We start from the raw sequence: 56702 nt of genomic DNA on the forward strand, positions 1-56702 counted from the left end.
TGGACGGGGTGGGGTCGGGGGGGGGGGGACGGGATAGGATCGGCCACCGTCTCACGTCTACCCACCCCTTGATCCTCTCCCTGTCCAGGGAGGGGAGAAGTTTCGCCCCCCGCCCGCGCGGGCGTGGTCATGACCGGCGGCACGACCTCGTCGACGCCGGGATTCTCCGCGCCATATTGCTCGGCCACCTCGGCCTGCTCCGACGTCGGCGGCGCGGCGTCCAGCTCGGCGGGGGCGTCCGCCGCTTCCGTCTCGATCACCACCAGCGCGGAGCCGATCGCGACCTGGTCGCCGACCTCGCCCGCCAGTTCGACGACGACGCCCGACACGGGCGACTCCATTTCGACCGTCGCCTTGTCGGTCATCATGTCCGCTACGGGTCCGTCCTCCTCGATCCGGTCGCCGACCGCGACGTGCCAGGCGACGATCTCGGCCTCGGAGATGCCCTCGCCGATATCCGGCAGCTTGAAGGTGAAGCGCGCCATTCCGTATCAGTCCTTCATGATCTTCTTGAGCGCCTCGCCGATGCGCACGGGGCCGGGGAAATAGGCCCATTCCAGGCTGTGCGGATAAGGCGTGTCGAACCCGGTCACCCGCTCGATCGGTGCCTCCAGATGGTGGAAGCAGCGTTCCTGGATCAACGCGGAGAGCTCCGCGCCGAACCCGCCGGTGCGCGTCGCCTCATGGACGATCATGCAGCGCCCGGTCTTCCTGACAGACGCCTCGATCGTCTCGATGTCGAGCGGCACCAGCGTGCGCAGGTCGACGATCTCCGCGTCGATTCCCGACTCCTCGATCACCGCGCCCACGACATGGACCATGGTGCCGTAGCACAGGATCGTCAGCGCCTCGCCCGGCCGGACGACATCCGCCTTGCCCAGATCGATGCGGTAATAGCCCGTCGGCACCTCGCCCGCCGGATGCGCGCTCCAGTTCTTGGCGGGGCGGTCCCAATGACCGTCGAACGGGCCGTTATAGATGCGCTTGGGTTCGAGAAAGAGGACGGGGTCGTTGTCCTCGATCGCCGCGATCAGCAGCCCCTTGGCGTCGTAGGGCGTCGCCGGGATCACCGTCTTGATGCCCGATACGTGCGTGAAGATGCCCTCGGGGCTCTGCGAATGCGTCTGCCCGCCGAAGATGCCACCGCCATAGGGCGAGCGCACGGTGATCGGGGCCGTGAATTCGCCCGCCGAGCGGTAGCGCAGGCGAGCGGCTTCGGAGACAAGCTGGTCGAGCGCGGGATAGATATAATCGGCGAACTGGATTTCCGGCACCGGGCGCAGCCCGTACGCGCCCATGCCGATCGCGACGCCGACGATGCCGATCTCGGTGATCGGCGTGTCGAACACGCGCGTCTTGCCATGCTTGGCCTGGAGCCCGGCGGTCGCGCGGAACACGCCGCCGAAATAGCCGACATCCTCGCCCATCACGAGCACGTCGGGGTCGCGCGTCATCATCACGTCGAGCGCGGAGTTGATCGCCTGGATCATGTTCATGCGGACGGCGCCGGAGGCGTCCGACGACTCGCGGACGGTGGCGGGGGCGGAGCCGTCGTCGTTCGACGAGTCTTCCATCGGCATCACCTCGCTCACTTCCGCGCCCATGGCCGCCCGCTCGCTTGTTCCTCGGCCATCATCTGCGCCTGCTGCTCGCGCAGGTGCCAGGGCATTTCCTCGAACACCCCGTCGAACAGGGTGCCCAGCGGCTGGTGGAGACCGTGGCCGAGGATGCCGTTCTTCTCCGCTTCCTTCTGCGACGCCTTCACCTGGTCGGCGAGCTCGCGATCCTGCGCCGCGTGGCGGTCGTCGTCCCATTCGCCGATCGCGATCAGGTGCTGCTTCAGCCGCTTGATCGGGTCGCCGAGCGGCCAGGCGTTCGGCTCGCCCTCCGAGCGGTACTGGCCGGGGTCGTCGGAGGTCGAGTGGCCCTCGGCGCGGTAGGTGAAATGCTCGATCAGCGTCGGCCCCTGGTTGGTCCGCGCGCGCTCGGCGGCCCATTCGGTCGCGGCGTAGACGGCAAGCGCGTCGTTGCCGTCGACACGGAGGCCCGCGATGCCATAGCCCACCGCGCGCGCCGCGAAGGTCGTCGCTTCCGCCCCCGCGAAGCCGGAGAAGCTCGATATCGCCCATTGATTGTTGACGACGTTCATGATGACGGGCGCCCGGTACACGCTGGCGAAGGTGCAGGCGGAATGGAAATCGCCCTCCGCGGTCGATCCCTCGCCGCACCACACGGCGGCGATGCGCGTATCGCCCTTGGCGGCCGACGCCATCGCCCAGCCCACCGCCTGCGGATATTGCGTGGCGAGATTGCCGGAGATGGAGAAGAACCCCGCCTCCTTCGCGGAATACATGATCGGCAGTTGCTTGCCCTGGAGCCGGTCGGCGGTGTTCGAATAGATCTGGTTCATCATGTCGACCAGCGACCAGTCGCGCGCGATCAGGATGCCCTGCTGCCGATATGAGGGAAAGCACATGTCCTCGTAATCGAGCGCCATGGTCGCCGCGACCGCGACCGCCTCCTCGCCGGTCGCCTTCATGTAGAAGCTGGTCTTGCCCTGGCGTTGCGCCCGGAACATCCGTTCGTCGAAGGCGCGCAGCAGCACCATCGCGCGCAGCATCCGCCGCAGCCGGTCGGGCGACAGCCGCGGGTTCCAGGGACCGACCGCCTGGCCCTGCTCGTCGAGCACGCGCACCAGCGTATAGGCCAGGTCGGTGAAGTCGCGCGCCGCCGCCGCCGTATCGGGCCGCCGCGCCTGCCCCGCCGGGGGCACGTCCACCTCGGCGAAATCGACCGGATCGCCCGGCCGGAACTTGGGCTCGGGCACGTGCAGGGTCAGCGGGGGCAGATTGGCACGCCGGGGGTCTTGCGGCTGCTCGCCGGCCATGAAGATCTCCTGGATCGCCGCCGTCTGGCGCGGCGGATCGTCGGCGCGGGTCTTTGAACGGTTGAAAGATTATTTCAAGCCGGTTGTGGGCGTCCACGGTTGCGCGGGGACGGCACCGGCTCTGCTGAGCGCGGGCCTTAGGTCGGGATCGGAGCGAAGGGCGCGTTTTGTTGGTGTGTTCCGATCGGCCGCACGCTAACCCGACGGGAAGCCACATCAATTTGGGCGCGGAGAGCAGGAACATGGCGACGGTGCAGCCGATCGGGTCGGAGTTTCTCGTCAACACGGTGACGGAGGGCGCGCAGGACGCGCCGGTCACGGCCCGGCTGACGAACGGCAATGTCGTGGTCGTCTGGCGCAGCGCCGAGAACGGGGGCGACATCAAGGCGCAACTCCTCGACGCGAACGGCGCCAAGCTCGGCGGCGAGTTCGGCATCAACGCCGGCGTAGCGGGCGAGCAACGGGCACCGTCGGTGACGGCGATCTCGTCCGGCGGGTTCGCTGTCGCCTGGGGCGACGACAGGCGGATTCAGGTGCAGCAATTCGACCAAAGCGGCGTCGCGGCGGGAGTTGCCGCTTCTTGGCCGGTCAACAACTCCGTCGCGCAGTCCGCCGCGCAGACGACCGTCGTCGATCTGGGCAACGGACGGCTTGCCGTGACATGGGAAGGTCTGGCGGAACGCGATTACACCCGCAGTCCGGTGTTCACGCGTGTGGTCGAGAACACGGGCGCGATCGGCCCGATCACCAACGTGACGGACGGGTCCGGGGGCCTGGAACTCGACTCCGCACTGCTGGAATCCGGGAATTACCTGGTCGTGGTCAGCAATAGTTTCACGCTCGTAGGTCAGGTCTATGACAGCACGGGAAGTCGGGTCGGAGCGGCGTTCGGCCCCGACGGGCTGGGCGAGGTTCGCGACGCGTCGGTTGCGGCGTTGGTATCCGGGGGCTTCGTGGTCGCGGCCGAGACAGGCAATTTCTCGCGCTTTCCGCCGCTGAACATCCCGCCGGTGATCGCGATTCAGCGTTATGACGAAAAAGGCGCGCGGGTGGGCCCTGCCCAGACCGTCGAGACCGGGTTGAATCCGTCGGTCCAGTCCCTGTCCAACGGCGCGTTTCTGGTGACCTATGACACGGGCGCGGGCATTCGAGCCCAACTGTTCAGCGCGGACGGGCTCGCTGCGGGAGGGCCTGTCACGCTCGACCCGACCCCCAACGGCGCGGGTTCGTTCGCGGAGTTCACGCTTGCCGACGATGGCCGTGGCATCCTGACCTGGCAGGATTCCAGCGGCACCGGCGGCGATCCGGACACGGGCATAAAGGCGGTGTCGTTCCAGATCACGGCCTTGCTCGGCGGCACGGGCGCGGACACGCTCGTCGGCACGGCCGGTGCGGACGAGTTCTATGGTTCGGGCGGCGGCGACACGCTGGCGGGCGGGGCCGGTGACGACATCTACCGCGTCTATGCCGGCGACACGGTGGTGGAGCGCGCGGGCGAGGGCGCGGATATCGTGGCGGCGGTGGACGGCTTCACGCTGTCGGCCGACGCGGCGGTGGAGACGCTCGCCACGTCGAACGCCGGGGGCACGGCGGCGCTGACGCTGATCGGCAACGACGTGGCCCAGAGCATCTACGGCAATGCGGGCGCCAACACGCTCGATGGGCGCGGCGGCGACGACGTGATCGTCGCGGGCGCGGGCAATGACGCGCTGTTCGGCGCGGACGGCGCGGACCTGCTCCTCGCCGAGATCGGCGACGATTATCTGGACGGCGGTGCGGGCGCCGACCGGCTCTATGGCGGCGCGGGCGACGACACGCTCGCCGCCGGCGCGGGCGCGGACCAGCTTTACGGCGGGGACGGGGCCGATCTGGCCTTTGGTCGCGAGGACGACGATCTCATCGACGGCGGGGCCGGCCAGGACCGGCTCTACGGAGACGGGGGCGCGGACATTCTCGTCGGCGGCGGCGGCCGGGACGAACTCTATGGCGGCGATGGCGACGACGACCTGTTCGGCGGCGACGATGACGACCCGTTCGACGGTGATAGCGACGACTTCCTGGACGGCGGGGCGGGTCGCAACCGGCTTTACGGCGGGAGCGGCGGCGACACGCTGGTCGGCGGCGCGGAGGGCGATCAGCTTTACGGCGAGGCGGGCAACGACTTTCTGCTCGGCCGCGAGGGCGACGATTTCCTGGACGGGGGCGCTGGCCGCAACGCCCTGTACGGCGAGACGGGGAACGACGTCGCGGTGGGCGGTGCGGACGCCGACCAGGTCTATGGCGGTGAGGGCGCGGACCTGCTGCTCGGCCGCGCGGGCGACGACTTCATCGACGGCGGCGTCGGCGACGACAGCCTGTACGGCGAGACCGGCAACGACCTCCTCGTCGGCGGTCTGGGCAATGACCAGCTTTACGGCGAGGGCGGGGACGATGAGCTGCTCGGGCGCGACGGCGACGATTTCGTCGATGGCGGCATCGGCGCTGACCGGCTTTACGGTGAAGCCGGCGCGGACACGATCCTGGGCGGCGCCGATGCCGACGGCATCTATGGTGGCGAGGGCGCGGATCTGATCTTCGGGCAGGACGGGGCCGACTTCGCCGAGGGCGGCGCGGGCGCGGATGTCGCCTATGGCGGCACGGGCGCGGACACGCTGGTCGGCGGGGCGGGTAACGACCAGCTTTACGGCGAGACCGAAAACGACGTGCTGCTGGGCGAGGACGGCGACGACGTCGCGGGCGGCGCGGACGGCGACGATTACGCGGACGGCGGGGCCGGGCGCGACGCGATCTATGGCGGTCGCGGCCTGGACGTGCTGGTGGGCGGCGCGGACGCCGACCAGCTCTACGGCGAGGATGGCGACGACGAACTCCAGGGCGGCGACGGCGACGATTATCTCGACGGCGGCACCGGCCGCGACCGCCTGGTCGGCGGAAGCGGCGCCGACGTCGCGATCGGCGGCGCCGACGCGGATCGGCTCGACGGCGGGGACGGCGACGACCAGCTGTTCGGCCAGGACGGCGACGACGAGGTCGATGGCGCCGCCGGGAACGACCTGCTGACCGGAGAGGCCGGCGCCGACCTGATCCTGGGCGGCGCGGGCACCGATCAGCTTTACGGCGGCATCGGCAATGACGAACTCCACGGCCAGGACGGCGACGATTATCTCGACGGCGGCGAGGGCGCGGACCGGCTGTCGGGCGAGGCGGGCGCGGATACCGTGCTGGCCGGATCGGGCGGCGATACCGTGTTGGGTCAGGAGGGCGACGACGCGCTCTTCGGCGAGGATGGCGACGATTATGTCGACGGCGGTGAAGGCGCGGACCGGCTCTATGGCGGGCTGGGCGCCGACGTGGTGCTCGGGGCCGCGGGCGGTGACCAGCTTTACGGCCAGAACGGCGGCGACCAGCTGTTCGGCGGCGACGGGGCGGATTATCTCGACGGCGGCGAGGGCGCGGACGCGCTCTACGGCGGCGGCGACAACGACGTGCTCGCGGGCGGGCTCGACGACGACCAGGCCTATGGCGGCGCGGGCGACGACGAGATCCTCGGCGATGACGGGGCCGATTATCTCGAAGGCGGGGAGGGTCGCGATACGCTGCGCGGCGGCGCGGGCAACGACATCCTGATCGGCGGCACGGGCGCGGATGCGCTGTTCGGTGGAGTGGGCGCCGACCTGTTCGTCTTCACCGGAATCGGCGAAGGCGCGGGCGTGATCGACCAGTTGCTCGACTTCGACGGCGGGGCGGGCGACCGGATCGACCTGTCGCAGATCGACGCGGACAGCTTCGCGGGCGGGAACGAAGCGTTCAGCTTCATCGGCACCGCCGCGTTCACTAACCGCGCGGGCGAGCTGCGCTACGCGGTCGTCGACGGCCAGGCCCGCCTGTTCGGCGACGTCAACGGCGACGGCGCCGCCGACTTCACCCTGCTGGTCAACGCCGGCTCGCTCGGAGCCGCCGACTTCCTGCTGTAGCGCATCACGCCGCCGGTCCTTGAGACGACCGGCAGCGCACCGGTCGCACGCCATCCGGCCCCGGCGATCATGGGGAGCGTGATCCCCGAACGTCCGCCTTTGGTCGAAAGCCGACGGAAGACAGGTCGCTGTCCTACAGACCTCCACCCGTGCAAGGCTCCCCCGACTCGGGATTCTGGGCCTCCTGCCCGCTTTTTGGCGTCGGTTCGGACCCGCGCCCGATAAGGGCGGTCGATCCGCATCGATCGCGCGTGGTACTCGGTTCGCCGCGCGTTCGGCATCGATCCGTATGGCCTGGATACCTTCGCTCACGACATCGGACGTTCTTGGCCTGAACTTCCAGTGAACTTCCACGTCGCGCGCGCGATCCGGATAGAGTGGGTGCGACGCCCGGCCCGCCCGTCTCTGTCCTGGACGGCATTCACGACGCGATTGACTCGACTCTCGATTGGAACAAAGTAGGAACACGTTCCGTTGCCGACTCGAACCGCGTCAGAGAACCAGCCGTGATCCAAATCCCGTGACCCAGGTGCCATGACCCAGACTTTAGCGGAGCTACGCGAGACGCTGCGCCGCATCGAGGGCGATGGGCATCAGCGGCGCCCCGCTTTGCCCTTCGGCGTGGCGGCGATCGACGCGCGGCTGGCGGGCGAAGGGCTCAGGCTCGACGCGCTGCACGAGGTCGCCGCCGCCACGCCGCGCCACGGCGACGATGCGTCGGCGACCCTGTTCATGGCGGGGATCGCCGCGCGCGCCTGGGGGCCCGTCCTGTGGGTGATGCGGCGGCGCGACCTGTTCGCGCCGGGCCTCTACCAGGCGGGGCTCGCGCCCGAACGGCTCCTTTATGTCGAGGCGCACGACGACAGCGAGCTGCTGGCGGTGATGGAGGAGGGTCTGCGCCACCGCGGGCTGGGCGCGGTGATCGGCGAGTGCAAGCGCGCCGGGCTTGCCGCGACCCGCCGGCTCCAGCTCGCCGCCGAGGGCGGGCGCACCATCGCCCTGCTGCTCAAGCGCCATGCCCAGGGCGGGGCCGACCCGCTGGGCCAGCCCTCCGCCGCCCTCACCCGCTGGCGCATCGCCTCCGCGCCCTCCGCCCCGCTGCCGCATGAGGGCCTGGGCCGGGCGTGCTGGCATCTCGACCTCGCCCGCCAAAAAGGCGGCGAGCCTTTTCAAATCCTTGTGGAGGCATGCGATGAAACGGGTCGCCTCGCTTTACCTGCCAGAATGGCCATTGGATCGGCTCAGACGCACCGGTCGCGTTCCGCGACCGGCGGCTGAGCCGTCAATGGCCACGACCGGCCGACGTGCCGACCACGGCACGTCCGACGACAGCGGCCGGCCCGTCGCTCGCGACGGGTCCGACGCGACGGCCGACTCACTCGGTCGCGCCGCCCTGGCCGAGCGCCCCCCGACCTGCTCCGTCCCCGATACCCCCGAAGCCCGTCCCGGCGCACTCTGGTCGCAGGAGGAGCGCGCCCGCTCCGCCCAGCACCAGGGCGCCAACCCCGGCTGGCGACCCGGCGCCAAATGGGCGAAGGCGGAGGTCGCGGCGGAGGTCGCCCGACTCCCCCTCCACCAGCGCCCGCCCATGCGCGAGATGGGCCGCCGCAGCGAAGCCGCCGACCATCCCTTCAAGGCCATGCCCCCCGACGAGGCGTGGTCGCCCGTGGCGTCGCGGGGCGGCGTGACTCCGGTCCGCCGGGGCGGCGAAGACGCCCACCCGCCCGGCACGCGCCGCGCGGGCGACGGACCCTATCCGGGCGAGGGCGCCTTTTTCCTGACGGGGCGCATGTCGGACGGCGCCGTCGGCCGCGCCTGCGCCGGGTCGGGTGCCGACGTGCCGTCCAACCCGGGGCGGACCCCGGGCCGCCGACCGGCCGGTGACCATGGGCGGGGCCATGCGCTGCCCATGGTCACCGCCCACCGCGTCGACGGCCGCGACATCATCCATGCCGCCTGTCCCCGTGCCCGCGCGCTGGGGCTCGATCCCGGCACCTGGCTGACCCAGGCGCGCGCGACCGTGCCCGGCCTGCTGATCCTTCCCGCCGATCCGGAGGGGGACCGCGCCGCGCTCCACCGGCTGGCGGTCGCGCTCGCCCGCCGCTGGGCGCCGACGGTCATGATGTCGGACGATGCGGGCCTGTTCATCGACCTGACCGGCGTCGCGCATCTCCATGGCGGCGAGGCCCGGTTCGCCCGGCGTCTCCGGCGGTTGCTGGCGCGGCTGGGCCATGCCGCCCGCATCGGCATCGCCGACACGCCCGGCGCCGCCCATGCCTTTGCCCGACGGCGCCGCGACCCGATCGCCATCTGCCCGCCAGGCCGCCACCGCGAGGCGCTCGCCCCCCTTCCCGCCGACGCGCTCCGGCTGGAGCCCAGGCATCTGGAACTGCTCCGCCGGTTGGGGGTGGACACGGTGGGCGAGCTGGCGAGGCTGCCGCGCGGGCCGCTCGCCCGGCGTTTCGGCGGCGCGCTCGTCCGGCGGCTCGACCAGGCCCTGGGACACGCCCCCGAGCCGCTCGATCCGGTGGCGGTGCCCGAGCGGATCATGGTGGAGCAGCGCTTCGCCGAACCCATCGCCACCGCCGAGGCGATCGCGCACTGGCTGGACGTGCTGGTGCCCCGGCTATGCGCGGCGCTGGCGCGCGCCGGGCGCGGGGCGCGGCTGGTCGAGCTCGTCGCGGTGCGGGTCGACGGCGTGCCGCAGATCATCCGGGTGGGACTGGCGCGGCCCGCGCGCGATCCGGCGCGTCTCGGGCGCCTGCTCGTTCGCCGGATCGAGGAGATCGCCCCCGGCTTCGGGCTCGACGCGCTGGCGCTCCATGTCCTGCGCAGCGATCCGCTCGGCCCCGAATCGCTCGCCCCCGCGCTGGCGGAGGACGCCGCGCCCGACCTCGCCCCCCTGGTCGACGCGCTCGCCAACCGGCTCGGCGGCCGCCTGCCCTGGCGCGCTCGGCCGGTCGAGAGCGACGTGCCCGAGCGATCGGTGGCGCATCGTCCGCCACTCGACGCGCCCGGCCGCGCGCCGCCCGTGCTCCGGCAGGGCGATGTCCGCCTGCTCGACGCGCGCGCGGCCGATCATCCCTGGCACCCCCGCTGGCCGCGCCCCGCCCTGCTCCTGCGCCATCCCGAGCGCATCGAGCATGTGCTGGCCGAACTCCCCGACCAGCCGCCCAAACGCTTCACCTGGCGCGGCACCAGCCACTACGTGGTCCGCGCCGACGGCCCCGAGCGCATCACCGGCGAATGGTGGCGCCGCGTCGCCGAGGAAGGGGCCGTGCGCGACTATTTCAGCGTCGAGGACGAGGCGGGCCACCGCTTCTGGCTGTTTCGCCGCGGCGACGGCGTGCGCGCCGAGACGGGCGACCTGAGCTGGCACCTGCACGGTTTCCATGGGTGAGCTAGCGCCGCGCGTCGATGGCGCTGAGAAGGCCGGCTTGGGCGTATCGAAGGATAAGACCATCGCCGGTCAGCACCGGACAGCCAAGTGCGCGGCTGGTGGCGATGATGATACGATCGCTCGGATCGCCGTGGATGGTCGACGGCAAGGACCCCGCATCCATGCCGATTTCAGGCGTGAGCGGCACGAACTCGACACCGGGCCGGGCCAGAAATGCTCGAACCCAGTCGACCACCGGCCGGCCGAGCGTCAGCCTGTTCTTGGAAACCAGCATGGCCATTTCCCAAGGCGTTATGGACGCCATGCCCAGTCCTTGTCCGCCGGCCGCATGGTCGATCAACCGCCTTGCCGATCCACCAAGTCGAGGATCGTCGAGTCCGGCCCAGACCACCACGTTCGTGTCGAGAAGGATCACCGTTTCGAGTCGTACAGCTCGGCGGGATTGTTGGCGTCCCACTGGTCCATGTCGGACACCGGCGTGAACGGGTCGTCGAACCGGTACACCGACGAAGCCATGCATCCGATCAACGAGCCCCGACGAGGCTCTTCCGCCTTGGCGGCCGTCAGCATCGCCACCGGCTTGCCGCGCTTGGTGACGGTGATCGGCTCGCCGCCCGCCTGGACCTCGTCCATCAGACGCAGGCAATTGGCCTTGAACTCGGCCGCGCCGACATATTTCATCGCTTCCGCTCCCGAACTGGTCATCTCACCTAGTCATCTCGGACCGGTCCGGCAATGAGCTATGCCGAGCTTCAGGTCACCACCCATTTCTCGTTCCTGCGCGGGGCGTCGTCGCCCGAGGAGCTGTTCGCGACCGCGTCGGTGATGGGCTATGCGGCGCTGGGGGTCACCGATCGCAATTCGGTGGCGGGCATGGTGCGCGCGCTGGTCGCGGCGGAGGAGGTATCCAGGCAGCACGCGCGCGTCCGCCCGATCGTCGGCTGCCGGCTCGACCTGGTCTCGGGCGCGTCGCTGCTCGTCTGGCCCGAGGATCGCGCCGCCTGGAGCCGGCTCACGGCCCTGCTCACCCGCGGCAAGGCCCGCGCCGACCCGCGGCATGGCGAAAAGGGCCGCTGCTTTCTCCACTGGGAGGACGTGGCCGAAGCGGCGCCGGGGCTGGTCGCCGCGCTGGTGCCAGGCCGTGACGGCGCCGACGCCGATCAGTTGCGCTGGATGGCCGAGCTGTTCGGGCGCGACCGGGGGCATGTGTGCCTGACCTTTCACCGCCGCCCCGGCGATGCCGGCCGCCTGGCCCGCGTCGCGGAGGCGGCGCGTCGGCACGGGCTCCGGCCGCTCGCGACCGGCGACGTGCTCTATCACGCGCCCGACCGCCACCGGCTTCAGGACGTGGTCACCGCGATCCGCGAGAAATGCACGATCGACGAACTTGGCCTGCGCCGCGAGCGCCATGCCGATCGCCACCTGCAACTCCCCACCGAGATGGAGCGCCGCTTTCGCCATCACCCCGACGCCCTCCTCGCCACCGCCGCGATCGCCGAGCGCTGCACCTTCTCGCTTCGCGACTTGCGCTATCAATATCCCGACGAACGCGTGATGACCGCCCATTCGCCGCAAAAGGCGCTGGAGAGGATGACGTGGCGCGCGCTCAACGCGCGCTTCCCGACAAGGCCGGCCGGACGCTATCGGCGTCTGCTCCGCAAGGAACTCTCGCTCGTCCGCAAGCTGGACTACGCGCCCTATTTCCTGACGGTCCATTCGATCGTCCAATATGCGCGCAGTCAGGGCATCCTGTGCCAGGGGCGCGGTTCGGCCGCCAATTCGGTGATCTGCTTCGTGCTCGGGGTCACCTCGATCGACCCGGTCAGGCATCAGCTGCTGTTCGAGCGCTTCCTGTCGGAAAGCCGCCACGAGCCCCCCGATATCGACGTTGATTTCGAACATGAGCGGCGCGAGGAGGTGATCCAGTGGATCTACGACACCTATGGCCGCGACCATGCCGCGCTAACGGCGGTGGTCAGCCGGTTCCGCACCCGCGGCGCCATCCGCGAGGTCGGCAAGGTCCTGGGGCTGGCCGAGGACGTGACCGCGGCGCTGGCCGGCCAGGTCTGGGGATGGTCGAGCGACGGGGTGCCCGCCGACCGGGTCGCGGCGCTCAACCTGGACGGGGGTGAACAGCGACTCGCGCTCGCGCTCGACCTCGCCCGGGAGTTGATCGGCACGCCGCGCCACCTGTCGCAGCATCCCGGCGGCTTCGTCCTCACCCGCGACCCGCTCGCGTCGCTGGTTCCCGTCGAACCCGCCGCGATGATCGACCGTCAGGTCGTAGAATGGGAAAAGATCGACATCGAGGAGCTCGGCTTCATGAAGGTCGATATCCTGGGACTCGGCATGCTCGGCTGCATGCGTCGCGCGTTCGATCTGCTCGCCGCGCACAAGGCCATCCGCCTCACCCTGGACGACGACATCCTCCAAGCCGAGGACGAGCCGACTTTCCAGATGATGTGCCGCTCCGACACGCTGGGCGTGTTCCAGATCGAGAGCCGCGCCCAGATGTCGATGCTGCCGCGTATGCGCCCCGAGAATTTCTACGATATCGCGATTCAGGTCGCGATCGTCCGCCCCGGACCGATCCAGGGGGACATGGTCCATCCCTATCTGAAGCGGCGCGAGGACAAGCGGGCGGGCAGGAACAGCGTGGAATATCCCAGCCCGAAGCTGAAGATGGTACTCGAAAAGACGCTGGGCGTACCCTTGTTCCAGGAACAGGCCATGCAGGTCGCGATACTCGGGGCGAGTTTCTCCCCCGACGAAGCCGACCGGCTCCGCCGCAAGATGGCGACGTTCAAGATGACCGGCGGAGTCGGCGAGTTTCGTGACAAGTTGATCGAAGGGATGCTTCGCAACGGCATCACCCAGGAATTCGCCGAACGGCTGGTCAAGCAGATCGAGGGGTTCGGCTCCTACGGCTTTCCGGAAAGCCACGCGATGAGCTTCGCCAAGATCGCCTATGCCTCGTCTTGGATGAAGTGCCACCATCCGGACGTGTTCTGCGCCGCCCTGCTCAACTCGCAGCCCATGGGCTTCTACGCGCCCGCCCAGATCGTCCGCGACGCCGTGGCGCATCATGTAGAGGTTCGGCCGGTATGCGTCCGGGACAGCGACTGGGACACCAGGCTGCTCGACGACCATGGACGCCGCCCCCTTCGGCTCGGCATGCGCATCGTGACCGGTCTTGCCGCAAAGGACGCGAACAGGATCCTGAACGCCCGCGCCTCGGCGCCCTTCGCGTCGCTCGAGGACGTATGGCGGCGATCGGAGGTCAAGCTGGCGGCCTTGGAAGCGCTCGCCCGCGCCGACGCGTTCCATGGCTTCGGGCTGAACCGGCGCGGCGCGCTCTGGGCGCTGCGCGGGCTGGGCGAGCGATCCTTGCCGCTGCTCGCGCTGACCGGGACGCACGAGCAGCCGACGATCCTGAAACCGCTCTCGGCCGGGCGCGAGGTGGTGGAGGATTACCGCTTCACCCAGCTTTCCCTACGCGCCCACCCGCTTCAGTTCCTGCGCGCCGAGCTGGCCGGGCGGGGCATGATACGGTGCATCGATCTGGGCCACACCAGGGACGGCACGCTCGTCGAGGTGGCGGGGGTGATCCTGGTGCGCCAGCGGCCGGGCAGCGCCAAGGGCGTGTTGTTCATCATCCTGGAGGACGAGACGGGGGTGGCCAACATCATCCTGTGGCCGGACATATTCGAGACGCATCGCACCACCGTGATGAGCGCGGCGATGCTGTCGGTCCGCGGCCGCGTCCAGCGCCAGGGCGTCGTGATCCATGTCATCGGCGACGGCCTGACCGACCGCACCCCCATGCTGCGCCGCGTCGGCGACATGGAGATGCCACGCCTCACCAGCCCCAGCGACGGGATGCGCGGCGGCAGCCCGGACCGGGGCGAGAAGGGCTGGGAACCCAAGGTCCGCTCCGACTATCATTTCCGCGACCGGGCTCGCGACCGGGAGAACGACATCCCGATCAAGTCGCACGACTTCCACTGATGCGGTCAGACCGCGCGGACGCTCTGCTCGATCACGCCGAAGATGGGGTGATGACGATCGTCCTCCGCCCAGATGCGCACGGTGTCGCCGTCCTTGAGGAAGGGCGTGACCGCCGCGCCGCCGGTGATCACCTCCACGGTGCGGACCTCGGCCAGGCAGGAATAGCCGACCCCGCCCGCCGCGACCGGCTTGCCCGGTCCGCCGCCCGCGTCGCGGTTGGACACGGTGCCCGACCCGATGATCGTCCCCGCCCCCAGCGCGCGGGTCTTCGCGGCATGGGCGATCAGCGTCCCGAAGTCGAAGGTCATGTCCTCGCCCGCCTCCGCGCGGCCGAAGGGCCGGCCGTTGAGGTCGACCATCAGCCTGCGGTGGAGCTTCCCGTCCCGCCACCAGTCGCCCAGCGCGTCGGGCGTGACGAAGACGGGCGAGAAGGCCGATGCGGGCTTGGACTGGAAGAAGCCGAAGCCCTTGGCCAGTTCGGCCGGGATCAGGTTCCGAAGCGACACGTCGTTGGTCAGCCCGACCAGCCGCACCGCCGCCAGCGCCGCGTCGCGCGAGGCGCCCTGCGCCACGTCGCCGGTGACGACGACCACCTCCGCCTCCAGGTCGCATCCCCAGGCCTCGTCGGCGAGCGGGATCGCGTCGCGCGCGCCGAGGAACCCGTCCGATCCGCCCTGATACATCAGCGGATCGTGCCAGAAGCTTTCGGGCATTTCCGCGCCCCGTGCCTGCCGGACCAGCGCGACATGGTTCACATAAGCCGATCCGTCCGCCCACTGATAGGCGCGCGGCAATGGCGCCGCCGCGTCATGCTCGTGGAAGCGGTCGCGCGGGATCACCCCGTGATCGAGATCGGTCTGGAGGTTGCGCAGGTCGGGCGACAGCCGGTCCCATTCGTCGAGCGCGGCCTGGAGCGTGGGCGCGATATGCCGGGCATCGGTGCACCAGGCGAGATCGTTCGACACGACCACGAGCTTCCCGTCGCGACCACCTTTGAGACTGGCGAGTTTCATGGGTCCTGCTCTCCTTCGCTCCCTGCCCTAGCGGGTCGCGGCCGGAGTGGGTAGCCGCCGAGGCGCGAACATGCCCACCATAACAATTGTTACTTGACGCTCGCGGCACCCCGCCGCACGTTCCCGGCATCCGCTTTCGAGAGGTTTCCATGCTCACGCTCGACAACATCGCCGGCCGCTTCGCCTACAACGACGACCATGAAGCGTTCCGCCAGACGGTCCGCAGCTTTCTGCAGAAGGAGGCGGTGCCCAAGGTCGACGAGTGGGAGAAGAACCGCCTCGTCCCCAAGGAGTTCTGGCGGGCGGCGGGCGAGATCGGGATGCTATGCCCGACCGTGCCCGAGCAATATGGCGGGCTGGGCCTCGATTTCGGCTACAACGCCATCGTCGACGAGGAGATGAGCTATAACGGCGTCCCCGCCGGCTTCTCGCTCCAGTCCGACATCGTCGCCGACTATATCGCCCATTACGGATCGGAGGAGCAGAAGGCCGAATGGCTCCCCAGGATGGTGTCGGGCGAGACGATCACCGCCATCGCGATGACCGAACCGGGCACGGGCTCCGACCTCCAGGCGATCCGCACGAGCGCCAAGAAGGACGGCAATCATTACGTCATCAACGGGTCCAAGACCTACATCACCAACGGCCAGAACACCGACCTGACGCTGGTCGTGGCGAAGACCGACCCCGACGCCAAGCCCGCCTGGAAGGGCATGTCGATCATCCTGGTCGAGTCCGACCGCGAGGGGTTCCGCAAGGGCCGCAAGCTCGACAAGATCGGCCAGGACGCCGCCGACACCAGCGAATTGTTCTTCGATGACGTCCGCGTGCCCATCACCAACTGCCTGGGCGAGGAGGGCAAGGGCTTCATCTACCTGATGAGCCAGCTGCCCCAGGAGCGGCTGTCGATCGCCGTGTCGGTCCAGGCGTCCGCGCAAAAGGCGTTCGACGAGACGGTCGCCTTCACCAAGGATCGCAAGGCGTTCGCGGGGATGGTGTTCGACTTCCAGAACACCCGCTTTGTCCTGGCCGACATCAAGACCAAGCTCCAGGTCGGCTGGGCCCATCTCGACTGGGCGATCGCGCGCCACCTGAAGGGCGAGCTGACCAACGAGGAAGGTGCCGCCGCCAAATTATGGCACACCGAGCTGCAATGGGAGATCATGGACAAATGCCTCCAGCTCCATGGCGGCGCGGGTTACATGAACGAATATCCGATCGCGCGGTCGTGGCGCGCGGCGCGCGTCACGCGCATCTTCGGCGGCACCAGCGAGATCATGAAGGAAGTGATCGGGCGCTCGCTATAGCGCGAGCGGCGTCTTGTAGTTTGTTCCACTAACGTGAAACCGGCATCGGCCCGCTCCCCCCACCCGGCCACCCACGGATCATACTGGATGGGTGGCCGGACGGGGGAACGGGCCGGTGCCGTCTTACTCAACGGAGTTCAGCCCGCCTTTGGAATCACCAGCCGCGGTGTCGACAGATGCTCGCGGTGATCGAAATTGGTCAGAAATGTCTGGAGCGCCGCGAGTTCGATCGGGGGCGAGATCAGATAGCCCTGGATCATGTCGCACCCCATGACGCGCAGCAGCGACAGCGCGAGCGGGTCGTCGACTCCCTCGGCTGTCACTTCCATGTCGAGCGCATGGGCGAGGTCGATCGACGAGCGGACGAGCAGCGGGTCGCGGTGGCTGTCGATCAGCCCCGACACGAACATCTGGTCGATCTTGAGCTCATTGGCGGGAAGCTGCTTTAAATAGGACAAGGAGGACAGCCCCGACCCGTAATCGTCGATCGCGATCTTGATCCCGGCCGCCGAAAAGGCACGCAGATTGGCCAGCGCGCCCTCGGGATCCTGGATCACCGCGGTCTCGGTCACCTCGAACCCGATCCGGCCCCTGGCGGAGGTCACCGTCGCTAACGCGCGTCCGGCGAATTCGGCATCGGGCAGCAGCACCCCCGATATGTTGACGTAGATAGTCAGGTCGTGCCCCGACGCCGCGAGCCGCGCCTGGTCGGCGACGGCCTTCGCCAGCACCCATTCGGTCAGGTCGCGAATCGCGCCCGTGCTCTCCGCCAGGCGGATCAGCCGTTCGATCGCGACGGTGCCGCGTGTCGGATGCGGCCAGCGCAGCAATGCTTCGGCCGAGTCGATCGCGTTGGTGCGCGACCGCAGCTTGGGCTGGTAATGGAGCCGCAGCTCGTTCTGCTCGATCGCGCGGCGCAGGTCGCGCATCAGCGCGATGTCGTCTAGGCCCGACTCGTCCTCGCTCTCCTCGTCGGCGAAGCAGACGGGCTGGCGCGTGGCCTGGGCGGTCGCGATCGCGGCGGCGGCATGGTCGAGCACCTCCTCGCGCGTGGCGTCGGCGCTCGCCTGGGCGGCGCCGATCAGGACGGTCAGGTCGAAGGTCAGCTCGTCGATGGTGATGCGCTTCGTCAGGCGCTTGACGAGCGCCGTCAGCGCCGTTCGCGCGGCTTCCAAATCGGCGGCGACAAAGGCAAACTCGATCGATGTGCGCCCCGTCCGGCCTATCTCGCATCCGTCCAGGTCGGCCGCCACGCGTTCGGCGACATGGGCGAGCAGGCGGTTGGCGAGCCGGGCGCCGATGTCGCGGCGCAGCGTGGCGAACCGGTCGACCTCCAGGATCGCGACGAAGCCACCCCCCTCTCCCGCCGCAATGTCAGGCGGCTCGGCGCGAAGCCGGTCGAACCAAGGCGGCGCGACCGGTCGCCCGCGCCGGCGCGGCACGAGGCTCGCCAGGACGGCGCCTGCGACGAAGACGGCGGGAAGAAGGAACAGGTCCACGGGCTCAGCTAGCGCCATCAACGCTAAGGCACCGTTAAGTCCCATGGTGATCAGCGCACAATCCGGGCGCCTCGCCTGTGAAGCGCGCCGCGTCGACCAGGCCTGACCCATATCGACCAAGTCATGGATCGAGCACGGAAATCTGGAATCCGGGCGATCAGATTCCCATATCCTGGTTATCGTCAGGAGTAGATATGTTAACGCTTTCGGCACGGGTCACGCGTGGCCCCGACAAGGGCCGGCCGCTGGTGCTGGCCCGCAACCGGCACGGCAAGATCGTCACCGCGCTCGACCAGGCAGGCGCCGGCTGGCTTGAGCCTGACCGCGAGGATGTGGCCGCTCACCATGTCTATGCCAGTGGCCATGGTGCCTGCTTCAGCCATGACGGCCGGGGTGCCCAGGCGGCGTTCCACAAGCCCAGGCGGCACGCGCGTTGAGCGGCGCCGGTCCTTATGTGCTGGCGTTCGGCGACAGCCTCACCGCTGGCTATGGTCTGGCGCCCGACCAGGCCTTTCCCCGGCAGCTTCAGGCATTACTCGCAGCCGGTCGCCCGGGCGCGGTCGTCGATAATGCGGGCGTCTCGGGCGATACGACGGCCAGCGGTCGCGCGCGCTTGCCGCGCCTATTGTCGCGGCTGACGCGCAGGCCGGATCTGGCTATTCTGGAACTCGGCGCGAACGACCTGCTGCGCGCCGTCGATCCGGCACGGACGCGCGACAATCTCGACTGGATGCTCGGCGAATTTGAGCGGGTGGGCGTGCCGGTGCTGATCGCGGGGATGCTCGCGCCGCCCTTTCTCGGTGACCGGGCCGCGCGGTTCAACGCCCTTTATCCCGATCTTGCCAGATGCCACGGAGCGGCACTCCACCCCTTCTTCCTCGACGGGGTGATCGGCGACCGATCATTGGTGCTGGCGGACGGCATCCATCCCAATGCCTACGCGATTGCCATCGTCGCGCGACGCATCCTTCCCCATGTCGAGGCCGCGCTCGACCGGACAGCACGTCGAGCAGCATAAGGAAACTGGCGGAGAGGGTGGGATTCGAACCCACGGTACCCGCAAGGGCACAACGGTTTTCGAGACCGTCCCGATCGACCACTCTGGCACCTCTCCGCAGAGGTCTCGCGCCGCTTCGATGAGCGGGCTCGGCGGTCGAGCGCGGGCCTCTACCGACTTGCCTGCGCCCATGCAAGACCGTCGCGCTTGTGTCCGGCCCCGCATCCACTAAATGCAGTTTCATGCAGTTCAGCGATCTTCCCGAACCGGCGGCCCGCGCCGCAGTCTCCGCACCGCCGATCGCTCATGCGCGCTTTTCGATCGGTGATGTGGTGCGTCACCGCGTGTTCGATTTCCGGGGCGTGATCTTCGACGTCGATCCCGTCTTCGCCAATTCGGACGAATGGTATGACGCGATTCCGGCCGCGATCCGACCATCCAAGGACCAGCCCTTCTACCACCTGCTCGCCGAGAATGCCGAGTCGAGCTATGTCGCTTATGTCAGCCAGCAGAACCTGCTCGTGGACGACAGCGACGAGCCGGTCGATCACCCCGCCATTTCCGGGCTGTTCCGCGGGTTCGAAGATGGGCGCTATGCCCTCAAGCACGAGCATCGCCACTAGGGCCGTATCCACGCCGCGCGGTTGACACGCGGACGAGGCGCGACTAGCTGGCGCTTCTTTCCCGATGGGCCCGCGCGCCTGTCGGGTGTTCGAGATTTAGGAAGTGATAAGGCCATGTTCGCGATCGTGCGCACAGGCGGCAAGCAATACCGCGTCGCCGCCGGAGACAAGATCGTCGTCGACAAGATCGACGGCGAAGCCGGTTCCTCGGTGGAGCTGGGCGATGTCCTGCTCGCGGGCGAGGGCGCGGAACTGCGCTCGGTGGAAGGACTGACCGTCGCCGCCGAGATCGTCGCGCAGGCCAAGGGCGAGAAGGTCATCGTCTTCAAGAAGCGGCGCCGGCACAATTACCGCCGTCGCAACGGTCATCGCCAGCGCCACACGATCCTCCGGATCGTCGGCATCGGTGGCGAGACGCGGTCGGCGGACACCGCCGAGCCGGCGCAGGCGTAAGGAGTTAGTGAGCAATGGCACATAAGAAAGCAGGCGGCTCGTCGCGCAACGGTCGCGACTCGGCCGGTCGGCGCCTCGGCGTGAAGAAATTCGGCGGCCAGGAGTGCGTCGCGGGGAACATCCTCGTGCGCCAGCGCGGCACCAAATTCTATCCGGGCACCAATGTCGGTATCGGCAAGGATCACACCTTGTTTGCGCTCGTCGATGGCCGCGTCGCGTTCGCGCAAGGCAAGCTCGGCCGCAAATTCTGTTCGGTCCAGATTACCGCGCAGGCGGCCGAATAACGGACGACCAACGGGGTCGTCCACCAGGGCGATCCGGGTTCCTGCAGCGGAACCAGCCATCCAGAAAGGGAGTCGGGTCACCCCGGCTCCCTTTTTTCCTGCTCCCTTCACACCCGCTCTGTCGTCGTCACGTCATCCCGGCGTGGCAACGGCGCGCGATAAGGAGGAGAGCCGACGATGTTCGCCCTGACGCCCCGTCTGACACTTCGGCCCGGCTGGCCGGACGACGCAGCTACCCTCGCCCGGGCGATCGGGCATGAGGCCGTGGTGACTAGGCTCGCGCACGTCCCCTGGCCGTACCGGGTGGAGGACGCCCGCACCTTTCTCGCCCAGGCTCACGCGACCGACGCGCCGGTCTTCGTGATCGCGACGCGCGGGACGGAGCCGGAGCTGATCGGCGGGATCGGACTTCACCGGTGCGGCGACGCGCACGAGCTCGGTTATTGGCTCACACCGGACGCCTGGGGCCGCGGCTACGCTACCGAGGCCGGGCGCGCGGTGGTGGCGATCGCGCGCGACGGGCTGCGGCTGCCTCGGCTGATCGCCCGGCCCATGGCGAGCAATCCCCGCTCCGCGCGCGTCCTGGCGAAGCTCGGCTTTCGGCCGACCGGGCGCATCGTCCCGCTTGCCTGCCGCGCGCTGGGCCACGCTGTCGACGCGGTCGAGACGGTTCTCGACTTGGACGATGCGCGAACCGGGCCGATGCCGCTCGCGGCTTGACATGATCAGCCCTTCCCGCGCTTGTCGGGACGGGCCAAGCCGGCGACGCGATGATTGCCTTTGCCCGTCAAAACGTCGAACAGCCTGCCCCATGTCCGCGTCCACCCTTCCTACTCGCCGGCGCAACTCGCCCGAGGAGTCGCGCGACGCCGCGCTCGACGCCGCGCGCGCCTTGCTGGTCGAGGACGGCCCGCAGGCGGTGACGCTGAAGGCGGTGGCGGCGCGGATCGGGCGCACCCACGCCACCCTGCTCCACCATTTCGGCTCGGCCGAGGGGCTGCAAAAGGCGCTGATCGAACGCATGGCCAAGTCGATTACGAGCACGATCCGCGACGCCGTGCTTCGCAACCGCGCCGAGAATCGTAACCCGCGCGAGGTCGTCGATCTCACCTTTGACGCGTTCGGCAAGGGCGGCGCCGGGGCGCTGGCGAGCTGGATGATCCTGTCGGGCAACGAAAACGCGCTCGATCCGATCCTGACCGCGATCCACGATCTGGTCGACGAGCTCGCGGCCGACGAACATGTGCAGTCCAAGCGGCCCATTCACGAGGAAACGCTCCAGCTCGTCCTGCTCGCGCTGGGCGACGCGCTGCTGGGGGCGCCGATGGCCCGCGCGCTCGGGCTGCGGCGCGATGCGGCGCGCGATATCGCCTTTAGCGCACTCAATGCTGGCGAACCCGGCGCGCGGCCCTAGATAGCGTCCATGCATTTTCTGGATCAGGCCAAGATTTACGTCAGCTCGGGCAGCGGCGGACCGGGAGCGGTCAGCTTCCGGCGCGAGAAGTACATCGAATATGGCGGCCCCGATGGCGGCAATGGCGGCAAGGGTGGCGATATCGTGTTCGAGGCGGTCGCCGGCCTCAACACGTTGATCGACTTCCGCTATACTCAGCATTTCCGCGCGCCGCGCGGGTCGGGCGGATCGGGGTCGAACCGCACCGGCGGCGGGGGTGACGATCTGGTGATCAAGGTCCCCGTCGGGACGCAGGTGTTGTCGGAAGACAAGGAGGAGGTGCTGCTCGATTTCACCGAGGTCGGCCAGCGCGAGGTCTTCCTGCGGGGCGGCGACGGGGGGCGCGGCAATGCCAGTTACAAGACCTCGACCAATCGTACGCCGCGCCAGCACGGAACCGGCTGGCCCAGCGAGGAGGCGTGGCTGTGGCTGCGGCTCAAGCTGCTCGCCGATGCCGGGCTGGTCGGGCTGCCCAATGCCGGCAAGTCGACCTTCATCAACGCGGTGACGAATGCGCAAGCCAAGGTCGGTGCCTACGCCTTCACGACCACCCGTCCCCAGCTCGGCGTGGTCCGCCACAAGGGACAGGAGTTCGTCGTCGCCGATATTCCCGGGCTGATCGAGGGTGCGGCCGAGGGCGCGGGGATCGGCGACCGGTTCCTGGGCCATATCGAACGCTGCCGCGTGCTGCTTCACCTGGTCGACGCGCAGGATGCCGATGTGGCGACGAGCTACCGGATCGTCCGCGACGAACTCGCGGCGTACGGCGCGGGGCTGGTCGACAAGCCGCAGGTTCTGGCGCTCAATAAGATCGATACGCTAGACGACGAACTGATCGAGGCGCTCGTGTGCGAACTCGAAGAAGCTAGCGGGGCGGAGGTCATCCCGATCTCGGCCGCCGCCGGCACCGGCGTCGACTGGGCGCTGGACCGGCTGCTCGAGGCTATCGGGCCGACGGCTGCGACGGTCAGTGCCGACGACGAGGGCGGAGACGCGATTGAATGGTCGCCGCTTTGATCCGGTGACGGCACGCGAAGTCATGCGGGCGTGCTGATCGCGCTGACCGGCGGGACCGGTTTCGTCGGGGGACGCGCGCTCGATCGGCTGGTCGATGCCGGTCACGAGGTACGCGCCCTCACCCGCCGCCCACGACCGGCGCGGGATGGTGTGGCCTGGATCGAAGGCGCCCTCGACCGGTCGGACAGCCTGGACGCGCTCGTCGCTGGCGCCGATGTGGTTCTGCATATTGCTGGGGTGGTGAATGCCCCCGACCGCGCAGGCTTTGCTGCGGGCAACATCGCCGGAACGCACGCGGTGGTCGATGCGGCGGCGCGGGTCGGCGTCGAGCGTCTGGTCCACGTGTCCTCGCTCGCCGCTCGCGAGCCCGCGCTCTCCGACTATGGCTGGTCCAAGGCGGAGGCGGAGCACGTCGTCGAGGCATCGCCGCTAGTCTCCACGATCGTCCGCCCGCCCGCCGTTTACGGGCCGGGCGATCTCGAGATGCGCGACATGTTCCGCCTGGCGAGGCTCGGGCTGGCTTTGCTCCCCCCACCGGGCCGGATGTCGGCGATTGCGGTCGATGATCTTGCGCGGCTGCTCGTCTCGCTGGTGGAGCAACGCAGCGCGCGAGCCTGCTACGAACCCGATGATGGCTGCACCTATAGCCATGCCGAATTCGCGCGGGCGATCGGCCGCGCGGTCGGGCGGCGTGTTCTCCCCCTGCCCCTCCCCGCCGCGCTGCTGCGTCTCGGCGCGCGGATCGACGGGCGGCTGCGTGGGCAACGCGCCAAGCTTACGCCTGACCGCGCCGCCTATCTGACGCATCCCGACTGGACCGCCGATCCAGCCAGACGCCCACCCCCGTCGCTCTGGGCGCCGCGCGTCGACCTTGCACAGGGTCTGGCCGACACCGCGCGCTGGTACGCGGATCACGGGCTGTTATAGCCCCCCGACCGTCGAACTCCCGCCGCATTCCCCGGCCAAGGACCTTCATCATGACTGACCGCCAGACCATTCTCGACACTATCACAACCCAGATCGAACCCTTCAACAAGAAGGGGGTCGCGGTGACGGAGGCGACGACCTTCCAAGGCGATCTCGAATGGGACAGCCTGACCGTCATGGATTTCGTAGCGGCGATCGAGGACGAATTCGACATCGTCATCACCATGAACATGCAGGCCGAGATCGAGACGGTCGGCCAGCTGGTCGATGCCGTCGGCAAGCTCCGCCCATGACCGAGACCGGCCTCCAGCCCGAGACGCTCGACCTTGATCCGCCCCCGGTTTCCGCGGCACGCGACCTGTTCAGCAAGTTCGATCCCCTGATCGCCGAGCGCGAGGCCTTGCTGACATCGGGCGTACGCGATCCGTTCGCGATCGTCATGGAGGAGGTGCGATCACCGACCGAGGCGGTGATCCAGGGGCGCGAGACGATCCTGCTCGGCACCTACAACTATATGGGGATGACCTTCGACGCCGACGTGCTCGCGGCGGGCAGGCGCGCGCTCGACGCCTTCGGGTCGGGCACCAACGGCAGCCGGATGCTCAACGGCACCTTTCGCGACCATGTCGATGCGGAGGAGGCGCTCAAGGAATTCTACGGCGCGCGTCACGCGATGGTGTTCTCGACCGGCTACCAAGCCAATCTGGGCATCATCTCGACCATCGCGGGCAAGGGCGAGTACATCATTCTCGACGCCGATAGCCATGCGTCCATCTATGATGGCTGCGCCCTCGGCAATGCGGAGGTGGTGCGGTTCCGGCACAATTCGGTCGAGGATCTCGACCGGCGCCTCGGCCGCCTGCCCCGCGAGCCGGGGAAGCTCGTGGTGCTGGAGGGCGTCTACTCGATGCTCGGCGACATCGCCCCGCTCAGGGAGATGGTTGCAGTGGCCCGCAGGCACGGTGCGATGGTGCTCGTCGACGAAGCGCATTCGATGGGGTTCTTCGGCCCCAATGGCCGCGGCGTGTACGAGGACCAGGGGCTGGAGGGCGAGGTCGATTTCGTGATCGGCACCTTTTCCAAATCGGTCGGCACGGTGGGCGGCTTCTGCGTGTCGAACCATCCCAAGTTCGAGGTGATGCGCTTCGCCTGCCGGCCCTATATCTTCACCGCCTCCCTTCCGCCCTCCGTTGTTGCCACCGCCGCGACCTCGATCCGCAAACTCATGACCGCGCACGACAAGCGCGCGCGCTTATGGGCCAATGCGCGCCAGCTTCATGACGGGCTGACCGCCATGGGCTTCGCGCTCGGCACCGCCAGCCCGGAATCGGCGATCGTCGCGGTAATCTTGGAGGATCAGGTTCAGGCGATCGCGATGTGGCAGGCGCTTTTGGAAAATGGCGTCTATGTCAACATGGCGCGGCCGCCCGCGACTCCTGCGGGCACCTATCTCCTGCGCTGCTCCCTTTGCGCCGAGCACCGGCCGGACCAGCTCGCCCGCGTGCTCGACCTGTTCCGGGAGACGGGCAACGCGCTCGGCGTGATCGGCTGATCTTCACCGTCTTTTAACCCTTCCCGGCTTGTAGTATCGCTGTGGATATGGACGGCGAGGCTGGGGAGCTTGAGCCTCTAGGGGGCGGTCCGCCTTGGCGGACGATCACGCTGATCGCGATGGCGGTCCTGGGCGTGGTTACCCTTGCCGCCTTGATCTTCACCGTCGGGGCGGCCAATCGCGAGCGCGACCGCGCGCTCGTGGCGCAGGGCCGCAGTTATGACGTGATGATCGTCGCGCGCACCCTGGCGGGAACGATCGCGCGGTCAGAGGCGTCGCTCGGCCGTTACGTGATCTCGACCGACCGTTCGCTTGGGCAGCTCTATTTCGACGAATGGCGGTCGGCGGCGGCGCAGATCAATTATCTCGATCGGCTGACCACCAGCGATGCCGATCAACAAGGCCGGATCGACGCGCTTCGCCGCGCTTATAACGATCGCGGCGCCGAGCTGTCGATGATCGCGCTGTCGACCAGATATGGCAAGAACGGTCAGGCGCTGGCGCGTTATCACCAGGCGCGCAACGCGAGATCGTTGCGCGTGATCGACCGCTCGCTGAGCCGGATCATCCGCGGCGAGCGTCAGATCCTGGATCGCCGGACCACGGCGGCGATGCTGCTCGTGGAGCGCTCAACCGCCGCGGCGGTCGGGCTGGCGGTGTTCGGCGGAATGCTCGTGCTTGGGGCGGTGCTGCTCGGCTGGTACACGGTGAGTACACTGGGCGAGAGCGCGATCGCGCGCGCCGAAGCCGATGCCGCCCAGGCCCGCGCCGACGAGCTCGCCACCGCCGTCCGCGTCGCGACCGACGAACTGCGCATCCAAGAGGCCAAACTTCGCCAGGTTCAGAAGATGGATGCGGTCGGGCAGCTCACCGGAGGCATCGCGCATGATTTCAACAATATGCTCGCGGTCGTTCTTGGTGGACTCGAACTCGCGCGCCGCAACCTGGGCAAGGAATCGGCCGCGCGCCACCTCGACAGCGCGACCGAGGGAGCCGTCCGCGCCGCCGCGCTGACGCGGCGGTTGTTGGCGTTTTCGCGGGAGGAGGCGCTCAAGCCCGAACCTGTTGATCCGGGGGCGCTGGTGGCAGGCATGTCCGACCTGCTCGACCGGACGCTGGGCGATGCGGTAACGATCCGGGTGCGCGACGAGGCGGCCGGCTGGCGGACCCATGCCGACCGGGTGCAACTGGAGAACGCGCTTCTCAACCTGGCGGTCAATGCGCGCGATGCGATGAACGGGCGCGGCGATCTGACGATCGTCACCGGCACCGCCACGCTGGGAGCGGGGGCGGTCGGCCAGTGCGCGGGCGGGGAGTATGTCACCTTTGCCGTCACCGACAGCGGCTGCGGCATGGCGCCCGAAGTGGCGGAACGCGTGTTCGAGCCCTTTTTCACGACCAAGCCCGTCGGCAAGGGCACGGGGCTCGGACTCAGCCAGATCTTCGGTTTCGTCCGCCAACAGGATGGCGAAGTCGGCATCGACAGCGCACCGGGCCGGGGCACCACCGTCACCCTTTATCTGCCGCGGCACCTGGGCGAGCGGGCGGCGGAGCTGCCTGTCGAGCCGCCGCCCGAGGCGGTCGCCCCCTCCGCGACGCTCAAGGTGCTGGTGGTCGAGGACGACCCGCGCGTGCTCGCGGCCACGATGGGGGCGTTGGACGAATTGGGGCATGTCGGCATCGCGTGCGACGATCCCCTCCGGGCGCCCGGGATCGTGGAACGGGACGGCGACATCGAGCTCGTCATCTCCGACGTGCTGATGCCACGCCAGACCGGGCCGGAGATGGTCGCGGGCCTGACCGCGCGCTTCCCCGGCCTCGCCATCCTGTACGTGACCGGCTATGCCGGCGACGCCGGCGGCGCGAACGAGTTCGGCGGGCATCATGTGCTGCGCAAGCCGTTCACGCTGAGCGCGATCGAACGCGCCATCACCGCCGCCATGGCGGATCGCGCGGCGTTTCCCGAGCAGATCGCCGCCGAATAGCGCCCCGCGCGCCGGGATATTAGGCGTGGCGCCCCCGCCCCCCCTTCCCTATAGCGACGGCCTTCCGCCATGGCCGAACCCGCATGAAATCGATCGATCGCTACATGGTCCGGCTGATCGCGGTGCCGTTATTCTCGACGCTCGTGATCGCGGCGATGCTGCTGGTCCTGGACCGCATGTTGCGCTTGTTCGATTTCGTCGCGACGCAGGGCGGACCGGTCAGCGTGGTGTGGCGGATGCTCGCCAACCTGCTCCCCGAATATCTGGGGCTGGGCATCCCGATCGGGCTGATGCTGGGTGTCCTGCTCGCCTTTCGCCGACTGGCGACCACGTCGGAGCTCGACGTGCTGCGCGGCGTCGGCATGAGCTATGGCCGGCTCCTCCGCGTGCCTTATTATTACGCGATCACGCTCGCGGCGCTCAACCTCGCCATCGTCGGCTATGTCCAGCCGATCGCGCGTTATTATTATGAGGGGCTGCGCTTCGAATTGCGCACCGGCGCGCTCGGCGCGTCGATCAAGGTGGGCGAGTTCACCCATTTCGGCGACAGCATGACGCTGCGCATCGAACAAAGCCGCGACAAGGGGCGCGAGCTGAGCGGCATCTTTGTCCATTACGACAATCCCAAGGGCGCGAGCTATTCGGTCACCGCGCGCCAGGGCCAGTTCCTGGCGACCGACGATCCCAACACCATCATCTTCCGGCTGACCGACGGAACGCTGATCCAGGGCGACCCGAAATTCCGCGCGCCCCGCGTCCTGACCTTCAGCGCGCACGACCTGCCCATACCGCTGCCCCGGTCCGAGCGGTTCCGCGTGCGCGGTGGACGCAACCTGGAATTTACCCTGCCCGAACTCGCGCGCCTGGGTCAGACCGCCGCGTCGGAGGCGCAGCGCGCGTCGTCGCGATCCGAATTCCATTTCCGCATCGTCGAGGTCGCGACCATGTTCCTGCTACCGATGCTGGCGGTCGCGCTCGGCGTTCCGCCCAAAAGGTCGACCTCGTCGCTGGGCGTCTTCATGGGGGTCGTGCTGCTGGTCACCTATCACAAGATCAATGAATATGCCGCATCCTTCGGCGAACTCGGGCGCGTCGATCCGGTGGTCGCCCTCTGGGGCCCGTTCGCGATCTTCGCGGCCTTGGTCGTGTGGATGTTCCACACCGTCGCCTATGTTCCCGGCGGCCAGCCGATCGGCGCGCTGGAGCGCGTCTTCTCCAAGGCGGGGTCGGCGATCGCGCGTCGCGTGCCGGGCCGATCGCGGCGGGCGGCGGCATGAGCCTGCTGCGCATCTTTCCGTCGCGGGTCGTCGCCTGGTATATGGCGCGCATGTTCCTGGTCAGGACGTTCGGCATCACCTTCACGCTGGTGCTGATCCTTCAGGCGCTCGACCTGCTGAGCGAGACGGGCAACATTCTGGGGGTCCCCGGCAACGGCCAGACGGAGGTGCTGCGCTATGTCAGCCTGCGCGCGCCGCAGATCACCGCCTTCGCGCTGCCCTTCTCCGTGCTGCTCGGCACCATCCTGACCCTGATTACGATGAACCAGAATAGCGAGATCGTCGCGCTCAAGGCGTCGGGCCTGTCCGCGCACCAGGTGCTGGCGCCGCTGCTGATCGCCAGCTTGGGGGTCGCGATCTTCTCCTTCGGGTTCAACGAGCGGGTCGTCGCCCGCGCGACCGCGACGCTGGAAGCGTGGAAGCGGGTCGATTACCGCGCGCTGCCGATCGACCGGGGCGACCGCACCAATGTGTGGGTGCGCGAGGGCGACGACCTGATCGAGGTGACGCGCATCACCGGCCGCGGCGACGCCGCGCGGCTGACCGGCATCGTCATCTACGACCGCGAGGGCGGCTCGCTCCGCTCGACGATCAGCGCGCCCGATGGCGTCCGCGCGGGCGATGGCTGGCGGATCGCGCCCGCCGAGCGCTTCGATGTCGCGACGGGCAGGCTGAGCGCGCTCGGGTCGATCGTGGTCGCGCGCGGGGTGCGCCCGGACCAGTTCACGCTGGCCACCGTCAATGCCGACGGGCTTCCCTTTCGCGCGCTCCGATCGGCGATCCGCGACCTGGACGATGCGGGCCGGCCCACCCAGGCGCTGGAAAGCGCCTTGTGGCACAAATTGTCGGGACCGTTCTCGTCGGTGCTGATGCCGCTGCTCGGCGCGGTCGCCGCGTTCGGGATCGCGCGGTCGGGCAAATTGTTCATCCGTGCGGTGATCGGCATGGCGCTCGGCTTCGGCTATTTCGTCGCCGACAGCTTTGCGCTCGCCATGGGCAATCTGGGCGCCTATCCGCCCTTCCTGGCGGCCTGGGCACCGTTCCTGCTCTTCTTCCTGATCGGCGAGGCGGTGCTGATCCGCACCGAGGAATAGGGGCTCAGCGCCGCCCGAAGCTGCTCCGTACCAGGCGTCCGAGCAGGCCCGGCAGCCCCTCATAGCTCGCCTTGTGATAGGGCGAATGGACGTCCACCACCGCGGAGATGCGGCGATGCGCCTCGCCCAGGTTGTGATAGGGCAGGCCGGGCAGCAGATGGTGGAGCGCGTGGTAGCGCAAGCCGACCGGCGCCCAGAGCGCGGGCAGCAATGTCGGCGGCGGCACGTTGACCGAGTCGAGATACTGCGCGGTGACCGACATGACCTCGCCGTCATTCTCCCACAGATGCGCCACCAAGGTGCGCACCTGATTGATCACCGTCACGGCGGACACGACGCCGAGGAAGATCGCGAAGGCGCGCAGCGGCACCACACCGGCGGCGACCGACGTCAGTATCGCGATCGCCCACAGGCTGGTCGCGATTTCCAGCCGGGTCCATTGCGCCTTGGCCTCGCCCTCGGGGCTGCGGCGACGGAATTGCGGGTTGATCGCCAGCGCCGACAGTCGCTCCACGACGAAGCGGCGCATCCCCGGCACGACGAAGGACAAGGGCGTCAGCACGGCATAGCGCAGCAGCAGCCCGATCGGCGCGAGTGCCGCGACGAGCACGAACACCGGAACCGTCCAGGGCTTCATCAGCGCCAGCGGCAGATATTCCGGATCCTCGACGGTGCCGTAGCGCATCTTGGCATGGTGGAGATTGTGCACGCCTTCATACATGAAGGACGGCACCATCAGCGGGACGCCGACCAGCGCGTTCCAACCGCCGCGGAAACCGGGCAGCGCGGTGTGCTTGATGTGGCTCAGCTCGTGAATGAAGCTGCCGGCACGATAAAGGGCGAGCACCGCGACCAGCCCCGCCGCGATCGCCCAACCGACCGGCCTAATCAGCATGGCCGCCGCGAGCGCGCCATAGCCGACCGCGACCGAGGCGATCAGGTCGCCCCAATAGACGGCGGCACGCGGCGCGTGGAGATCGCGCGTCAGTTCGGCCGCGGTCCGCAGCATCGCCTTGTCGTCGGTCACGCGCTCGACGCGCGCACGCGGTTGGGCGCCGACAAAGGGTGACGCGCCGCCGCGCCGGAGGGAAAGGGTGCTGGTCATGGCAGGCTGCATTGTCATGACATAGTGGCGCCATCGTGGCGATTACAGGGGGTCGCCCCCGCTTGTCCCGGTCGTCCGAGCGGGTAGAGGGGGCGAATGACAGCGGTTCGGGACGCCTTCAGGATGAACAACAGCGACGTCACGATCCGCCCGGTACGGAGCGCGCGCGACCGGCGGCGCTTCGTCGATCTGCCTTTTCGCCTTTATCGCGACGATCCGAACTGGGTGCCTCCGCTGAAACGCGAGGCGCTGGGGCTGATCACGCCCGCGAAGAATGGCTGGTTCAGCCATGCGGAGGCGTGCCTGTTCCTGGCGGAGCGCGGCGGCGCCGTCGTCGGCCGCATCTCCGCGCATATCGACACGCTTGCGCTCACCATGCCCCCCGAACAGGGATTCGGCCCCGGCGTCGGGCAATGGGGCCTGTTCGAGGCGGAGGATGCCGGGGTCGCCGCCCGTCTGATCGTAGCGGTGGAGGCGTGGCTGCGCGATCAGGGCATGACGCGCGCGCTCGGCCCGATCAGCATGTCGATCTGGGAGGAGCCCGGCCTGCTGATCCAGGGTTTCGATCACCCGCCCACCGTCATGATGGGCCATGCCCGGCCCGAATATCGCGGCTGGATCGAGGGCGCGGGCTATCACCCGGTCAAGCAGCTCTTCACCTACGAACTCGACATCACCCGGCCCTTTCCCCCGCTGGTCCAGCGCATCGTCAAATCGGGCGAGAAGAATCCGCGCATCCGTATCCGCACCGTCGACAAGGCGCGCTTCGACGAGGAAGCGGCGTTGATCCTGCGCATCCTCAACGATGCCTGGGCGGACAATTGGGGGTTCGTGCCGCTGACCGAACCCGAGATCGCCGATGTCGGCGTGAAGCTGAAACCCATCGTCTACGAGGACCTTATCCGCGTCGCCGAACTTGACGGGCGGCCGGTCGCGTTCATGATCACCCTGCCCGACCTGAACGAGATGCTGAAACCGCTCGGCGGCTCGCTCCTGCCATTCGGCTGGGCCAGGCTCCTGCGGTGGCTGCGCCGGCCCAGGGTGCGCACGGTGCGGGTGCCGTTGATGGGCGTGCTCAAGGAACTGCAATCGACGCGGCTCGCAAGCCAGCTCGCCTTCATGCTGATCGAGACGATCCGCGCGGCATCGGTCGCCCGATATGGCGCTTCGCGGGCGGAGATCGGCTGGATCCTCGACGACAACCAGGGAATGCGGTCGATCGCGGACGCGATCGAGTGCAGCGTCAACAAGGTGTACCAGATCTACGCCCGCGACCTTTGAGCGCGAAGCGGTCGCGGCGGACCCACCGCCGCGACCCGCTGTTCACCGGCCCGCCGCGAGCGGATCGAAGCCATTGGCCAGCCACTCGTCGCGCGTGCGGCAGGTCTTGCGCGCGATGCGGGAGCTGGTCATCGTTCCCATCACGCAATAGCGTACTTGCTTGGATCGCACGGCGGGGCTCTCGGCCTGAGCGGGTATCGCAGCCGGGGGCGAGCCGCGCGTCGGCTCGGGGCGGGCATTCGCGACGGGCGCCGCGGCGGCGGCGATGATGGCGGCGAAAACGATGCTGTTCACGGCTTTACCCTTTCGGTTGCACGCGGACAATCCCGCGAGCAACCGTGTCACTGCACTAATGATGCCAAACACCTGCCGGTCGTATAATCAACGACTTACACCGACTTGGCCCTCTGTACCGGTAGCATAACACACCTATTTCCGGCGAGATCGGCCAGATCGCGGCGTGCTAGAACAGGAAAGCCGCGCCGGTCAGGAGGCGCAAATCGGGCGAGCTCCGGTTCAGCCCGGCCGCCGCGAACAGGTCGACCTGCAGCCCCTCGCGCGGCTGGAACACGAGCGAGAGCGCGCCGAGCGCGAGGGTCGAGCCGCCCGCCGGATCGTCGTCGCGCCCGATCTGGACCTCCGCGACCGTGCCGAGCCGGTCGGTGAGCGCGTACCCGATGCCGAATGCCGCGCTATAAGCGGGGTGACGACCGTTCCCGTCGCCATCGACCGCAGCGTCGAGCTCGGCCGTCATCGCCAGGCCGACGCGGGGCGACAATTCGTAGTTGACCGGCACGACGACGCCCCCGCCCCAGTCGCCCGCGCCGATCCGATCGCGCCCGGCGGGCAGGCGGACGAACGGTTCGATCGCGATCGAAAGCCCGGAACCGTCCGGGTTGCGCAGGTTGCGTCGCAGCCCGAGCCGGACATCGCCGATCCCGTCGACCGTCGACACGCGACCGGTCGCCTTGTCGCGGACTCGCGCATGTCCATAAGGCGTCCAGCTGAACTGCACCTCCGTGCGCGGATCGACGCCGATGCGCGCCTGGAAATCGCCGAACAGCACCGAATCCTCCCGCGTGTCGGCGCCGTCGTCGCGCTGCCAGTCGATGCCCGACACCTCGACCAACAGGCGCCCGGGGTCGACGGTACAGGAGGACGCGCCGAGATCGGGGCGGTTGGGGCAGAAACGTGGAGGACCGGCCTGCGCCCATGCGGGGGAGGCCGTCAGGAGCGCGACCGCGCCGAACCACCGCTTCGCCATCATCGCTCCCGTCGTCTCGGCCGACCGGCCGGCCTTGCAGGGCCAGTCTAGCGCAACCGTACCCAGGTCGGGGCGTGATCGCTCGCCTTTTCGCGGGCGCGGTGCGCCTTGTCGACACCCGCGCCGAGCAGCCGGTCGGCGACGGACGGGCTCAGGAGCAGATGGTCGATCCGGAAGCCGGCGTCGCGCGCCCACGCGCCCGCCTGGTAATCCCAAAAGGTCCACACCCCGCCTCCGGGGGCGCGGGTCCTGAGCGCGTCGGTCCAGCCCTGGGCGAGGAGGCGCCGATAGGCCGCGCGGCTTTCGGGCTGCATCAGCGCGTCCTCGGCCATGGCGGCGACCGAATAGCTGTCGTCGTCATGGGGGATGACGTTGTAGTCGCCCGCCAGCACCGCCGGCGCCTCCGCGTCGAGCAACCCGCGCGCATGGGCGAGCAACCGCTCCATCCAGCGCAACTTATAGTCGAATTTCGGGCCGGGCCGGGGATTGCCGTTGGGCAGGTAGATCGACCCCACCACCAGCCCGTCGACATCGACCTCCAGATACCGGCTCTGCTCGTCCTCCGGCTCGCCGTCGAGCCCGTGGCGGCGCAGTACGGGGTCCCGACCGCGCGCGAGGACAGCGACGCCGTTGAAGCCCTTCTGCCCATGCCACAGCCCGCCATAGCCCGCCGCGCGGACCTCGGCTTCGGGGAAGGTCTCGTCGGTGGTCTTCAGTTCCTGGAGACAGACGATGTCCGGCTGCTCCTCGGTCAGATACTCGATCAGGCGCGGCAGCCGTGCCTTGATGCCGTTGACGTTGTAGGTGACGATCTTCACGTCAGATCGCGAAGCTCGACCCGCATCCACATCCGCTCGCGGCGATCGGGTTCTCGACCCGGAAGGCCGCGCCGCCCAGCGACTCGACATAGGTCACCTGCGCGCCACGCACGAGGTCCAGGCTGACGCTGTCGACGACCAGCCTGACCCCGTCGGTCTCCGCCACCGCATCGTCCGGCTCGGCGGCGTCGGCGAACCCGAACCGGTATTGGAAGCCCGAACAGCCGCCGCCGTCGACCGACAGGCGCAGAATGGCCGGGCGACCCTGTTTCGCCGCGATCGCCGCGACGCGCCCCGCAGCGGCAGGGGAAAGCGAAATGTCGGGCGAGAGACTGGTCATGCCCGCGAGATAGGCGCGCAGGCCGACAGGGGCAACATGCGCCCCGCCGCCGAGGCGACTAGTCGAGCGACGGCGGCACGTCGGCGGAAATCGGCACGACATGGACCGAGCGGTCCTGCGCGGCGAGCAGGTAGTTGGCGGTGGTCAGGAACGGCACGGGATTAACCGCGCGGCCGTCGATCCGAACCTCATAATGAAGGTGGCTGCCGGTCGAACGGCCGGTCGAGCCCATCAGGCCGATCAGCTGCCCGCGCTTCACCCGCGCGCCCGCCACGACGAGCAGCTTGGACAGGTGGCCGTAACGCGTGGCGATGCCCTTGCCATGATCGAGTTCGACGAGGTTGCCATAGCCGCCCCGACGATCCGATTCGGCGACGATCCCGTCGGCTGTGGCGTAGATGGGGGTGCCCAGCGGGCCACGGATATCGACGCCGGCATGCATCGCCGCCGTGCCCCGGAACGGGTCGGAGCGGATGCCGAAATTGCTGGTGTAATCCATCCGCGCGACGGGCTGGACGGACGGAATGGCGATCTGGCCGATGCTGCTCGGCCCCTGCCCGCCATCGAGCTTCTTCCAGGCACTGAAGAGCGAGCGGAAGTTCCGGTCCGCATTCAGATCGGAGGATGCCTCCGCGCTGCCGGCGGCGATCAGCGGACCGCCGGTCTGGGCCGACGCCCGTCCCGCGGAGGACTTGGCGGCGGGCTCAGCGGCGAACGCCTGGGCGGCGCCGATCGTGGTCAGCAGGACGGCCGCGACAATCCGGCCCGAAATCATGTGCTTGTTCATCAAACCCCGGCAGCTTTCGCTCGCCGACACACCGCGGATGCGGGATGTCGGCCCCCAAAACACCGTCTGATACGCAGCCCCTCCGCGCCCCAAGACAATCAGGGGTGTGTCCGAAGTCAGTTAACAACCGCAATAGAAGCGGAGCCGAACCGGGTCGGACCGCCGCCGGGGCGCGGCGAACCGTTGATCGGGCCAAAGGTTCCAGCCCATTTTCACGATTCGACTCAGCGCAGCGGACGGGCGGGGCCGGCCTCGCCGCCCGTCTTGGCGGCGGCGAGCACCGCCTGGGCATGTCCCGGCACCTTCACCTTGCGCCACGACTGGACGAGCAGCCCCTGCGCGTCGAACAGGAAGGTCGACCGTTCCAGCCCCATATATTTGCGGCCGTACATCGACTTCTCGACCCACACCCCGAACGCGTCGCTCGCGGCGCCGCTCTCGTCGCTGAGCAGCCTGGTCCGCAGATCATATTTGGTCGCGAACCTGCCATGGCTGGCCACGCTGTCCCGCGAAACGCCGACCACCTGGATTCCCGCGGCCTCGAACTCGGACGCCAGCGCGGTGAAGTCCTGCGCCTCGCGCGTGCAGCCCGACGTGTCGTCCTTGGGATAGAAATAGACAATCGCCCACCCTCCCACGAGCGAGCGGAGCGGAACGGGCCCATTCTCGTCCGCCAGGGTCACATCGGGTATCGGCTCGCCCTTATCCATCATCACCTCCCACTCGTCGCCAGAATCCGATCACCTCCTGACGGGTGCGATCGAACTCGGCAACCGCCGCGGGCCAGTCGGGCAGGCGCAGCGCGCGGGCGATCACGTCGCGGGTGCCGACCGCCGGCTCCCGCGCATCGGGCGCGAGCAGGCGCGCGGCGACCAGGATGCGGGTGAGCAGGTCATGCGCGGCCACCATGCCGCGAGGCGCCAGACCCTGCGCGACCAGCGCGTCGATCGCCCGACCGAGATGCGGCTCGAATCCGGTCAGCGCGGTCAGCTGCACCACATGGACCGCGAATTCGAGGTCGACGAGCCCCCCGGCGAGCAGCTTGGCGTCGAGCGGTCCGCCCGCGGGCTTGTGTGCGCGCAGCTCGGATCGCATCGCCCGCGCATCGGCCCGGATGTCGCGGCCGGGCCGCCCGCCCGCCAGCACATCGGCGACGATCGCCCCGACGGCCGCCCGCGCGCGCGCCGATCCGTGGACGACGCGCGCGCGGGTCAGCGCCATATGCTCCCAGGTCCATGCGTCTTCGCGCTGATAGCGCTCGAAGCTGTCGACCGACACCGCCAGCGGCCCCTTGCCCCCCGATGGCCGGAGCCGGGTGTCGACGGGATAAAGCGGCCCCGTCGCGGTCGCGACGGACAGCGCGCCCGTCACCCGCTGCGCCAGGCGGTTGAAGTACAAGGTCGCGCCCAGCGGCTTGGCGCCGTCCGACTCGGCGTGGAAATCGCCGGTGAACAGATAGACAAGGTCCAGGTCGGAGGCATGAGTGAGCAGCCCGCCCCCCATCCGCCCGAGCGCGACCACGACGAGCTCGCCGCCGGGAACCTGCCCATGAGCGCGCTCGAACTCCGCGGTCGTGCGCGCGGCCAGGGTCGTGATCGCCGCCTCGGCGACGCGTGCATAGCCCTCGCCCACCGCCAACGGGTCGGCCGCGCCCGCCACGATCTGCGCGCCGAGGGCGAACCGCGCCTCCCCCACCACCGCGCGGACATGATCGAGCCGCGCCTGGTAATCGCCCGCCGGATCGCCCGCCATGCGTTCGCCCGCCATCCGCTCGCCCAGGGAGCTTACCGATCCGACCGGCTCGAACGCGCTCGCGTCGACCAGCCCGTCGAGCAAGGCCGGCCGCCGCGCGAGTTCGTCCGCCAATGGCGCCGCATGGCTTAATATGGCGACGAGAAGATCGGCGAGCGCCGGCCGCGCCTGGAGCAGCCGCAACAGGTTCACCGCGCTCGGCAGCCGTTCGAGAAGCCGGTCGAGCCGGATCAGCGCGCCCTGCCGGTCGGGCGCGCGGGCGAGCGCGGCCAACAGGCTCGGCAGCACGTCTTCGAGCGCGTCCTGCGCCGCCGAGCTGCGAAGCGCCGGATAGGTCCCCGCCCGCCATCCGGCGATCCGATCGACCGGCTGGCCCGGATCGTCATAGCCCGCCTGCGCCAGCGCGCGGCCCAGCGCATCGAGGTCGCGCGGCAGCCGCGCCGAGGGCTCGTCCTCGACCGCGTCGTAGATCGCCCCCACACGCTCGACATGCGGCGCAAGCAGGTCGAGCAGGGCGCGCGCACCGGCCAGCCCGTGGAGCCGCGCGACCCGATCGAGCGCGTCGCCCATGGGCAGGGCATGGGTCTGGCGATCGTCGATCATCTGGACGCGGTGCTCGATCGTGCGCAACAGCGTATAGGCGTGCGCCAGATCGTCCGCCTCGCCGGCGTCGATCCGGCCCGCCGCCGCCAGTCGCGCCAGCGCGTCGCGGGTCGCGGGCGCGCGCAGGGCCGGTTCGCGCCCGCCATGGATCAGCTGGTGCACCTGGGCGAAGAACTCGACCTCGCGAATGCCGCCGCGCCCACGCTTCAGATCGAATCCCGGCCCGAAGCATTGACCCTGGGCATGATGGTCGCGGATGCGCCGCGTGATCCCGCGTATCTCGCCGATGGCGCCGAAATCGAGCGAGCGTCGCCACACGAAAGGCTGGATCGTCCGCAGGAACCGTTCGCCCAGCGCGCGGTCGCCGGCCGCGGCCCTGGCCCGGATGAACGCCGCACGCTCCCAGGGCAGCGCGAGGCTTTCATAATAGGCGATGGCCGCGTCCACGGGGATCGCGATCGGCGTCACCTCGGGCGACGGGCGCAGCCTCAGGTCGACGCGCAGCACATAGCCGTCGCGGTCGCGCGTCTGCAGGAGGTCGATCACCCGCCGCCCGATGCGGACGGCGGCGTCGCCCGGCTCCTCGCGCGCACGACATGGCAGGGTGGCGGGATCGAACAACAATATGGGATCGATGTCGGAGGAATAGTTGAGTTCGCCGCTCCCCTGCTTGCCGAGTGCGATCGCGACGAAACCGACGGGCTCCGCGCCGGGCGTCCGCTCGGCGATGGCGGCGCGGATCGCCAGGTCGAGCGCATGGTCGGCGAAGTCGGTGAGCGCGGCCGTGACCTGGCCCAGATCCCAGGCGCCCGACAGATCGGCCAGCGCGACCGACAGCGCCAGCCGATTTCGCGCCAGCCGCAGACGCCGCGACGGCGGCGCGTCGCACGCGTCGACCGCGAAGAAAGGAACGGCTTTGCCCGACCCCAATGCCCGAGCGATGTCGGGATCGCGGTCCATCAGCCCCGACAGGAAGGGCGAACAGGCCCGCGCACAGGCCACCACGACCGCGAAATCCGCCTCACGACCGGCGAAGACATCACCGATCCTTACGCTAGCGCAACGACAATATTCATCTAAATCAGTATAGTTGGGGAAACGATCAGGGTTCTCCGACGTTTCCGACGACATGATGACTATCGCATCCGGAACCGACGAACGACCCGAGGGCGGCTACGCCGTTCGCCGGCCGCTCGTGACCGATGCGATCGGGGGAGCGTTACGCCGCAGCTTCGACCACATGTCGACCTTGCCGGAAGACATGCGCCGATCGGTGGAGCGGCTCGACCGACTGCCTCGACTTCATGGTTTTTGAGGCGAGGCATCGGACCCGTCACCGTTCCCGGCTGAGTTCGTCCACCTCGCCCATGATGGTGTCGAGCGCGGTCTTGTTGACGTCCTGGGCGTGATCGCGGCGTGACGGCAGGGCGCCGTTGGTCAGCAACGCTTCCAGCGCGACGCGACCGCGCGCGACGCGGCTCTTGATCGTCCCGACCGCCACCTGACAGATCTCGGCCGCCTCTTCATAGGCGAACCCGCCCGCGCCGACCAGGATCAGCGCCTCGCGTTGCGGTTGGGGCAGATGCAGCAACGCGCGCTGCATGTCGCCCAGCTCCACATGCCGGTCCTGGCTCGCCGGCGCCGCGAGAATGCGGTCGGCGACCAGATCGTCCCACTCGCCCTTGAATCGCGCCCGGCGCATTTGCGACAGGTACAGGTTGCGCAGGATGATAAAGGTCCAGGCGCGCATGTTCGTGCCCGCCTGGAACCGCTTGCGCGCCGCCCAGGCCTTGAGCAACGTCTCCTGGACCAGGTCGTCGGCCAGGTCGCGGCTGCCCGACAGCGAGCGCCCGAACGCGCGCAGGTGAGGGATCACCTGCGCGAGTTGGGTCTTGAACTCGGGGTCCGACAGCGAGACATGCTCGACCGGCTCGGCCGAGGGAAGCTCGTCCCGCGCGACAGCATCCGTCATGTAGATCCGATCATCCCCCTAGCGAGCCCAGGCGCCCAGCGTCCGCCCGAGATAGGCACTTGCCGACGCGATTGCCAGCAACCTTGGCCGACGAGCCGCTCAGGCCAGGATTATATACGCGAAAAGAGCGATCACCAGGACCAGCGAGACGGGCAGGATGACCCGTGTCATGTGCGGGGTCGCGCCCGCGCGCGCGCGGTCGGTCTTGATGTGGATCGGTTCGTTCTCGTCGGCCATGTAGTGCCAAACCCCTTATGGTCGTTTTGGGTCCGTACCTTATCTACGCGACCGGTGCGGGAATGGTGGACTGGTCGAAGAACAGCGCCTGGCTGATCGCCGCCTTCACCGTCGACCGCTGGAACGGCTTGGTGATCAGGAAGGTCGGCTCGGGCCGCTCGCCCGTCAGCAACCGCTCGGGAAAGGCGGTGATGAAGATGACGGGCACCTGCAGCTCGGCGAGGATGTCCTTGACCGCGTCGATGCCCGAGCTGTCGTCGGCGAGCTGGATATCGGCCAGCACCAGCCCCGGACGGTCGTCCATCGCCAGCGCCACCGCCTCGTCGCGCGTGACGGCGACGCCCGTGACCTCATGGCCGAGATCGCGGACGATGGTCTCGATGTCCATCGCGATCATCGGCTCGTCCTCGATGATCAGCACGCGCGCGCGCGTCTGCTGCTCGATCTCGGACAGCGCCTCGGCCACGAGCTGGTCGACCTCGGTCGTGTCGACCTCGATCAGATAGCCGGCGTCCTCGGGCGTGAAGCCTTCCATCGCGGTGAGCAGCAGCGCCTGGCGCGACAGCGGCGTCATCTTGGCCAGTCGCGCGCGCGCCACCGCCTCATTGCCCTCGCCGGCTTCGGCGTGACCCTCGACCTCGTCGTAATTGGTCGAATTCCAGATGCCCTGGAACATGCGGTACAATCCCAGCCGGGGATCGACCTCGCGCGGGAACTGGTCGGGCGCGGCCACGATCGCCTCCAGCGTCGCGCGAACATATTTGTCGCCCTGGCTCTGGCTGCCCGTCAGGGCGCGGGCATAGCGTCGAAGGAACGGTAGATGCGGTGCGAGTTGCTGTCCGAGCGACATGGAAAAAATACACTCCCTGAATAACACGCGCTTCTCTGCGCCCACGCGATACGGGTTGCAACGCCTGATGGCCGAAGCGGTCCCCCGGCGCGGTCCGGAGTTTTTTTCGCGCAATCCGGGGAACCCGCGACCCGGTCTTTGGTTTCACGCGCACGGATTCGTTTCGACCATGCCGGTCGATGCGGTTTCGCGTGGTGCCTGTCACGACACATGATCGGGCCGGCTGTTCAGGGGGACGGGTTGAGTTTGGAACATAAGTCGTCCGTCAAGAAGCCTGCCGCGAAGACGCAGGGGCCGGGATCGGCACGTGATCGGGAGATGGGCGAGGCGCTACGCTCGGTCTACGACAAGGCCGTGCAGGAGATGGTGCCCGACGAAATGCTCGACCTACTGAGCAAGCTCGACTAACCGAATGCATGACCATCATCGCCGACGTTGAGGACGGCGCCCGACCCGAGCTCCGCGGGGGCTCGCCGTTCGGAGCGGTGTCGCGGCTACCGACCGGCGCCAAGCTCTTCCTGATCCTGTCGGCGGCGCTGCTGCCGCTCGCGCTGATCGCCGTCATCGCCACCCTCCAGACCAGCCGCGTCGCGGACGCCGAGGCGCGCGCCCGGCTTCGCGTCGCCGCCACGGAAAGCGCGCGGGCGATCGCCATCGAGCTGGTGGGGGACATGACCGCGTTGCGGTCGGCGCTGGGCGCGCTGGGGCAGAACGCGCTCGACGCGCCCAGTTGCGCCCGGGTCGAGGGCGTGTTCGCGCAACAGGCCGAGAAGGGTACGCGCTTTGTGATCCTGGACCGGTCGGGCCGCGCCGTCTGCGGCGAGCCCTTCCAGCCGGCGCCGCCCTCGCTCGGGACGGCGGGCGGGATCACCGGGATCATCGCGCCCGAGCGCGGACTCGTCCTTTCCGTCGCGGGCACGAACGGGCTGACCGCGCGCGCTTTTTTCTCGCGCGATTTCCTGGCCCAGCTCGGCGCCCCGAGCAGCCAAGCGATCATCTATTCGCAAAGCCTCATGCTCGACCAGGAGGCGCTGACGCTCGCCAGCATCCCCGGTGCGGGCCCGCTCGACCGGATGGAGACGATGCGCACGCCGCTCGGGCTCGCCGATCTGTCCTTGCGCACCAGCATCCGCGCGGCGCCGATCACCTCGTCCTTCATCGTGGCGATGCTGCTGCCGCTGCTGATGTGGGCGGCGGCCGCCGGGATCGGCTGGTTCGTCGTCGACCATCTGCTGATCGCCCCGCTGCGGCGCCTGCGCACCAGCGCCGCCACCTACCAGCCCGGCCAGGTGATCGACATCGGCACCAGCACCCTCCCGGCGCAGGAGATCCGCGAGCTGGGCGAGACCTTTACCGCCATCACCCGGACCGTCGCGCTTCACGAGGCCGGGCTCGCCCAGGGGCTGGTACGCCAGACTAAGCTGACTCGCGAGGTCCATCACCGGGTCAAGAACAACCTTCAGGTCATCTCCAGCCTGATCAACTTCCACGCGCGCGGGGCGCCGACGCCCGAGGCCGTCGCCGCCTATGCGTCGATCCAGCGCCGGGTCGATGCGCTGGCCGTCGTCCACCGCAATCACTTCGCCGAGATGGAAGACAATCGCGGGCTGGGGATGCGATCGGTGCTGGGCGAGCTGGCATCGAACATCCGCGCCACCGCGCCCGACGGCGCCACCAGCGTCGGGATCGTGCTCGACATCGACAATTACCTCGTCACCCAGGACATCGCCGTCGCGGTCGCCTTTCTGGTGACGGAAACGATCGAACTGGCGATGAGCGTCGATCCCGCCGCCCGGATCCGCGTGTCGCTCAAGCCCGCGGAGGTGCCGGATCGCGCCTGCCTGCGCATCGTGTCGCGCGCGCTGGTGGAGGGCGACGAACTGCGCGAACTGATCCGGACCCGCTATGGCCGCGTGATGGAAGGGCTGTCGCGCCAGTTGCGCGGGCAGTTTCACCACGACCCGCTGACCGGTGCGTTCGAGATCACGATCGCCATTCTGGGCCGCGACTGAAATTTTTTCATATTTCGTGGAAACCGCCGGAACCAGCTTTCGGTCGCGTCGTTCTACATTCCGAACAGCGACTTTATGCCCCCCCGCTCTCGCTGTTCAAGTGATAGGCCCGGAAGCGTCCACCCCTCCCCCCCCCCGGTGACGCTTCCGGGCCTTTTAGCCTTCAGGGCATTCCCGACATTCGGCTTTGGCAATGCGCCGGCAGGCCGCAGGCTCAGCGAAACCAGGCGCTCCGGGCAGCCCTGGTGACGTCCCGATGTTCGTTGTTACGGTTCGCGAGCGGAACGATGCCGCCTGCGGATCATTTCCTTCACGCGGCGATCACGCCCGGATTTTTGGAGAAACCATATGCGTAAATTGCTCGGCTCGGCGCTGATCGCCGGCATGATGATGATGGCCGCGTGCAACACCGTCGAAGGTGCCGGCGAGGATCTGCAGTCCGCCGGCAAGGCGGTCGAAAAAGCGGGCGACTAACCTCCGGCCTGGGCTCGGCTATTCGGCCGCCGCTTCGTCGGTCGCGGCCGAGCCCTTTGCCCGGCGCCGTTCGGTGATCCAGATCCCGACCAGCGCCAGCTCGTACAGGATGCACAAGGGAATCGCGAGCAACAGCTGCGATCCCACGTCGGGCGGCGTCAGCACCGCCGCGATCGCGAAGGCGCCGACGATCGCATAGCGACGCGCGCCGACGAGCTGCTTGCGGGTGACCACGCCCGCGCGCTCCAGGAACATCAGCAGCACGGGCAAAAGGAACGCGATCCCGAACCCGAACAGGAACTGCATGATGAACGACAGGTAATAACCGATGGCGGGCAACGCCTCGCGCCGGACTCCCCCTACCTCCCCGTCGAAACCGAGCAGGAAATGGAGTGCGGTCGGGATCGCGACATAATAGGCCATCGCCGCGCCCAAACCGAACAGCACGGGCGTCGCGAAAAGGAAGGGCAGCACGGCGCGGCGCTCCTTGCGATAGAGGCCGGGCGCGATGAACTGCCACATCTGACTGGCTATGATCGGAAACGACACCATCGACGCGGCGAAGAACGCCACCTTGATCTCGACGAAGAACGCCTCGAACACCTGAGTGTAGATGACGGTCTTCTGCCCCGCCTCCAGCAGCGGCTGCAACAGGAATCCGAAGATCGGCCGGGCGAAGTACAGGCACGCGCCGAACGCGACCACCACCGCGGCGAGGCAGTAGAGCAGCCGCCGTCGCAGCTCGAGCATATGGTCCATCAGCGGCGCGCGGGTCTCGTCGATGTCGCTCACGACGTCACCCCGCTATCAGGCGTCGGCAGCGTCTTGCCCGGCGCGGAACGGATCACCGGTTGTTCCACATGAACGGGCTCGCCGGTCGCGTCGCCATCATGACCGGCGGCCCGAATCTCCGGCATGGAGGCCGGGGGGGCGCTCGCGGTATCGGGGACACCGTCGCCCGACGTCGGATCGCCCTCCGGACTGGCCCGGTGTTCGCGCATGATGCGCTCGTTCTCGGCGGCCCAGCGCTTCTCCATCTCCTCCAGCTCGGCCTCGCGCACCATGGAGTCGAACCCCGACCGGAATTGCCGCGCGACGCCGCGCATCCGGCCGACCCAATAACCGACCACGCGCATCGCCTTGGGCAGATCCTTGGGACCGATGACCAGCAGCGCCACGACCGCGACGAGCAGGAACTCGGTAGGCGCTACGTCGAACATGGTGGCCGCGCCTCAGGCGTGAAAGCTGGGATCAGCGATCGTCGCGAACGCGGGTGCCATCGCGGTCGTGAGCGGGCTCGACGACCTTCGCGGATTCGATACGTCCGGCGGGCTTGGCGGGCTCGTCTTCTTCGACCATGCCCTTCTTGAAATTCTTCACGCCCTTGGCGACATCGCCCATCAGGCTCGAGAAACGTCCGCCCCCGAGCAGCAGGATCGCGACGATCGCAAGAACGAGCAGGTGGATCGGGCTGAAACCGCCCATAACGAATCTCCCTTGGCAAGGGGTCCTATCTAGGGCGTCACGCGGGCATTTGCCACCGTCGCGTATCAGGCGAGCGCGAGGAACGCATCGCGACGGGCGATCAGCTCGTCGAAGTCGCCCTGGGGCGGCCGGATCGCCGTCATCGCCCGATCGAGCCGCGCGCGCGACGCGTCGGAGATGTCGCCGAGCGACGCCGCGATATCCTCCATCTCCGTCATCCGCGCCCAGCAATCGAGCGCCAGGTCGCAGCCCGCCGCGACCGCGCCGGCCGCTTTTTCGCCGGCCGTGCCCGACAGCGCCTTCATATCGATATCGTCGGTCATCAACAGCCCGTCGAAGCCGATCCGCCCTCGGATGACCTCCTCGATCACCACCGGCGACAGGGTGGCGGGTCGATCGCGGTCCCAGGCCTCGAACACGATATGCGAGGTCATGCCCATCGGCGCATGGGCGAGGGTGCGGAACGGTTCCAGATCGACCTCCAGCTCCGCGTCGGTGGCGGTTACCGTCGGCAGATGATGATGGGTATCGACGACCGCGCGGCCATGGCCGGGCATATGCTTGACCACCCCGACGACGCCGCCCGCCGCCAGCCCTTCCAGCGTCGCGCGGCCGAGCGCCGCGACCCGCATCGGCTCGCTGCCATAGGCACGCGTCGCGACCGCCTCGGTCGTCTCCGGGCGCGCGACATCGAGCAGCGGCAGGCAGTCGACGTTGATCCCCACCTCCGCCAGCATCAGCCCCAGGGCCTGCGCATTCGCCCGCGCGGCCTGGATCGCCGACATGGGCGCGACGTCGTAGAGCCGGTCGAAGGCGGGACCGGCCGGAAAGGCGGGCCATTCGGGCGGCCCCATCCTGGCGACGCGCCCGCCCTCCTGGTCGATAAGGATCGGCACATCCGCGCGCCCGGTCAGGTGACGCAGCGAGTCGGTAAGCGCGCGGAGCTGCGCGCGGTCGACGACGTTGCGGCGAAACAGGATGAACCCCGCCGGCTCGGCGGCGCGGAAGAACGCGGCTTCATCGGCGGCGAGGACCGGCCCGGACAGGCCGAAGATGACGGGCTTCATGGGCCGATCGTTAGCGCGACCCGGTCGGCCGCGCCACGCCGTTTCAGCTCGTCACGAAACAGGATTCGCCCGCGACGCGCAACCGGCCGCAGATATCGGCCGCCTGGTTGGCGCTGCCCGCATTGACGCGCAGCCGATAGACGGTGCGCCCGTTCACGTCGGCGGCCTCGACCGACTTGCCCAGCGCGGCCAGATAGCCGAACCTTTTGGCGAAATTACCCCAGGCGCCGTTCGCCGCGCCCTCGCTGGGGAAGGCGCCGAGCTGGACCAGCGCGCCGCCCCCGACCGCACCGGGGACGTTGCCGCGCGACGGGCCCATGGGGGCGGCGGCGACCAGGCGTCCACCGGAAGCCGGGACCTGCGCGACCGCGCTCTTGCCGGCGGCCGGGGTGGGAACCGCGGTAGGTCGCGTCTCGGGCGAACCCGCGATCGGCGCCTCGGGCACGGCCTTCAGGTCGACCGCGCCGTTGCCGGCGCCCGCGCCCGCGCTCGTCGCGATCGCCGCGTCGCCCTCGCCCTCGACCTTCAGCCCACCGGGCTCGTCGGGCCGGACCTTGTAATCGCCGTCCTGCGCCGCGATCAGCGTACCGTCGCCGCCCGCATTCCGGCTCTGCTGCCAGCGCGTCAGGCCGATCAGGATCGCGAGCAGCAGGCCGATGCCCAGCAGCACGAGCGCGACCGTCCGCCCCGTGTTGGAGCGCGGCGGCTCGTCGGGCTCGACGGTCTCGAGCCAGGGCAGGCGATCCTCGTCGCGCAGGTTCATATGCTCGGCCATCAGTTCATCTCCTCGACCGCCACCACGCCCATGATGGCCAGCCCGTTGCGGATCGTCTGCCCGATCGCCGCGCTCAGGAAAAGCCGCGCACGCGTGAGGTCGTGATCGTCCGCCCGAATCGCGCGGCGCGAGGGATCGTCATTGCCCATGTTCCACCACGCATGAAATGTCGCCGCCAAGTCGTAGAGATAGAAGGCGATCCGATGCGGCTCGCGGGTCGCGGCCGCCGTCTCGACGGTGCGGGGGAACTGGGCCGCGAGCTTCACCAGCGCCAGCTCCGCCGTATCAAGCCGGGACAGGTCGGCCCGGCCCTGCGCGATCCCGCCCTCGTCCGCGCGCCGGTGCAGCGACGCGATCCGCGCATGCGCATATTGGACGTAGAAGACCGGATTGTCCTTCGACGCCTCGACCACCTTGGCGAAGTCGAAATCCATCTGCGCGTCGGCCCGGCGCGTCAGCATGGTGAAGCGCACCACGTCGCGCCCGACCTCGCGCACGACGTCCGCCAGCGTCACGAAATTGCCCGCGCGCTTGGACATCTTCACCGGCTCGCCGCCGCGCAGCAGCCGCACCATCTGGATGAGCTTCACGTCGAACCGCGTCCGGCCGTCGGTCAGCGCCTGGACCGCCGCGACGATGCGCTTGACGGTGCCGGCATGGTCCGCCCCCCAGATGTCGATCAACGCGTCCGCGCTCTGCGCCTTCTGATAGTGATAGGCCAGGTCGGCGCCGAAATATGTCCATTGCCCGTTCGACTTCCGGATGGGGCGATCCTGGTCGTCGCCATAGCGAGTGGATCGGAAGAGCGGCAGCTCGACCGGCTCCCAATCGTCGGGCAGCTCGCCCTTGGGCGCCTCGAGCACGCCGTCATAGACCAGGTCGCGCGACCGCAGCTCGGCCTCGGCCGCCTCGGGCTTGCCCGCGGCCTGCAGCTCGGCCTCCGACGCGAACACGTCGTGATGGATGCCCAGCAGCGCCAGGTCCTCGCGGATCAGCACCAGCATCGCGTCGACCGCCTCCGTGCGGAAGGTGGCGAGCCACTCCGCCTCGGGCGCGACGGCGTAGCGGTCGCCATATTTCTTCGCGAGGTCCTTACCGACCGAAACCAGATAGTCGCCCGGATACAGGCCCTCGGGGATCGCCACCGTCTCGCCCAGCGCCTCGCGGTAGCGCAGATGCGCCGACCGGGCGAGCACGTCGACCTGGCCGCCCGCGTCGTTGACATAATATTCGCGGATCACCCGCGCGCCCGCGAACTCCAGCAGCTTGGCGAGCGCGTCGCCGACCACCGCGCCCCGGCAATGGCCCATATGCATGGGACCGGTCGGGTTGGCGGAGACATATTCGATGTTGACCGTCGTGCCCGCGCCCGTCGTCGAGCGGCCATAATCGTCGCCCGCGTCCGCGATGGCGGACAGCTCGCCGCGCCAGGCATCGTCGGTCAGCGTCATGTTGATGAAGCCCGGCCCGGCGACCGCGACCGACGCCACATCTTCCAGCTTCTCCAGCTCGCCCGCGATCGCCTCCGCCAGCTTGCGGGGGTTGGTGGCGGCGGGCTTGGCGAGCACCATGGCGGCGTTGGTGGCGAGGTCGCCATGCGCGGCGTCGCGCGGCGGCTCCACCGTCACGTTCCGACGGTCGAGGTCGGGCGGGATCGTCCCGGCGGCGGCGAGGGCGTCGAGGGCCGTGTCGATATGCGCGGCGAAACGGGTATAAAGGGTCATGGCCGGGGCCTTAGCCCAGCACGCGCGCGGCTAGAACCCCTCGGGCAGGTCGATGACGCCGACGACCTCGCGGTAGCGGGTCACCGCATAGCGATCGGTCATGCCGGCGATGAAGTCGGCGACGTGGCGGCTCCGCCACGGCTCGGCATCCGGCAGCCGCGATCGCCATTCCGGGGGCAGCGTGTCGGCGTCGGCGCGGTACGTCGCAAACAGCCCGGTCACCACATGATGCGCCGCCTCCGCCGCCGCGATCTGGCGCGGGTGATGGTAGAGATTGGCGTACATGAACCGCTTCAGGTCGCGCTCCGCCTCGCGCATCGCATCGGAAAAGCCGACCAGCGCGCGGCCGGCGCCGCGCACGTCCTCGACATCGCCGACACCCGACGCCGCGACCCGGCGCTCCGTCTCGGCGATCAGGTCGTTGACCATGGCGCCGATCTGCCCGCGCACCATCTCGCCGAGCAGCCGGTCGGGCGCGACCTCGGGAAAGCGCGCCCGCGCCGCCTCCCAGCTCCGCCGGACGAGGGGGACGGCGAGCAGCTGGTCGAGCGTCAGCAGCCCGGCGCGCAGCCCGTCGTCGATGTCGTGATTGTCATAGGCGATATCGTCCGCGATCGCGGCGACCTGCGCCTCCAGCGACGGCCAGCGATCCAGCTCCAGCGGCAGATCGGCGTCGGCCTGCGCCAGCGCCCAGCCCGGATGGCGGACCGGGCCGTTATGCTTGGCGAGCCCTTCCAGCGCCTCCCAGCTCAGATTGAGGCCGTTCCAGCGGGGATAGGGTCGCTCGATCTCGGTCAGGACGCGCAGCGTGTGGCCGTTATGATCGAACCCGCCCTCGCCCGCCAAGGCCGCCTTGAGCGCATCCTCGCCCGCATGGCCGAAGGGCGGGTGGCCGATGTCGTGCGCCAGGCAAAGCGCCTCGGTCAGGTCCTCGTTCAGGCCGAGCGCGCGCGCGATCACGCGGCCGATCTGCGCCACCTCGATGCTGTGGGTCAGGCGAACGCGGAAATGATCGCCGTCCGGCGCCATGAACACCTGGGTCTTGTGGCGCAGCCGGCGGAAGCTGATCGAATGAACGACACGGTCGCGGTCGCGCTGGAACGCGTCGCGCGGGCCGCGTTCGGCGTCGGGTTCGGCGTAACGGCGTCCCCTGCTGCGCGCCGGGTCCGACGCGCAGGACGCGGCCACCCTCATTTGGCGGATAGCTTGGTCATCTTCTGGCCCGTCGTGCTCGTGAACTGAAAGGCCGAAACACCCTGCTTCGCCAATTGGTTCACGAAGGCGCGCGCTTCGGCATCGGTTTTGAAGGGTCCGGTGACGACGCGATTGGTAGCCCGCAGCGGCGTCGTATAGGCGGCGCGACCCTTAAGCGCCGCGGCCTTTTTCTGCGCCGCGCTCCACGCCTTGGGCAGATCGCCCTCGCTCGCGCCGCCCGCGACCTGGACCCAGATGCGCTCGGGTTCGCCCTTGGTCTTCGCTTTTTCGGCCCTGGCGAGCGCGGCCTTGTCGTCCGCCGCCTTTTTGCGGTCGGCCGCTCGTCTTTCCGCCGCGGTCCTCGTCTTGGCCGGGGCGTCGGCATCGGCGTTCGCGGCCAGCTCGGTCCGGCCAGCACGTTCCTTGCGACTGGCGAGCTTCGTATCTTCGGCCGCGCGGCCCGTGCGCGCGCCCGGCCGGGCATCGCCGGCCGGCTTCCTGGCCGCGGCGGCGATGGTCCGTGCGGCGGCGAGGCGGTCCGCCGTCTGGCTAGCCAGCTTCGCCTCGCCTGCCGCGAGCGTGCGCGCCGTGGCGGGATCGACGGCCGCGACCGCCGGAACGCGACGCTCGGGCTCGACCACGCCCAGTTCCTCGCCGGGAATGGTGATCGATGCGACGATCCGCGCCAGGATCGAGTCTTCGCTGCGCACCGCCGTCACCGGCGCCGGGACAGGCGTTATCGAGGCGGTCTCGACCGGCGCGGGTGCGAGGCTGGTGAAGCCCGGTGCACTCGCCACCGGCACGGCCTCCGCCGAGCCGACGGTCGACGCGAGCGCCGTCGCGGGCTGCGCGGGCGCACTCGCGACGGCGGCGGGCAGCGAATAGGGTTGCTGGAGCGGCACCGTCGCCACCGGAGTTGCGGCGACCTGAACCGGGTCGGCCGGCCGGGGCACCACCGCTTGCGACAGCGCCGCGCCAACGACCGGCCGGGGTACGGCGCCCGACGCCGCCGGCACGGGCGCCGGGACAATCGGCTGCGACGGATCCAGGGCGGCATAGGTGGGCGATGCGGTCGCCGGCCCGACGCGGTCCAACTGAGCGAGCGATTGGAGCGCAGCGGCGGCGGGCGCGTCGATCGCGGCGGGCGCGACGGCGGCGACCTCGACCCGTTCGCGACGAAGCGTAGCCGGAGCCGCTGTCGGCGCCGTCGTTACGGGAACGCGCCGCCCGGCCGACGCCAGGACCGCGGGCGCGACCGGCTGCACGGCCCGCCGATCGACCGACGCCACGACCGGGGGAGGGACAGGCCGGGCGACCGGTGGCGCGACACGCCGCGCGACGGACGCCGCGACCTGCGGCTCCCGGCGCGATCGTCCGCGCCGACGATCCGACGTCGCCGCCGTCATGACCACCGGACCGGCGGGACGCGCGGCGACCTGGACAGGCGCGTAGGGATCGGGACCCAGCGCGGCCAGGGCCGGCTTCATGCGCGCATCGGCCAACCGCGCGGCCGTGGGCCGCACCTCGCCGAAATGGACCGCAAAGGCACGATCGGTAGCCGGCAAGGAAGGCAATCGCTCGAAAAAGGGCTGGAGCCCCCCCGCCATGCCGCGCGGCATCATCGTCGTCGCGATCGTGGACGCGCCCGCCACATCGCCGTTCATCGCCAGCACGAAGGCACGCACCCGCCACGCCGCCCGGTCCTGCCGACGCGTCAGCGGCTCGATCTGCTCGAGCGCCAGCGCCTGCTTGCCGGAAATGCCGAGCGACAGCGCGTAGCGGCGCACCGTCTCGTCATCGCTGCCCGTCCGCAACGCGAGCCGGTAATCGCGCTGCGCGCGCTCCTGCTCGCCGAGCAGATCGTAAGCGAGCCCGCGATCGGAGGCGAAACGCATCGCGGAATGACCGTAATTTTCCGCCATCTGAAAGTAGCGCAGCGCTTCGCCCGGACGCTCGGCACGGACTAGGATGGCGGCCATGCCCGCCTTTACGCGGCCATTGCGGGGGTCGATCTTCTCCGCGCGCGCGAAAAAGGCGGCGGCCGCGCTCATGTCGTCGAGCTTCATCGACAGCTCGCCGGCCGAGACCAACGCGAACACATCGGTCGGCGCGGCCGCGACGCGCCGCATCACCGCGGCGAGCTGGTCGGCCGTGGTCATCGGCTGCACGGCCGGTGCGCTCGCGCGATATTGCGCCAGGGCGGGTCCCGCAAGCGTCGTGGAGAGAGCCAGAGCTACGAAATAGAATGTTCGCATCGGTATCGCCAGTTTAGACCCGAGCGCGGCTGAACCGGCAATGACGCACCGGATCATACACGACCGAGCGAGCCCCGCGCACGGCGAAGCGGCCCGGTCGCGCCGTCAAATCACTGATTATTCTGGCGATGCAGAAAACGCGGAATGTCGAGCGCATCCTTGCCGTCCGCCACCGGCTCCTCGCGCTGCGCGCCGCGCGCGGCGTTGGACATGCGTTCGAAGAGGGTTCCGCCCATCTTGACGCGCGGTGCTGCGGGCGCGGGTTCGCCCGCCGCCTGGACTTCGGCGCCGGGCGCCAGCCAGCGGCGGCGCGCGTCGTCGCCCCCGGTCGGCGCGACCGGCGGGGCGGGCACGGGCTGTCCGGCATAGCCATCCGCATGAGGCGACGGCGATTGCGGCACGATCGTCTCGGCGCCGAGCACCAGTTCCTCGTTCGCCGCATCCGCCGTCTCGGGCAGGGCGTCGGCGGCCTGCGCCTCGGCGGTCGCCAAGTCTAGCGGCTCCTCCTGGGCGGATGCGGACGGAACGGGCGCGGCGGTCGCGTGCGACGTCACCGGAGCAGGCGCGGCCGGCACCGAGGAGGTCGGCGCGGCCGGCGACGATGCCGCGGGACGGAAGGACTGCGGCTCGTCGTTCTTGCGCCCCAGCCCGAAGCCGAAGGACCGCGTAGGCTCGGGCTGCGTCGCCGGGGACGCGGTCTGCGCCTCGGCTTCGATACCCGTCGCCACGACGGACACGCGGATGCGGCCTTCGAGGTCCTGATTGAATGCCGAGCCCCAGATGATGTTCGCGTCGGGATCGACGAGATCGCGGATATGGTTGGCGGCCTCGTCCACTTCCAGCAGGCGCATGTCGTCGCCGCCGGTGATCGAGATGATGACCCCCTTGGCGCCCTGCATCGACACGCCGTCGAGCAGCGGGTTGGCGATCGCCTTTTGCGCGGCCTCCAGCGCGCGGTTGTCGCCGCTCGCCTCGCCGGTGCCCATCATCGCCTTGCCCATTTCCTGCATCACCGACCGGACGTCGGCGAAATCGAGGTTGATGAGGCCGGGCATGACCATCAGGTCGGTGATGCCGCGCACGCCCTGCTGCAGCACCTCGTCCGCCATCTCGAACGCTTCCTTGAAGGTCGTGTTGGCGTTGGCGATGAGGAACAGATTCTGGTTGGGGATGACGATCAGCGTATCGACATATTTCTGCAGCTCCTCGATGCCCGCCTCGGCGCTCTTGGCGCGACGCTTGCCCTCGAAGGCGAAGGGCTTGGTGACCACGCCCACCGTCAGGATGCCCATATCGCGCGCCGCCTTGGCGATGACGGGCGCCGCGCCCGTGCCGGTGCCGCCGCCCATGCCCGCCGCGATGAAGCACATATGCGATCCCTCGAGCAGCTTGCCGAGCTGGTCGATCGTCTCCTCGGCCGCCGCGCGCCCGATCTCGGGGCGCGAGCCCGCGCCCAGCCCTTGCGTGATCTTGGCGCCGAGCTGGATGCGCTGCGGCGCGGTGGACTGCTTGAGCGCCTGACTGTCGGTGTTGGCGACCAGGAAGTCGACGCCCTGGACGTCGGCGCGCATCATGTTGGCGATCGCGTTGCCGCCCGCCCCGCCCACGCCGATCACCGCGATGCGCGGGGTCAGCTCGTCGACGTCATTGGTGTCCATGAACTCGATCGGCATTCGATACTCTCCGCGATACCCCCGAAGCCGACCCCACGGCTCCCCGTCATTAACCTTGTGTGCACCAACGGCACACGCGCCGCCAGTTCAAATCTCGGCCCTTCTCAATAATTCGCGCGCGCCGCCTGGATGAGCTTGCGAACCAGCTGAAAGCCGCCCGGCCGGTGCACCGTCTGCGCCTGCGGCGCCATCGCGCGCAGGTCGATCGGGTCGGACGCCGCGTAGAAGGCGAGCCCGGCCAATGTCGCGAAGGCGGGCCCGGCATGGGCGTCGGGCAGTCCGGTCAGCCCGCGCGGCCGGCCGATGCGGACCGACCGCCCCAGCGCCGCCTGCGCATAGTCGGCAAGGCCCTTCAGCTCCGCGCCGCCGCCGGTCAGCACCACCTGGCGCCCGACCGGCCCCTCGAACTTCAGGTCCTTCAGCGCGCGACCGATCTCGCCCATCACATGCTCCAGCCGCTGGCGGATCACGCCGATCAGCTGCGCCTTGGTGATCTGCATCGCGTCGCACGCCCCCTCCCCCGAGCTATCCTCCGCCGAGATGGGCAGCACGGGGATCATGTCGTGATTGTCGCGCGGCGACGTGTTCGCCGATCCATGAAAGCACTTCATCCGCTCCGCCTGCTGGCGCCGTGTCCCGAAGGCCGAGGCGATGTCGTCGGTCACGTCCGCCGCGCCGAACGGGATGGAGGTGAGCCCGACCAGCATCCCGCCCGCGAACAGCGACACGTTGGTGATCCCCGCCCCCATCTCTACCAAGGCCACGCCGAGCTCGCGTTCCTCGTCGGACAGGCAGGCCAGCCCCGTCGCGACGGGCGAGGCGATGATCGAGCGTACCTCCAGATGCGCGGAGCGGACGCACAGGTCGAGGTTGCGGACGGGCGAGCCGTCGGCGGCGACCACATGGATGTGGACGCCCAGCCGGTCGGCGTGGAGACCCAGCGGCTTCTTGACCCCGGTCAGCCCGTCGAGCGTATAGAGCGCGGGCTGGGCGTGGAGCACCATGCGCCCCTGCGGATCGATCGACTGACGCCCGGCCGCCAGCAGCGCGTCGATATCGCCCTGCTCGACGCGGTGGCCGCCCAGATCGGATTCGACCGACGCCACGTCGGAGATCAGCCCGCCCGCGGAAAAGCCGACCCAGACATCCTCGATGTTGAGCCCCGCGACGCGTTCGGCCTGTTCCACCGCCTCGCGCACGGCCGCCTCGGTCGCGCCCATGTCGGCGATATAGCCGCGCTTGACGCCCCGGCTCTCGCGCTGGCCGGTGCCCAGCACGATCAGCTCGCCGCCATCGCCCTTCTGCGCGATCATCGCGGAGACTTTGGACGAGCCGATGTCGAGCGCGGTGATCAGTCCTTCCGGTGCAGTCTTCGCCATGTTCAGCCTTCCCCGCTGGCCCGCGCGACGCCTGGCGCGACGCCCGGTTTTCCACCCCCATCCGCGCCGCCCCCCGGCGTCGCGGTGACACGATCGTTCATCCCCGGCTTGCGCGCCACCAATTTCGACGGGTCGCGCATATCGAACCTTTTCCACCCGCGCCCCAGCAGCGCGCTCGACCGGTCGAGTTCGGCGAACTTCACGATCGCGCGCTGCGCGTCCTCCTCGGGCAGCGCGAGCACCTCGCCCGTCCGGAAGGTCAGGTCCCAGCGCCGATTGCCGACCCAGGTCGCCGCGCGCACCCGCGGCTTCAACCCCGGCGCGGCGGCGAGCAGCGATTGATAGCCCCGCTCCTGCCGGTCGGCGCCCGGACCGATGCGCAACGGCAGGTTGGGCGTCTCGCCCGGCTCGACGGGGGCGAGCAGCACGCCCTCCGCGTCGATCAGCGTCAGCTGCCCGCCGTCCTGCCAAATGGCGGCGGGTTCGCGCTCTATGATGTTGACCAGCAACGTATCCGGCAGACGCCGGGACACCTGCGCGTCCGCGATCCAGCCGTAGCGCAGCAGCTTCTCGCGCACGGCGCCCAGATCGACCAGCGGCATGGCGCGCGAATCCTGCTCCAGCGCGACGGCATAGACCGACATGCGGTCCATGCGCTTCAGCCCGGTGATCTCGATCCGCCCGACGCGCAGGCCCGCGCGACCCGCCCCCTCGGCCAGCTCGGCGCCGATCATACCGGGAATCCCCGCCCAGCTCGCCGCCGCGACCAGGCCGACGCCGACGCCGCCCAGGATCGTCCAGGTCGCGGCCTTGGCGATCAGCTCCGGGCTGACGGGCAGCTTCGCGATCATGCGGTCGAAAAAGGGCTGTTTCCTGACGACCTTGCGGCGGACGGGCTTGCGCGGGGGCGGGCCGCGCTTGATCGTGCGGCTCATGTCGCGCCGTCCCGCGCCATCGCGTCGTCGACGATCGCCTGGACCAGCTCGGCATAGCTCATGCCGGTGTGCCGCGCCTGTTCGGGAACCAGGCTGAGCGGCGTCATGCCGGGCTGGGTGTTCACCTCCAGCAGGAACAGCCCTTCGACGCCCTGGCTGTCGTCCCAGCGGAAATCCGCGCGCGACGCGCCCCGGCAGCCGAGCAGCCGGTGCGCCGCCAGCGCGATCGCACGGCAGGCCTCGGCGACCGCGTCGGGGATGTCGGCGGGAAACACATGCTCCGTCATGCCGTCGGTGTATTTGGCGTCGTAATCATACCAGCCGGATTTGGGCTTGAGCTCGGTGACGCCCAGCGCGCGGTCGACCAGTACCGCCGTGGTGAGCTCGCGTCCGCGAATATACGGCTCGGCGAGCAGCTCGTCGAACGCCTGCCACGGGCCCTGAACATCCGCCGCGATCGGATTGCCGTAATTGCCCTGGTCGGTGACGATGGCGACGCCGACCGAGGAACCCTCGTTGACGGGTTTGAGGACATAGGGGCGGGGCAGCGGGTCGCGCTGGTGCACCTCGGCCGACTTCACGATCCGCCCACCCGGCATGGGCAGGCCGTGCGGCACCAGCACCTGCTTGGTCAGCACCTTGTCGATGGCGATGACGGACGTGGCGAGGCCGCTATGCGTGTAGCGCAGCCCCATCAGGTCGAGCATGCCCTGGACGGAGCCGTCCTCCCCGGGCGTGCCGTGGAGCGCGTTGAACACCAGGTCGGGCGCCGCCTCGGCCAGCCGCGCCGCCACGTCGCGCGCCATGTCGATCCGCGTCACGCGGTGGCCCAGCGACTCCAGCGCGTCGGCCACGCCCGCGCCCGACGAGAGCGACACGTCGCGTTCGGACGACCAGCCGCCCATCAGCACCGCGATGTGGAGGGGCGTCGTCATGCGGGCAGTCCCACGCGCTGTATCTCCCACTCCAG

General features: G+C 69.1%; 54 protein-coding genes and 1 tRNA gene (1 of these 55 running past the window's edge). 23 read left to right on the forward strand and 32 right to left on the reverse strand.

The genetic code is table 11. The features are described 5' to 3' along the window. The 3 genes from VF592_RS07195 to VF592_RS07205 all read right to left on the reverse strand — a co-directional run. The coding region (locus VF592_RS07195; protein ID WP_331004935.1) for a biotin/lipoyl-containing protein at nucleotides 1–485 on the reverse strand (485 nt) is incomplete at its 3' end. A 6-nt stretch (nucleotides 486–491) separates the two neighbouring features. After that, entirely contained in the window at nucleotides 492–1496 is a 1005-nt protein-coding gene (locus tag VF592_RS07200) for an alpha-ketoacid dehydrogenase subunit beta (RefSeq protein ID WP_331004988.1), read from the reverse strand. Between the two features lie 92 nt (nucleotides 1497–1588). Beyond that, on the reverse strand, nucleotides 1589–2887 hold the full coding sequence (locus tag VF592_RS07205; protein ID WP_331004936.1) for a 3-methyl-2-oxobutanoate dehydrogenase (2-methylpropanoyl-transferring) subunit alpha: 1299 nt from the start codon (nucleotides 2885–2887) through the stop codon (nucleotides 1589–1591). Nucleotides 2888–3129: 242 nt separating this feature from the next. Between VF592_RS07205 and VF592_RS07210 the strand changes: the two genes are divergently transcribed. From VF592_RS07210 to VF592_RS07220, 3 genes are all read left to right on the forward strand, one after another. Continuing rightward, nucleotides 3130–6861 (forward strand): hypothetical protein, encoded by a 3732-nt coding sequence (locus VF592_RS07210; protein ID WP_331004937.1) that lies wholly within the window; start codon nucleotides 3130–3132, stop codon nucleotides 6859–6861. Between the two features lie 534 nt (nucleotides 6862–7395). Then, nucleotides 7396–8139, forward strand: a complete 744-nt coding sequence (locus VF592_RS07215; protein ID WP_331004938.1) for a protein ImuA — start codon at nucleotides 7396–7398, stop codon at nucleotides 8137–8139. Nucleotides 8140–8146: 7 nt separating this feature from the next. Next, the gene (locus VF592_RS07220) at nucleotides 8147–10261 is read left to right on the forward strand and encodes a DNA polymerase Y family protein (protein WP_331004939.1); all 2115 of its coding nucleotides are present in this window, start codon (nucleotides 8147–8149) and stop codon (nucleotides 10259–10261) included. A gap of 1 nt (nucleotide 10262) precedes the next feature. On the opposite strand, the gene VF592_RS07225 is transcribed toward VF592_RS07220, so the two are convergent. Together VF592_RS07225 and VF592_RS07230 are read right to left on the reverse strand one after the other, a co-directional pair. Beyond that, a complete protein-coding gene (locus VF592_RS07225) occupies nucleotides 10263–10676 on the reverse strand; it encodes a type II toxin-antitoxin system VapC family toxin (RefSeq protein WP_331004940.1) in 414 nt (137 codons plus the stop codon). Continuing rightward, nucleotides 10673–10966, reverse strand: coding sequence for a type II toxin-antitoxin system Phd/YefM family antitoxin (locus VF592_RS07230; RefSeq protein WP_331004941.1), 294 nt, complete (start codon nucleotides 10964–10966; stop codon nucleotides 10673–10675). The genes VF592_RS07225 and VF592_RS07230 overlap by 4 nt, the downstream gene beginning before the upstream one ends. Before the next feature lie 30 nt (nucleotides 10967–10996). Between VF592_RS07230 and VF592_RS07235 the strand changes: the two genes are divergently transcribed. After that, nucleotides 10997–14269, forward strand: coding sequence for an error-prone DNA polymerase (locus VF592_RS07235; protein ID WP_331004942.1), 3273 nt, complete (start codon nucleotides 10997–10999; stop codon nucleotides 14267–14269). A gap of 5 nt (nucleotides 14270–14274) precedes the next feature. Here VF592_RS07235 and VF592_RS07240 read toward each other — a convergent pair whose 3' ends face one another. Then, entirely contained in the window at nucleotides 14275–15282 is a 1008-nt protein-coding gene (locus tag VF592_RS07240) for a fumarylacetoacetate hydrolase family protein (RefSeq protein WP_331004943.1), read from the reverse strand. Nucleotides 15283–15431: 149 nt separating this feature from the next. Here VF592_RS07240 and VF592_RS07245 point away from each other — a divergent pair, with 149 nt between their 5' ends. Continuing rightward, nucleotides 15432–16589: an acyl-CoA dehydrogenase family protein gene (locus tag VF592_RS07245; protein WP_331004944.1), complete on the forward strand. Its 1158-nt coding sequence runs from the start codon at nucleotides 15432–15434 to the stop codon at nucleotides 16587–16589. 137 nt (nucleotides 16590–16726) lie between these two features. On the opposite strand, the gene VF592_RS07250 is transcribed toward VF592_RS07245, so the two are convergent. Beyond that, entirely contained in the window at nucleotides 16727–18088 is a 1362-nt protein-coding gene (locus tag VF592_RS07250) for a GGDEF domain-containing phosphodiesterase (RefSeq protein WP_331004945.1), read from the reverse strand. 194 nt (nucleotides 18089–18282) lie between these two features. Here VF592_RS07250 and VF592_RS07255 point away from each other — a divergent pair, with 194 nt between their 5' ends. Both VF592_RS07255 and VF592_RS07260 read left to right on the forward strand, forming a co-directional pair. Beyond that, on the forward strand, nucleotides 18283–18525 hold the full coding sequence (locus VF592_RS07255) for a hypothetical protein (RefSeq protein ID WP_331004946.1): 243 nt from the start codon (nucleotides 18283–18285) through the stop codon (nucleotides 18523–18525). After that, on the forward strand, nucleotides 18522–19106 hold the full coding sequence (locus VF592_RS07260; protein ID WP_331004947.1) for an arylesterase: 585 nt from the start codon (nucleotides 18522–18524) through the stop codon (nucleotides 19104–19106). Before VF592_RS07255 ends, VF592_RS07260 begins: the two co-directional genes overlap by 4 nt. A 6-nt stretch (nucleotides 19107–19112) precedes the next feature. On the opposite strand, the gene VF592_RS07265 is transcribed toward VF592_RS07260, so the two are convergent. Beyond that, nucleotides 19113–19202, reverse strand: a tRNA-Ser gene (locus tag VF592_RS07265). A gap of 125 nt (nucleotides 19203–19327) precedes the next feature. Here VF592_RS07265 and hspQ point away from each other — a divergent pair. The 12 genes from hspQ (at nucleotide 19328) to lptG (ending at nucleotide 29750) form a co-directional block, all read left to right on the forward strand. Continuing rightward, entirely contained in the window at nucleotides 19328–19708 is a 381-nt protein-coding gene (hspQ, locus tag VF592_RS07270) for a heat shock protein HspQ (protein WP_331004948.1), read from the forward strand. Nucleotides 19709–19822: 114 nt separating this feature from the next. Further along, on the forward strand, nucleotides 19823–20161 hold the full coding sequence (rplU, locus tag VF592_RS07275; RefSeq protein ID WP_331004949.1) for a 50S ribosomal protein L21: 339 nt from the start codon (nucleotides 19823–19825) through the stop codon (nucleotides 20159–20161). Between the two features lie 14 nt (nucleotides 20162–20175). Continuing rightward, entirely contained in the window at nucleotides 20176–20445 is a 270-nt protein-coding gene (gene rpmA, locus VF592_RS07280) for a 50S ribosomal protein L27 (protein ID WP_331004950.1), read from the forward strand. Nucleotides 20446–20622: 177 nt separating this feature from the next. Further along, complete coding sequence (locus VF592_RS07285; protein ID WP_331004951.1) at nucleotides 20623–21165, forward strand: GNAT family N-acetyltransferase; 543 nt, start codon at nucleotides 20623–20625, stop codon at nucleotides 21163–21165. 91 nt (nucleotides 21166–21256) lie between these two features. Further along, the gene (locus VF592_RS07290) at nucleotides 21257–21859 is read left to right on the forward strand and encodes a TetR/AcrR family transcriptional regulator (RefSeq protein WP_331004952.1); all 603 of its coding nucleotides are present in this window, start codon (nucleotides 21257–21259) and stop codon (nucleotides 21857–21859) included. Nucleotides 21860–21868: 9 nt separating this feature from the next. Then, entirely contained in the window at nucleotides 21869–22915 is a 1047-nt protein-coding gene (gene obgE / locus VF592_RS07295) for a GTPase ObgE (protein WP_331004953.1), read from the forward strand. Nucleotides 22916–22945: 30 nt separating this feature from the next. Continuing rightward, nucleotides 22946–23842 (forward strand): NAD-dependent epimerase/dehydratase family protein, encoded by an 897-nt coding sequence (locus tag VF592_RS07300; RefSeq protein ID WP_331004954.1) that lies wholly within the window; start codon nucleotides 22946–22948, stop codon nucleotides 23840–23842. A 50-nt stretch (nucleotides 23843–23892) separates the two neighbouring features. Further along, a complete protein-coding gene (locus tag VF592_RS07305; protein ID WP_331004955.1) occupies nucleotides 23893–24135 on the forward strand; it encodes an acyl carrier protein in 243 nt (80 codons plus the stop codon). Further along, nucleotides 24132–25394 carry a serine palmitoyltransferase gene (gene spt, locus VF592_RS07310; protein ID WP_331004956.1) on the forward strand — a complete coding sequence of 421 codons (1263 nt, stop codon included), beginning with the start codon at nucleotides 24132–24134 and terminating at the stop codon, nucleotides 25392–25394. Before VF592_RS07305 ends, spt begins: the two co-directional genes overlap by 4 nt. A 47-nt stretch (nucleotides 25395–25441) precedes the next feature. Further along, nucleotides 25442–27379, forward strand: coding sequence for an ATP-binding protein (locus VF592_RS07315; RefSeq protein ID WP_331004957.1), 1938 nt, complete (start codon nucleotides 25442–25444; stop codon nucleotides 27377–27379). Between the two features lie 83 nt (nucleotides 27380–27462). Next, nucleotides 27463–28656 carry an LPS export ABC transporter permease LptF gene (gene lptF, locus VF592_RS07320; protein WP_331004958.1) on the forward strand — a complete coding sequence of 398 codons (1194 nt, stop codon included), beginning with the start codon at nucleotides 27463–27465 and terminating at the stop codon, nucleotides 28654–28656. After that, complete coding sequence (lptG, locus tag VF592_RS07325; protein WP_331004959.1) at nucleotides 28653–29750, forward strand: LPS export ABC transporter permease LptG; 1098 nt, start codon at nucleotides 28653–28655, stop codon at nucleotides 29748–29750. Before lptF ends, lptG begins: the two co-directional genes overlap by 4 nt. A gap of 4 nt (nucleotides 29751–29754) precedes the next feature. On the opposite strand, the gene VF592_RS07330 is transcribed toward lptG, so the two are convergent. Beyond that, entirely contained in the window at nucleotides 29755–30855 is a 1101-nt protein-coding gene (locus VF592_RS07330) for a fatty acid desaturase (protein ID WP_331004960.1), read from the reverse strand. Between the two features lie 123 nt (nucleotides 30856–30978). Between VF592_RS07330 and VF592_RS07335 the strand changes: the two genes are divergently transcribed. Then, a complete protein-coding gene (locus tag VF592_RS07335) occupies nucleotides 30979–32136 on the forward strand; it encodes an N-acetyltransferase (protein ID WP_331004961.1) in 1158 nt (385 codons plus the stop codon). A 42-nt stretch (nucleotides 32137–32178) separates the two neighbouring features. Here VF592_RS07335 and VF592_RS07340 read toward each other — a convergent pair whose 3' ends face one another. The 10 genes from VF592_RS07340 to VF592_RS07385 all read right to left on the reverse strand — a co-directional run bounded on the left by VF592_RS07340 (nucleotide 32179) and on the right by VF592_RS07385 (nucleotide 40759). Next, nucleotides 32179–32430, reverse strand: a complete 252-nt coding sequence (locus VF592_RS07340) for a hypothetical protein (RefSeq protein WP_331004962.1) — start codon at nucleotides 32428–32430, stop codon at nucleotides 32179–32181. A 169-nt stretch (nucleotides 32431–32599) separates the two neighbouring features. Then, nucleotides 32600–33403, reverse strand: a complete 804-nt coding sequence (locus VF592_RS07345) for a transporter (RefSeq protein ID WP_331004963.1) — start codon at nucleotides 33401–33403, stop codon at nucleotides 32600–32602. Between the two features lie 44 nt (nucleotides 33404–33447). Next, on the reverse strand, nucleotides 33448–34218 hold the full coding sequence (gene xth / locus VF592_RS07350) for an exodeoxyribonuclease III (protein ID WP_331004964.1): 771 nt from the start codon (nucleotides 34216–34218) through the stop codon (nucleotides 33448–33450). Nucleotide 34219: 1 nt separating this feature from the next. Then, nucleotides 34220–34558: a HesB/IscA family protein gene (locus tag VF592_RS07355; RefSeq protein WP_331004965.1), complete on the reverse strand. Its 339-nt coding sequence runs from the start codon at nucleotides 34556–34558 to the stop codon at nucleotides 34220–34222. A gap of 58 nt (nucleotides 34559–34616) precedes the next feature. Next, a complete protein-coding gene (locus VF592_RS07360) occupies nucleotides 34617–35345 on the reverse strand; it encodes a M23 family metallopeptidase (protein ID WP_331004966.1) in 729 nt (242 codons plus the stop codon). A gap of 224 nt (nucleotides 35346–35569) precedes the next feature. Then, nucleotides 35570–36055, reverse strand: a complete 486-nt coding sequence (locus VF592_RS07365; RefSeq protein WP_414714173.1) for a peroxiredoxin — start codon at nucleotides 36053–36055, stop codon at nucleotides 35570–35572. Further along, nucleotides 36048–38660, reverse strand: coding sequence for a bifunctional [glutamine synthetase] adenylyltransferase/[glutamine synthetase]-adenylyl-L-tyrosine phosphorylase (locus VF592_RS07370; RefSeq protein ID WP_331004989.1), 2613 nt, complete (start codon nucleotides 38658–38660; stop codon nucleotides 36048–36050). The genes VF592_RS07365 and VF592_RS07370 overlap by 8 nt, the downstream gene beginning before the upstream one ends. Nucleotides 38661–39033: 373 nt before the next feature. Beyond that, nucleotides 39034–39672 carry a sigma-70 family RNA polymerase sigma factor gene (locus VF592_RS07375; protein WP_331004968.1) on the reverse strand — a complete coding sequence of 213 codons (639 nt, stop codon included), beginning with the start codon at nucleotides 39670–39672 and terminating at the stop codon, nucleotides 39034–39036. 99 nt (nucleotides 39673–39771) lie between these two features. Beyond that, a complete protein-coding gene (locus VF592_RS07380) occupies nucleotides 39772–39909 on the reverse strand; it encodes a hypothetical protein (protein WP_331004969.1) in 138 nt (45 codons plus the stop codon). 43 nt (nucleotides 39910–39952) lie between these two features. Further along, nucleotides 39953–40759, reverse strand: coding sequence for a response regulator (locus VF592_RS07385; protein WP_331004970.1), 807 nt, complete (start codon nucleotides 40757–40759; stop codon nucleotides 39953–39955). A 240-nt stretch (nucleotides 40760–40999) separates the two neighbouring features. On the opposite strand from VF592_RS07385, the gene VF592_RS07390 reads away from it, so the two are divergent. From VF592_RS07390 to VF592_RS07400, 3 genes are all read left to right on the forward strand, one after another. Beyond that, nucleotides 41000–41167, forward strand: coding sequence for a NepR family anti-sigma factor (locus tag VF592_RS07390; protein WP_331004971.1), 168 nt, complete (start codon nucleotides 41000–41002; stop codon nucleotides 41165–41167). A gap of 8 nt (nucleotides 41168–41175) precedes the next feature. Then, the gene (locus VF592_RS07395; protein ID WP_331004972.1) at nucleotides 41176–42771 is read left to right on the forward strand and encodes a sensor histidine kinase; all 1596 of its coding nucleotides are present in this window, start codon (nucleotides 41176–41178) and stop codon (nucleotides 42769–42771) included. Between the two features lie 348 nt (nucleotides 42772–43119). Further along, the gene (locus VF592_RS07400; protein ID WP_331004973.1) at nucleotides 43120–43245 is read left to right on the forward strand and encodes an entericidin A/B family lipoprotein; all 126 of its coding nucleotides are present in this window, start codon (nucleotides 43120–43122) and stop codon (nucleotides 43243–43245) included. A gap of 18 nt (nucleotides 43246–43263) precedes the next feature. On the opposite strand, the gene tatC is transcribed toward VF592_RS07400, so the two are convergent. From tatC to murB, 13 genes are all read right to left on the reverse strand, one after another. After that, the gene (tatC, locus tag VF592_RS07405; protein ID WP_331004974.1) at nucleotides 43264–44037 is read right to left on the reverse strand and encodes a twin-arginine translocase subunit TatC; all 774 of its coding nucleotides are present in this window, start codon (nucleotides 44035–44037) and stop codon (nucleotides 43264–43266) included. Continuing rightward, entirely contained in the window at nucleotides 44034–44465 is a 432-nt protein-coding gene (tatB, locus tag VF592_RS07410) for a Sec-independent protein translocase protein TatB (protein ID WP_331004975.1), read from the reverse strand. The genes tatC and tatB overlap by 4 nt, the downstream gene beginning before the upstream one ends. Before the next feature lie 31 nt (nucleotides 44466–44496). After that, nucleotides 44497–44730 carry a Sec-independent protein translocase TatA gene (locus VF592_RS07415; RefSeq protein WP_331004976.1) on the reverse strand — a complete coding sequence of 78 codons (234 nt, stop codon included), beginning with the start codon at nucleotides 44728–44730 and terminating at the stop codon, nucleotides 44497–44499. Between the two features lie 65 nt (nucleotides 44731–44795). After that, nucleotides 44796–45797 (reverse strand): glycoside hydrolase family 3 N-terminal domain-containing protein, encoded by a 1002-nt coding sequence (locus VF592_RS07420; protein WP_331004977.1) that lies wholly within the window; start codon nucleotides 45795–45797, stop codon nucleotides 44796–44798. Nucleotides 45798–45840: 43 nt separating this feature from the next. After that, nucleotides 45841–46572: an SPOR domain-containing protein gene (locus tag VF592_RS07425; protein WP_331004978.1), complete on the reverse strand. Its 732-nt coding sequence runs from the start codon at nucleotides 46570–46572 to the stop codon at nucleotides 45841–45843. After that, a complete protein-coding gene (argS, locus tag VF592_RS07430; RefSeq protein ID WP_331004979.1) occupies nucleotides 46572–48296 on the reverse strand; it encodes an arginine--tRNA ligase in 1725 nt (574 codons plus the stop codon). The genes VF592_RS07425 and argS overlap by 1 nt, the downstream gene beginning before the upstream one ends. A 30-nt stretch (nucleotides 48297–48326) precedes the next feature. Continuing rightward, nucleotides 48327–49490: a deoxyguanosinetriphosphate triphosphohydrolase gene (locus VF592_RS07435; RefSeq protein ID WP_331004980.1), complete on the reverse strand. Its 1164-nt coding sequence runs from the start codon at nucleotides 49488–49490 to the stop codon at nucleotides 48327–48329. Next, nucleotides 49487–51649: an SPOR domain-containing protein gene (locus tag VF592_RS07440; protein ID WP_331004990.1), complete on the reverse strand. Its 2163-nt coding sequence runs from the start codon at nucleotides 51647–51649 to the stop codon at nucleotides 49487–49489. Before VF592_RS07440 ends, VF592_RS07435 begins: the two co-directional genes overlap by 4 nt. Nucleotides 51650–51855: 206 nt before the next feature. Further along, the gene (gene ftsZ / locus VF592_RS07445; protein WP_331004981.1) at nucleotides 51856–53418 is read right to left on the reverse strand and encodes a cell division protein FtsZ; all 1563 of its coding nucleotides are present in this window, start codon (nucleotides 53416–53418) and stop codon (nucleotides 51856–51858) included. 104 nt (nucleotides 53419–53522) lie between these two features. After that, nucleotides 53523–54797: a cell division protein FtsA gene (gene ftsA, locus VF592_RS07450; protein WP_331004982.1), complete on the reverse strand. Its 1275-nt coding sequence runs from the start codon at nucleotides 54795–54797 to the stop codon at nucleotides 53523–53525. Between the two features lie 2 nt (nucleotides 54798–54799). Further along, nucleotides 54800–55732 (reverse strand): cell division protein FtsQ/DivIB, encoded by a 933-nt coding sequence (locus VF592_RS07455; RefSeq protein ID WP_331004983.1) that lies wholly within the window; start codon nucleotides 55730–55732, stop codon nucleotides 54800–54802. Next, nucleotides 55729–56667 carry a D-alanine--D-alanine ligase gene (locus VF592_RS07460; RefSeq protein WP_331004984.1) on the reverse strand — a complete coding sequence of 313 codons (939 nt, stop codon included), beginning with the start codon at nucleotides 56665–56667 and terminating at the stop codon, nucleotides 55729–55731. Before VF592_RS07460 ends, VF592_RS07455 begins: the two co-directional genes overlap by 4 nt. After that, a protein-coding gene (gene murB / locus VF592_RS07465; RefSeq protein ID WP_331004991.1) for a UDP-N-acetylmuramate dehydrogenase crosses the window boundary here: on the reverse strand, nucleotides 56664–56702 show its 3' end. 858 nt of this gene lie beyond the right edge of the window; the window shows 39 of its 897 coding nt (coding positions 859–897); the start codon falls outside the window, past its right edge; its stop codon occupies nucleotides 56664–56666. Before murB ends, VF592_RS07460 begins: the two co-directional genes overlap by 4 nt.

This window comes from Sphingomonas sp., assembly GCF_036388435.1.
In the GTDB taxonomy this organism is placed as follows: domain Bacteria; phylum Pseudomonadota; class Alphaproteobacteria; order Sphingomonadales; family Sphingomonadaceae; genus Sphingomonas.

What these genes read in the sequence shown, in the direction of transcription:
- VF592_RS07200 (WP_331004988.1), bottom strand. Translation starts at nt 1,496, where the DNA reads ATGAACATGATCCAGGCGATCAACTCCGCGCTCGACGTGATGATGACG.
- VF592_RS07205 (WP_331004936.1), bottom strand. Translation starts at nt 2,887, where the DNA reads ATGGCCGGCGAGCAGCCGCAAGACCCCCGGCGTGCCAATCTGCCCCCG.
- VF592_RS07210 (WP_331004937.1), top strand. Translation starts at nt 3,130, where the DNA reads ATGGCGACGGTGCAGCCGATCGGGTCGGAGTTTCTCGTCAACACGGTG.
- VF592_RS07215 (WP_331004938.1), top strand. Translation starts at nt 7,396, where the DNA reads ATGACCCAGACTTTAGCGGAGCTACGCGAGACGCTGCGCCGCATCGAG.
- VF592_RS07220 (WP_331004939.1), top strand. Translation starts at nt 8,147, where the DNA reads ATGGCCACGACCGGCCGACGTGCCGACCACGGCACGTCCGACGACAGC.
- VF592_RS07230 (WP_331004941.1), bottom strand. Translation starts at nt 10,966, where the DNA reads ATGACCAGTTCGGGAGCGGAAGCGATGAAATATGTCGGCGCGGCCGAG.
- VF592_RS07235 (WP_331004942.1), top strand. Translation starts at nt 10,997, where the DNA reads ATGAGCTATGCCGAGCTTCAGGTCACCACCCATTTCTCGTTCCTGCGC.
- VF592_RS07240 (WP_331004943.1), bottom strand. Translation starts at nt 15,282, where the DNA reads ATGAAACTCGCCAGTCTCAAAGGTGGTCGCGACGGGAAGCTCGTGGTC.
- VF592_RS07245 (WP_331004944.1), top strand. Translation starts at nt 15,432, where the DNA reads ATGCTCACGCTCGACAACATCGCCGGCCGCTTCGCCTACAACGACGAC.
- VF592_RS07255 (WP_331004946.1), top strand. Translation starts at nt 18,283, where the DNA reads ATGTTAACGCTTTCGGCACGGGTCACGCGTGGCCCCGACAAGGGCCGG.
- hspQ (WP_331004948.1), top strand. Translation starts at nt 19,328, where the DNA reads ATGCAGTTCAGCGATCTTCCCGAACCGGCGGCCCGCGCCGCAGTCTCC.
- rplU (WP_331004949.1), top strand. Translation starts at nt 19,823, where the DNA reads ATGTTCGCGATCGTGCGCACAGGCGGCAAGCAATACCGCGTCGCCGCC.
- rpmA (WP_331004950.1), top strand. Translation starts at nt 20,176, where the DNA reads ATGGCACATAAGAAAGCAGGCGGCTCGTCGCGCAACGGTCGCGACTCG.
- VF592_RS07285 (WP_331004951.1), top strand. Translation starts at nt 20,623, where the DNA reads ATGTTCGCCCTGACGCCCCGTCTGACACTTCGGCCCGGCTGGCCGGAC.
- VF592_RS07290 (WP_331004952.1), top strand. Translation starts at nt 21,257, where the DNA reads ATGTCCGCGTCCACCCTTCCTACTCGCCGGCGCAACTCGCCCGAGGAG.
- obgE (WP_331004953.1), top strand. Translation starts at nt 21,869, where the DNA reads ATGCATTTTCTGGATCAGGCCAAGATTTACGTCAGCTCGGGCAGCGGC.
- VF592_RS07305 (WP_331004955.1), top strand. Translation starts at nt 23,893, where the DNA reads ATGACTGACCGCCAGACCATTCTCGACACTATCACAACCCAGATCGAA.
- spt (WP_331004956.1), top strand. Translation starts at nt 24,132, where the DNA reads ATGACCGAGACCGGCCTCCAGCCCGAGACGCTCGACCTTGATCCGCCC.
- VF592_RS07315 (WP_331004957.1), top strand. Translation starts at nt 25,442, where the DNA reads ATGGACGGCGAGGCTGGGGAGCTTGAGCCTCTAGGGGGCGGTCCGCCT.
- lptF (WP_331004958.1), top strand. Translation starts at nt 27,463, where the DNA reads ATGAAATCGATCGATCGCTACATGGTCCGGCTGATCGCGGTGCCGTTA.
- lptG (WP_331004959.1), top strand. Translation starts at nt 28,653, where the DNA reads ATGAGCCTGCTGCGCATCTTTCCGTCGCGGGTCGTCGCCTGGTATATG.
- VF592_RS07330 (WP_331004960.1), bottom strand. Translation starts at nt 30,855, where the DNA reads ATGACCAGCACCCTTTCCCTCCGGCGCGGCGGCGCGTCACCCTTTGTC.
- VF592_RS07335 (WP_331004961.1), top strand. Translation starts at nt 30,979, where the DNA reads ATGAACAACAGCGACGTCACGATCCGCCCGGTACGGAGCGCGCGCGAC.
- VF592_RS07345 (WP_331004963.1), bottom strand. Translation starts at nt 33,403, where the DNA reads ATGATGGCGAAGCGGTGGTTCGGCGCGGTCGCGCTCCTGACGGCCTCC.
- VF592_RS07355 (WP_331004965.1), bottom strand. Translation starts at nt 34,558, where the DNA reads ATGACCAGTCTCTCGCCCGACATTTCGCTTTCCCCTGCCGCTGCGGGG.
- VF592_RS07360 (WP_331004966.1), bottom strand. Translation starts at nt 35,345, where the DNA reads ATGAACAAGCACATGATTTCGGGCCGGATTGTCGCGGCCGTCCTGCTG.
- VF592_RS07365 (WP_414714173.1), bottom strand. Translation starts at nt 36,055, where the DNA reads ATGGATAAGGGCGAGCCGATACCCGATGTGACCCTGGCGGACGAGAAT.
- VF592_RS07370 (WP_331004989.1), bottom strand. Translation starts at nt 38,660, where the DNA reads ATGGACCGCGATCCCGACATCGCTCGGGCATTGGGGTCGGGCAAAGCC.
- VF592_RS07375 (WP_331004968.1), bottom strand. Translation starts at nt 39,672, where the DNA reads ATGACGGATGCTGTCGCGCGGGACGAGCTTCCCTCGGCCGAGCCGGTC.
- VF592_RS07380 (WP_331004969.1), bottom strand. Translation starts at nt 39,909, where the DNA reads ATGGCCGACGAGAACGAACCGATCCACATCAAGACCGACCGCGCGCGC.
- VF592_RS07385 (WP_331004970.1), bottom strand. Translation starts at nt 40,759, where the DNA reads ATGTCGCTCGGACAGCAACTCGCACCGCATCTACCGTTCCTTCGACGC.
- VF592_RS07395 (WP_331004972.1), top strand. Translation starts at nt 41,176, where the DNA reads ATGACCATCATCGCCGACGTTGAGGACGGCGCCCGACCCGAGCTCCGC.
- VF592_RS07400 (WP_331004973.1), top strand. Translation starts at nt 43,120, where the DNA reads ATGCGTAAATTGCTCGGCTCGGCGCTGATCGCCGGCATGATGATGATG.
- tatB (WP_331004975.1), bottom strand. Translation starts at nt 44,465, where the DNA reads ATGTTCGACGTAGCGCCTACCGAGTTCCTGCTCGTCGCGGTCGTGGCG.
- VF592_RS07415 (WP_331004976.1), bottom strand. Translation starts at nt 44,730, where the DNA reads ATGGGCGGTTTCAGCCCGATCCACCTGCTCGTTCTTGCGATCGTCGCG.
- VF592_RS07420 (WP_331004977.1), bottom strand. Translation starts at nt 45,797, where the DNA reads ATGAAGCCCGTCATCTTCGGCCTGTCCGGGCCGGTCCTCGCCGCCGAT.
- VF592_RS07425 (WP_331004978.1), bottom strand. Translation starts at nt 46,572, where the DNA reads ATGGCCGAGCATATGAACCTGCGCGACGAGGATCGCCTGCCCTGGCTC.
- argS (WP_331004979.1), bottom strand. Translation starts at nt 48,296, where the DNA reads ATGACCCTTTATACCCGTTTCGCCGCGCATATCGACACGGCCCTCGAC.
- VF592_RS07435 (WP_331004980.1), bottom strand. Translation starts at nt 49,490, where the DNA reads ATGAGGGTGGCCGCGTCCTGCGCGTCGGACCCGGCGCGCAGCAGGGGA.
- VF592_RS07440 (WP_331004990.1), bottom strand. Translation starts at nt 51,649, where the DNA reads ATGACCACGGCCGACCAGCTCGCCGCGGTGATGCGGCGCGTCGCGGCC.
- ftsZ (WP_331004981.1), bottom strand. Translation starts at nt 53,418, where the DNA reads ATGCCGATCGAGTTCATGGACACCAATGACGTCGACGAGCTGACCCCG.
- ftsA (WP_331004982.1), bottom strand. Translation starts at nt 54,797, where the DNA reads ATGGCGAAGACTGCACCGGAAGGACTGATCACCGCGCTCGACATCGGC.
- VF592_RS07455 (WP_331004983.1), bottom strand. Translation starts at nt 55,732, where the DNA reads ATGAGCCGCACGATCAAGCGCGGCCCGCCCCCGCGCAAGCCCGTCCGC.
- VF592_RS07460 (WP_331004984.1), bottom strand. Translation starts at nt 56,667, where the DNA reads ATGACGACGCCCCTCCACATCGCGGTGCTGATGGGCGGCTGGTCGTCC.